The sequence below is a fragment of the Cecembia lonarensis LW9 genome (genome assembly GCF_000298295.1).
In the GTDB taxonomy this organism is placed as follows: domain Bacteria; phylum Bacteroidota; class Bacteroidia; order Cytophagales; family Cyclobacteriaceae; genus Cecembia; species Cecembia lonarensis.
In genome coordinates, this window is record NZ_AMGM01000001.1 from 115,343 (window position 1) to 173,013 (window position 57,671).

Genomic DNA, 57,671 nt, shown 5'->3' on the forward strand with positions numbered 1-57,671 from the left:
CCACAAGTAAGTTTTTTTGAACCCTTAATAGAGGAATTAAATGCTTTAGGTCATGAAATTGTGATGACATGTAGAGATTCTTCCAATACGGTTCAATTGCTGAATCAAAAAGGTTGGGATTTTCAAGTAATTGGGTCTGGAGTAAAAAAGTCTTTGCTTTCAAAGTTAATCGCTTTTCCAGGTAGAATTCTTGATCTTAGAAAGTTTTTGAAAAACAAAAAAATTGATTTGGCAGTAGGGCAAAGTAGTTTTTATCTACCCCTTACGGCAAGGTCACTTAAAATCCGCTCCATATACACGAATGACAATGAGCATGCTTTAGGCAATATACCTTCTTTTCTTTTTGCCGACACCATATTTTTGCCCAGTGAGCTTTCTCTTAAAAAGGCCCTTAGTCAAGGTGCATCAAAGAAAAAAATCACACAATATCCCGGGATTAAAGAGGGTATCTATTTATGGAAAAAGGCACTGAACATTAAGTCTCTAAGAGAAAAAAACAAGCAGAATAAAATATACATCAGGCCAGAGCCGGTTTCAGCACAATATTATAAAGGAAAAGAAAACTTTTTGGACAAATTGATTTCTGAACTAAGCTCCCAATATCAGGTAGTTGTTTTGACTAGAGGCACTGAACAGGCTAATTACTATACCCGTAAGTTTCAAAACAACGTGACCGTCCCTGAAAAGCCCCTTGATTTTCTGACTGTAGCCACAGATTGCCTGGCATTTATTGGCGCAGGAGGTTCGATGACCAGGGAAATGGCAATATTAGGCATTCCTACTATTTCTGTGTATCAAGCAGAACTCCTGGATGTGGACCGATTTTTAATTAATGAAGGTTTATTGGTTTTTGCACCAAGAATTACATCTCAAGAAGTAATTGACTTCACTAACAAAACCGAAAATAACCTCAATAAGTCAGAAAAAATTTTAGAAAAAGGTAAAACTGCATATAATCTTTTAAAATACAGCATTTTAGGAAATACCAAATAAATAAATCGATTTTAGCCAACTCTTAAATTTAATAAAATGAAAGCAGTAATCTTAGCTGGTGGATTTGGCACCAGAATAAGCGAGGAGAGTGGGGTGCGCCCTAAGCCCATGGTGGAAATTGGTGGTAAACCCATTCTTTGGCACATCATGAAAATATATTCCAATCATGGCATCAACGATTTTGTCATCTGCTGCGGTTACAAGGGGTATATGATTAAGGAGTATTTCTCAAATTATTTCCTCCACATGTCAGATATCACATTTGACCTGTCCAACAACACTATGGTCGTCCACAAAAAACAATCAGAGCCCTGGAAAGTGACTTTGGTAGACACTGGAGAAAATGTGATGACTGGAGGTAGAATCAAAAGAGTCGCAGAACATATTCAAGATGAGGCCTTCTGCTTGACTTATGGAGATGGAGTCAGTGATGTGGATATCACAGCCGCAATTCAGTTTCATAAGAATCAAAAGGCACTTACAACCCTTACCGCAGTCCAACAGCCTGGTCGTTTTGGCGCATTCACATTGGGAAAAGACGATGCAAAAATTACACATTTTAGAGAAAAGCCTAAAGGAGATGGGTTAGACAATGCCTGGATCAATGGGGGCTTCTTCGTAGTGGAACCAGAAGCCTTGAATTTTATAGATGGAGATGACTGCATCTGGGAAAGAACCCCCTTAGAAGAAATGGCCAATAGAGGAAAATTATCCGCATTCAAGCATAGTGGGTTTTGGCAACCTATGGATACTTTAAGAGATAAAAATGTTCTTGAAGAAATGTGGAATGCTGGAAATGCCCCGTGGAAAAAATGGCAATAAAATAAACTGTTTCAAACAATCATAATAATGGAAAAAAATAGGATTCTAGCAGAAGATTTAGCATATATTTTCAATAAACTTTCTGCTTCGGAAAAAGAGAAATTTAAAGATGCCACCGTACTTTTAACCGGTTGTGGTGGGTTTTTAGGTTATTATTTCATGCATTTCTTAAGTGCTTATTCAGAACAATTGGGAATTAAACAAATCATAGGGCTTGACAATTTTCTCACAGGCACCAAAGATTGGCTGGAAGCATTGGAAAAAGAAAACCCAAAAGTTTCCTTGCATACATTCGATATCATTCACGATGATCCAAATACCATTGAAGGCATAGAAAATGCCAACCTGATCATTCATGGTGCTTCTATTGCTTCACCTACATTCTACAGGATTTACCCTTTGGAGACCATCGATGCCAATATCACGGGCTTAAGAAGACTTTTGGATTTCTATGTCAATAAGCCCATAAAAGGTTTCCTCTTTTTCTCCAGCAGTGAAATATATGGAGATCCTTTCCCGGAATTTATTCCTACCCCTGAAACATACCGAGGCAATGTATCTGCCATGGGGCCTCGTGCTTGTTATGATGAGGCCAAACGCTTTGGAGAAACGCTTTGTTATGTTTTTCATGAAAAGTACCAAATGCCAATTTCCATCGCCAGACCTTTCAACAATTACGGGCCTGGGATGAATATCAATGACAAAAGACTCCCTGCTGATTTCGCAAAATGCGTACATGAAGGACGGGATTTGGTGATGTTTTCTGATGGTAAACCCACAAGAACTTTTTGTTATATCACAGATGCCATCACGGGTTACCTGAAAGTGCTTTGCCATGGTAAATTGGAAGCTTTCAACATAGGGATTGACAAACCTGAAGTTTCAGTCAAGCAATTTGCCGAATTGTTTGTTAAAGCTGCCAAAGAAGTCTATGGTTATCAAGGTCAAGCAATTTTCCAAACTTCGGATGATGCGGATTATTTAACTGATAACCCTAACCGCAGATGTCCTGATATTTCAAAAGCAAAAGAAATGCTCGATTACCAACCTGAAATTCATGTTGAGGAAGGAGTAAAAAGGTTTTTGACATTTTTAAAAATAAACAACGGAAAACTATGAAAATTTCAATACTTGGGTTAGGCTTTGTTGGCTTGACCACTGGACTAGGATTTGCAAAAAAAGGATTTAAAACCTACGGGTTTGACGTCAATGAGGAACGTCTTAATAAATTGAAGAACTTTATCATACCTTTTCACGAACCTCATTTAAAGGAGGTTTTGGAGGAAACTCATGAGAAAACATTTTTCTTAAGCGAAACATTTGAAAATGCCATCAAAGAAAGTGATGCTATCTTTCTATGTGTAGGTACTCCTGAAAAATCAGATGGCAGTGCAGATTTAACCTATTTGCTTGGAGCAATTGACCAAGTTTTAGCTGTTGATACCGATAAGTTTCAAGTATTGATTACCAAATCGACTGTTCCCCCTTCTACCGTATCCGCAGAAGTAATTCCTCATGTCAATAATATCCTGAAAGCCAAGCCAAACAGAAAGATTGGCTTTGCTTCCAATCCTGAATTTTTAAGGGAAGGGTACTGCTGGGAGGATTTTATACAGCCTGATAGAGTAGTCATAGGCGTTGAAGACGAAACTTCCAAAACCATTTTGGATGCTATCTATCAGCCTTTCCATGCTCCCATTCATTATGTCAATTACAACACTGCAGAGTATATCAAATATTTATCTAACACTTTGCTTTCTACCATGATCAGTTATGCCAATGAAATGTCAATGATAGCAGGAGCTATTGGAGATATTCAGGTAAAAAAGGCATTTCAAATCTTACATGAAGATAAGCGATGGTACGGTAATCCAGCAGGTATGAAAAGTTATGTTTACCCAGGTTGCGGTTATGGCGGGTACTGTTTACCAAAAGACACCTCAGCACTGGTGAAAATTTCTGAAAAAAATGGTTTTTCACCAGAAATATTAAAGGCAAACCTCAAGACCAATCAGGACATTAAGCCATTTTTGGTAGATCAGGTTGAAAAGAAAGCTTCCAAAAATGAAGCTATCGGTATTTTAGGATTATCATTTAAGCCAGACTCAGATGATGTGCGTATTACACCACCAAAAGAGGTTATAGAGATTCTTCTTCAACGAGGTTATGAAAAGATTTATGCTTACGACCCCATTGCAATTGATGAATTTAAAACACACTACCCGAGCTTGAAAATCGATTACATTGATGACCTAGAAAAAATAGTAGAGCTTTCTGATCACCTTGTTTTACTCACAGGTTGGAAGGTGTTTAAGGATCAAAAATCCTTGCTGGAAAAGAAAAATGTCTTTGATTATAGATATGCATTGTAATGGAATTAAAAAGTACAAGTCTTGATGGCTGTTTTGAAGTTAAACTCAGGTCCTTTGAAGACCACAGGGGTTCATTAACAAAAGTCTTTCATCAGCCCACATTCGCTGACTTAAATTTGCCATTAAGTTTCCCAGAAGAATATTTTTCGATTTCTCAAAAAGGGGTGGTAAGAGGACTTCATTTCCAAGTACCACCCTCTAGTCATGCCAAAAGCGTCACCTGCATAAGTGGCAGTATTTTCGATGTTGCTGTAGATTTACGGAAAAACTCTCCTACATTCGGAAAGCACTACACTACTGTGATAGATTCGCGCCAACCCAAGTTGTTATTTATTCCTGAAGGATTTGCACATGGTTTTATGGCTTTGGAAGACCACACAATATTCTTAAACCGCTCCACTTCAGTTTATGACCCTGAATGCGATGCGGGCATTAAGTGGGACTCATGTGGTATTATTTGGCCTGACATCCCTCCTATTGTATCGGAAAAAGACCAAAATATGCCTCTACTATCTATGTTTAACTCTCCATTTTAAATCCCTATGATACTTACAGATAAAGCGTTGGAAAAACGAGCCAGAAACAACAATCCCATCAAGGTCGGAATGATTGGCGCGGGAGAAATGGCCAAGGGAATGATCAACCAAATATTTCATTACACACCAGGAATGGAAGTGACTGCAATTTATAACAGAACCCCTTCCAGGGTTGAAACTGTTCTGAATGCTTTAAATATTCCTGAATTTGAACATTCCAATAACTTAGAGGATGCTACAAGGATCATTCAAGAAGGTAAAATTTGGATAACCTCAGATATTGATTCCTTCCTGTCCTTTGATGGATTAGATGTTGTAGTTGAATCCACAGGTTCCATTGAGTTTGGGGCTGAGACTTTATTGAAGGCTTTTGAGAAAGGCAAGCATGTGTTGTCTTTTAATGCGGAATTAGACTCCACTCTAGGTCCTATTCTTTATAAAAAATCGAAGGAACTTGGAGTTAAATACTCTTTGGGAGATGGTGACCAGCCAGGAGTCACCATGAACCTTTACAGGTATGTGAAAGGTATGGGCTTTGAGCCAAGGGTCTGTGGTAACATCAAAGGCATGTTGGACTACTACAGAACACCTGCCACCCAAAAAGGATTTGCGGATTCTTGGGGTATGCAACCTGAGATGGCTACAAACTTTGCAGACGGCACAAAGGTTGCTTTCGAGCAGTCTTGCATTGCTAATGCTACCGGCATGAAAGTAGCGAAGAGAGGTATGTTGGGCTATCAGTACGACGGCCACGTGGATGAAATGACCGGTATGTTTGACTTGGAACAAATCAGATCTTTAGGTGGAATTGTAGATTTTGTCATTGGCTCCAAACCCTCCCCAGGAGTTTTTGTTTTCGCAGAGGCTAAAGACCCTTACTCTATAAAGTACTTGAAATATGGTAAATTAGGAGATGGCCCCTTGTACAGTTTTTATGTTCCTTTTCATTTACTGTTTTTCGATATAGCTAGCTCTATCTGTAGATTAATTGACTTTGATGATCCTGTAATTGTTCCCAAAAATGGCCCTGTTGTAGATGTAGTTACGGTGGCCAAAACAGATTTAAAACCAGGAGATCGATTGGATGGCATAGGGGGATTCAAAGCTTATGGTTTATGCGAAAACCACGATACTGCACTCCAAGAGAAATTACTACCTATGGGACTATCCCATGGCTGCATCGTAAAAAATAACATTCAAAAGGATCAGACTATCACATTTGCGGATGTTGAATTACCGCAAGGAAGATTAATTGATCATTTATGGTTGGAGCAAAATAAAATTTAATTATATTAAGAGTATTATAGTCCTAGTGATGAGGGCTTCCCATGATTCAAAATAGACGATTTTTTTCACCTTCTTTTAAATCAATACAAGTGAATTTTCACAAAATCACTTTGTCCATTTAGCATTTGTTTAACCACTCAATCTATAAAACGAATTATGAGAAAGCATGCTGTACTTTTGATAGCTCATCAAAATCCTGACCATCAACTGAAATTAATCAATTATTTGGGGGAATCATTTGACTTCTATATTCACTTCAACAAAAAATGCAATTTATCTGACAAAGAGATAAAAGCATTTACTGATTTGCCTAATGTAAAACTATTTAGTCAGAAATATAAAGTGAATTGGGGAGGTGTAAAGCTTACTCAAATTATTTTCGATCTTGGGCGTGAAGCAATAAAAAATGAGGATTATAAATACATCATTGTTTTAAGCGGTCAGGATTTTCCCATTAAAACAAGGAAAGATATTTTGGATTTTTACCAAGAAAATGATGGGCAACAATTCCTACTCCACTATCCCTTACCTTCACCTTGGTGGCACAATGGCGGCTTGGAACGCTTTAATCATTATCATTTTTACGATTGGATAAATGGCAGAAGCACCATAGGGCTACGGCTGATAAACCTGATGGTTAAAATCCAAAAATACATGAAACTTAATCGTAATATCGAAAAAAAACTACCTCCGATGTATGGAGGGTCATGTTGGTTTTCTCTTACGGCTGATTGTATGAAATATTGTACTTCCTACTTTGATAAACAAAAGGATTTATTCAATCAGATCAGCCATACTTTTGCGCCCGATGAGATGATCTTTCACACCATCATTATGAACTCCAGCTTTGCAAAGTCAGTCAAAAATGACAATTTGTTCTTTATTAGTTGGGAAGACGGTCCTAGTCCCGTTACTTTAGATGATTCCTTCTTCCCAATTTTAAAAAGCTCTGAAAAATTGTTTGCCAGAAAATTTATAAACCCTGTTTCCACTAACCTCCTTGAAAAGCTAACAGCCCTCAACTCAAAAGGCTTCGAGGTAGAACAGGGTTCATTCAACTCTGGTGTTGGCTAAAAACATAAATATTAAATGAAAAAACATGCAATTCTCTTATTGGCTCATAATCAGCTCAATCATTTAATTGATCTTGTCAACATGTTTGATGAAAATTTCCATTTTTTCATCCATTTAGATAAGGGAGCCCATTACGAGGAGGAAGATATTTTGAAAATTAAAAACATTGAAAATGTACAAATAATTAAACAACGACATAAAATAAAATGGGGAGGATACTCCATTATAAAGGCTTTCACCTGGTTAGGCAGACAAATTCCTTCAATCAAGGACTATGCTTACATTCACCTTATGAGCGGACATGACACACCCCTTCAATCTCCAGAAAAGATTATAGCCTATTTCGAAAAACACAATGGGAAACAATTCCTCCACCACTTCAGATTACCTAGTGCTAATTGGGCGGGCAATGGTGGTTTAGATAGACTGAAATACTATCATTTCTATGACCAATTCAATGCTAAAAACAAATTTGGTCTCAAAATAATCAGGGTATTAATACGCATTCAAAAATTTTTGGGCATTAAAAGGGATTTGTCCCACCTAAATTTAAAACTGTTTGGGGGATCTTGTTGGTGTTCATTGACTGGATCTTGCTTTCAATTTTGTATGGACTATTTGAAAACTCATCCAGAATATTTAAAATCCATGAAATATACCTTTGCACCAGATGAATTTTTCTTCCATACATTGGTCATGAATTCCCCATATAAAGAACATGTAGCTAATGATAATTTGTACTTTATTAATTGGGATGAACGCGCTAGTAACAGCCCAAGTATACTAACTTCTGATGACTTTGAAAAAATTCAAAAATCCAAAAAATTATTTGCAAGGAAAATAACATTACCGCACTCCAACTTACTAAAGAGAAAAATCAAAAAAAATATTATATCTTAAGCCCGCAAACAAGCGGCTACAGACTTTTTAAATGCTCTCCAAGATATTTCACAATAAGGTCTTTAAGAATTTCTCCTATTTAACAATAGGTTCTGCACTTTCGCAAGTTTTCAGCTTGCTGACCATTTTAAAAATAACCAAACTTCTTCACCCGGATGATTATGGCCTGTACTCCTTTATAATAGCACAAGGTACATTGATCATGACCATTGCCGACCTAGGCATCATGATGATCGTGGTTAGATCCATTGCAAGAGACCCACAAAGAACCAATGACTTGGTTTACAATGGAATGCTTCTAAGGATAATTTCTATCCTTGGGATGGCAGGTGTTTATATAGGGTATAATTATTTTTTAGGAAACCTTAGTGGCTTTGAAATGGCAATGGTGTTTTTATTTGCTCTCATTTCCTGTTTTGGTAAAATTTTTGAAACCGCATTTTTGGGACATCAAATCATGCTTCCCACTGCAATAATCAACTTCAGTTCAGGTTTTCTTTGGTTTGTCTATGTTTTTTTAGCCCCGGTAGAACTGATTCAGGTAAATTATCTGGTCGTTGCTTTTTTGATTTTAAATGTCATCAAAAACCTGGCATATTATTTCAGCTTAAAAAAATTCAATCTCTTACTTGGAAAAATTGGAGATTTTTGGACTTCCTCCAAACGTTTACTAAAAGAAAGCTGGCCGTATTTTGCCCTTACCTTGGTAGCCATGCCCTATACAAAATTTTCCAATAACTTTCTTGATATCAATTCCAGTATTGATGAGGTAGCCTTTTATAACCTTTCAGATAAATTTACCGGGCCCATATCTATGGTATTGGACATGGCACTTATTGCTATTTTCCCCAATTTTTCAGCCCTTTGGATTACCAACAAAGGAAAATTCAAAAAAACGATACAGGATAACTTCAAGTATTTTATGCTTCTAGGAATGGTCCTCTGTTTTTTATTTACAGTCTTTGCCATGGAGATCTTAGGCTTCTTGTTTCCTGCAAGCTATCTACCTGCTGTATTTGTTTGTCAGATCCAAATTTGGGTGCTTTTCTTAAACTCAGTCAACAGTTTGATGGGAACGATACTAGGGTCCACAGACAATGAGAAAAAAATATTAAAAATAGGGATAGTGAATATGTTATTCTCTACGCCCATCGTCTATTTCGGAAGTTATTATGGGGCACTGGGATTATCAATCGCATATTTATCAGCAACAGCACTATTCCAGTTTTATATATGGTATGTGTTTCAAAAAACCATTTCTATAAAAATAAAAGATAGTTTCTTAATGGGTGGCTTGGCAATTCTTCTATTCCTTTCATCTTATTTTTTATTAGGAGAGATAAATATCCTGTTCAAAATTCTAATTGCAGCTTTAGTATTACTCACATCGGGCTGGTTTTCAAAAAATCTAATGGTTAAGGGTTCATGAAAAAGTATTACTTATTAATCATTCTCGCAATCATTGTTCCGATTACCTTAAGATTTTTTGATGCAAATTTTTTGGATCAAAGGTTGGTCAATTATGTCTCCTTTCTGACGGTATGGGGACTTATCTCCTTAGCTGTAATATTAGGCCCTTACAAAGAAGGACCTTTTAATCTTCCAGTAAAACTGATATTTTTTTCAATATTATTCTCTATTGTGATGGCCAATTATTCTTGGGATCAAAAATACTGGGATAGCCTAATTGAATATACGCAATACTTGATTTGGCCACTTTTCTTTGTTTTGATTGGTGTGAATATGCCCATCAAAACCATTGAAAAAGTAGTTGTAGCCTATGGCTTGGTCTATGTAGGGCTGTACCTATTTCAATACATCAATTCAGGCACGGTCTTTTTCGGAAAACCATTATGGGGAGAAGAATTCCTAGAGTCTCGGGGTACTGTTAGAATAATCTTTCCTGCAAAAGGAGTCTTTCTTTTATCCATTTTTATCGCTATTACAAAAATCACCTCTGAAGAAAGTAAAAACAAATGGTTTTGGGTAATAATAGCGGCCCTTGGGTTAGTAATTCCAATCATGCAAGTTACCAGGCAATACATTGCTGGAGTATTGCTCATTTATGTTTTGCATTTCTCAAAAGCAACATCAAACATAAAAAAGGCACTTTTCCTTTTGATTTTTTCTTTAGGTTTTATGGTACTTATCCAATCTGAAATCCCCATGGTAAAAGGATTGATGGATACACAAAAAGAAAGCGACACAAGGGTAGATGAAAATTATATCAGGGTTCTGGCCGGCAAATATTTTATTACTGATCTCTCGCCTAACTTTTGGAGTCAGGTATTTGGAAACGGTTCTCCTTATTGGGGGATGTCTACTTATGGAAAATTTATCGAAAACCTAGCAGACAGAAAGGGTTATTTCCTTTCAGATCTAGGATTAATCGCTGTTTATGCCATGTTTGGAATTTTTGCTGTTGCTGGCTATATCTTGATTTGGATAAAAAGCTTAACTGTTCCCATACCGCCCAAATATCATTATGCCAAATATTATCTATGGTACCTTCTTATAACAAGTTTTACAGGTGCTTCGCTTTATTTTTACCACTACCTGATTGCAACAGTATTTGCTTTGTACATTTTCCAGAAAAGTTATTGGATGGAGTCTAAAAAACGGAAGATAATCAATTTGATAAAAATACTAGAAACTGATAAACCTAAAGAATTAAAATAAATATTAACACTAACTTTTAGATGACTTTTCTATCTGTCGTAATGCCAGTCTACAATGGTGAAAAACACCTTGTTGAAGCAATTGAAAGTGTTTTAAATCAATCATTTGGAAACTTTGAATTGATCATCATTGACGATGCGTCAACTGACCAATCGGTTGAAATAATCCGGTCTTTTGCTGATGCAAGAATTCGTTTACTACAAAACGAACAAAATTCGGGAGTAGCCGCTACAAGAAATCGAGGGCTCCAAGAAGCTAAAGGTGAATATTTGGTTTGGATGGATTGCGATGATATTATAGATACCAAGAAATTTGAAATTCAGGTTAATTTTTTAAATCAAAATCCAGAAATAGGAATTTGTGGGACTTGGCTGACCAGGTTTGGAGAAGGAAGACCTCGGTTATCCAAATCCCCTACTGACCCTGAAATTATCAAGGCATCCTTGATATTTAACCCCTCAGTTTGGAATGCCACCGCTATGTTTCGAATGGATAAGATCAAAAATGCAAATTTATCCTATGATACAAGGCTTAAAGTAGCAGAAGATTATAATTTTTATTTTGATGCAAGTCATCATTTCCCAATGAAGAATATTGCAAAATCTCTTTATCACTATAGGGCTTCTGATTCTAGTATCATGAAGAAATTTGGTGACCAAGAGGATAAGATGCTCAAATTCTATCAAATTATTTATACGAAAGTGTTTGATGCATTAGCGATAGAAAAAACTGAAGAAAATTTCTTAAAACACAGAAAGATTGCATCAACTCAACTTTATGATAACTGGAAAGAATTCAAAATCGCACATCATTGGTTGCTATCGCTTATTGGACAAAATGAAAAAATACAGCTTTATGACCAAAAAGCTTTTGAAATTGTAATAAACGATGCATTCTTTTTTTTATGTAAAAAAAGTTCACAGATGGGATTAAAAATATTCTTTTATTACATAAAGCATAGGAATAAGAGCCTGCCCAAAGATTACAATCTCTTCCTCAGGCTATTTATCCGTTGCCTCATCCTTTACAAAAAATTTTGATTTCCACACCTACAATTTTTTCTGAATAAATAAATAAATGAAAAAACTATTGATCGCTACAAAGGAACAATTTGGATATCACGTTGATTCCTACAAATATGCAGAATATCTTAAAGATGACTTTCAAATCACCTATGTATGTTTATATCAAAAAAGGAAAAAAATTCCAATGGAAGGAATAAAATTGATTTATGTTCCTAGAATTGGCAATAAAGTAAACAGGTATTTGAACTTATTAAAGACCATTCATCAGGAAATTAAAAATAATCATTACGATGTAGTTTTTGTAGTTTATTTCTTAGGGTGTTTTATTTTTCAACTATTACACCCCCGCCAAGTATTAAATTTAGATATCAGAACAGCTTCAGTAGGAAAAAATATCAGACTAAATTTTATAGAAGATGTAATACTTAAATTTGAATGTTTATTTTTTAAAAACATAAGTATCATTGGAGAAAATTTAAGAAGACTCTTGAATATTAAACGGGCACATATACTCCCTTTAGGTGGGGAATGCTTTACTGAAAAGCCAGCAAACATGGATATATTAAGCTTATTGTATGTTGGAACGCTTGAAAACAGGAATTTAATAAATTTTGTAAAAGGTTTTCATCATTTTTTTGAAGATCTGAATATGGAAACCAAAAATCAATCCTTGAAATTGATTATAGTTGGAGATAGCCCTCACGGAGAATTGATTGAAATTAAAGATTATATCAAAAGATACCGACTTGAAAAAGTCATAGAGACACCAGGATTTATTCCAAACAATCAATTAACTGGTTTTTTTGAACAATCAAATGTGGGGGTGTCATACATTCCATTAACTAAATACTACCAAAACCAACCACCAACCAAAACATTTGAATATCTGCTCTCAGGCCTACCAGTGATAGCTACAGCTACTATTGAAAACCAAAAAATTGTCAATGCATCCAACGGTGTACTGATAGGAGATGATTCTGATTCAGTAAGAAAAGGCCTTCATGAAATCTTAGAAAAAAAATATACTTATAATCCCGAGTCTATTAAAAAAGATTTGAATCAAAGTCTTTGGAAAAACATTGTTTTGAAAAACCTAAAACCTTATCTGGAGGGTTTATAACCTAAAAACATGGTATATAAGCCTACAAGCGTTTAAATAAAAATTATTTTTTATCCTGAATAGTTAAGAAATCATTCTATGTGTTAATCACAAGTATGAAAATTTAGTAATATGACTTCAATTATTTCTGAAATAAAAAATCTTTCAGGAAATACAAAAGGAATTTTTTTTCTTTTGTTTTTTAGAACAAGTGCCTATATCGCAAAAAGAAAGCTTTTGAGGATACTATTCTTTTGGTTTAGAGTCTTATATAAGTTCATAATTCAATGGAATCTAGGAATCGATATTCCTGATACGGTTAAAATAGGTAAAAATTTTCGAGTATATCATGGTATGGGGTTGGTTATTCATGAAAATACGGTTATTGGTGAGCATGTCACACTAAGGCATAACACCACAATTGGATTAAAAAAAGAAAATGGGAAAGCTCCTTTAATTGGGAACAATGTCGATATAGGGGCAAATGCTGTGATAATTGGAGAAATAAAAATTGGTGACAATTCAATAGTAGCAGCAGGTTCTGTAGTGATAAGTGATATTCCGTCCAATGTTATTGTTGCAGGAAACCCCGCTAGAATAGTAAAAGAATTATGCGTATAAATAATGTTTTGGTTGTCGCTCCAAGTAGAAAAACAAGAGGAGGAATAACTGCGGTAGTAAAATTATATGAGCGCAGTGCTTTGTGGGATTCTTGGAATTGTTTTTGGATTGAGACCCACATAGATAAAACCAAGTTTTTGAAATTAATGTATTTTATAAAAGCATTCATTGTATTTCTTGCAAAGTTGCCCTTTTATAACATTGTACACATCCACCTTAGTGAGCCTGCCTCAGCTGTTCGGAAAACTTTTTTTTTCATTCCAGCAAAAATTTTAAGAAAAAAAATCATCCTTCACTTCCATTCTTTTTCTCCTGATACCACAATCAACAGTCGATTTAAAAGATTATACAAATTCCTTTTCTCAAATTGTAATAAATTGATTGTATTGTCTTCCTATTGGAAGGAAAGCGTTCTTAATTCATTTCCTGCTATGAATAATGTTGAGATCATATACAATCCATGTGCTCCAATTGAATTTCATGCTCTAACAGCAAAAAAAGAGAAGTATATATTGTTTGCAGGGACATTAAATCAAAGAAAGGGTTATGAAGACTTAATTCATTCCTTCTCAAGGATCGAATCAATTAACAGTGAATGGTCAGTAGTTTTTGCTGGAAATGGAGAAATAGAAAAAGGTAAAGACTTGGTCAGAAAGCTGAATTTAGATAATCGCGTAATATTTAAAGGATGGGTGACCGGTGAAGAAAAGGCTAAACTATTCAGAGAGGCTTCAATTTTTTGTCTACCCAGTTACGCAGAAGGTTTTCCTATGGCTGTTTTGGATGCTTTTTCTTATGCGCTACCAGTTATTGTAACCCCTGTTGGAGGATTACCAGATGTTCTTAAAGATGGCATAAATTCATTTTTATTTGCCCCGGGTGATATTGAGGATTTATCAAAAAAACTCAATACATTGATGCAAAATGAGCATTTACAAAATAAGTTTTCGATTGCCTCAAGAAATTTTGCAACAACTGATTTTTCTTTAGAAAGTGTTATTGAAAAAATTTCACACCTTTATAAAAAATTGTAGCACGAACTTTCAATTCAAATTGGAAAAAGTTTTTTAAGAATAACTACTATGAAAATTCTAAAACTTCATGAAACTCTAAATAATACTGGAGGTATTGTAAGTTTTCAAAAGGATTTAGAGAAATTTTATTCCACTTCAGACAATGAATATGCACATTTCAGGACTGGGAAAGTGGAAAATCATCCTCTTCTAAGTAATGGTTTCATAAGACTTATTGACTTAGCTATTTCCTATTTTATCTTTCCTTTTATTCTACTCAAGAGGAAACCTGATGTAATTGAAATTAATTCTGGACTAGACTTTAAATCATTCTACCGCGACAGATTTTACTTGAAAATAACAAGAATGATAATACCAAAAGCTAAAATCATCTTACTGATGCATGGTTGGGACGAAGATTTCTGGGATAATATGGTTGAAAATAAACCAAATTCATTAAGATTCTTTTTTGATACAGCAGATTCAGTAATTGTATTGGCTGATCAGTTTAAAAATGAATTGATAAATTTAGGCTTAAATAAGCATAAGTTATATGTTATTAGAACAGGCTTGGATATCAAACTTTTTAAATCTGATACTGATCAAAATTTTGAACAAACTCGGATTTTGTTTTTGGCAAGAATTGAAAAAGGAAAGGGGATTTTTGAATTCATTAATGCTATACCCTTGCTATTAAAATTTAATCCAGACATCATTTTTGATATTGCAGGTTCAGGAAGCATTTTTTCAGAAATTCAAAATCATGATGTTGTCACAAAACATAAAGATAATATCAGGTTCTATGGGTACATCAACGGGGAAGAAAAAATCAATCTATATAAAACATCAACCATCTACGTTTTTCCATCCTATACAGAAGGTTGTCCTGTTTCTATTTTAGAGGCAATGGCTATTGGTTTACCTCTAATTTATACTAATGTTGGTGCACTTAGAGAAATTCTAAAAGACGGTGTCAACGGGATATTGGTTCCAATCGCTGACTCTCATTCTATTGTAGAGGCTGTAAAACAATTACTTTCTGATCCAATAAGAATGAAGGAAATGGGAAGGCTGAATAAACAACAAGCAGAAAATGATTTTCCCATTGAAAAAATATTCAATGAATTAGAACATATTTATTTGCAATAACTTTTTTAAAATGGAAGAATCTTTGAAATATTATTGTTTGAGAGAAGATTTAAGTACTTATGATCCCTATGACATATGGAAAACATCATTAGGGGTTAAAGTAAAAGACTGGTTCAACAGGAATAAATACATAGCTGGTGGACCTGCCCTTTTGATGACGCTTTATGACCAGTTTTTAAATAATAGTTTAAGGTTAGGTTACAAAAAGCAGGAATATCCGATAGTCAGGGCTTTGGCAGCTCAAACCTTACTTTACAGCTATCAACAAACAAAAAATCAAGAATATTTACATTTTGCCAAAACTCATCTTGATTGGTTGGCCGAAAATAGTAGCAAAGGTTATTCCGGACATTGTTGGGGCCTTGGTTTTAAATGGGCAGTTTATAATGGGGTAATCTATGACGCCAATACCCCCCACTCTACGCATACGCCCTATGCATTAGAAGCTTTTGACTTATATACACGAATCACAAATGATTCCCGATACGTAGAGGTAATTAAAAGCTGTTTCAATTTTTACGAAAATGATTTAGTTATTCTATCTGAGGATGAGGAAAGTATGGGAATATCCTATGGCCCTCTGAAAGATCGGGTTGTCAACAATGCTGTATCTTATACTATTTTAGCTTATAGTATTTTCCTAACATATTTCCCTGAAAAAGAAGATTATATAAAAAATAAAATCCAAAAGTTCTTTAACTTCCTGAAAAAACACCAGTTAGAAGACGGGGCTTGGTTTTATGCACCACTTGAGGCAAATTCCTTTATCGACTGTTTCCATTCTTGTATTATACTTAAAAACCTTTTCAAAGTAAGAAACATGTTAGATGAGAAAATGGATGATTGGAATGCCATCATCGAAAAAGGATATAATTACGTTTTATCCAATTTTTATAACGAAAATGTAGGATTATTTCGGAGATTTTCGAAGACGAATAAGCTTTCAATTGTTAATTTTGATTTATATGACAATGCTGAGGTGTTGGCATTAGCAAAACTCCTTAAGGACCGCGATACTATCAAAAAACTGGAACCAAAAATCAAGGAAGTTTTTAGCAAGAACAACCAAGAAATTTACTCGTCCAAAAACATATTTGGTAAGTTGATCAATAAAAACACTTTAAGATGGGCCGTAATGCCATATTTATATGCTCAATCTTTAAATGGTTAAACTAAATACCGTAAAAATAGACCATTAAAAAATTCACTTTGTTTAAAATCTTTTAAGTATGTGTGGCATTTTAGGCTCCATTAATCTTCCCATAAATGGTTCAATTCTTGATCTGATCAAACATCGGGGACCTGATGACAGTGGTTTAGAAGTTTTTCAATTTGCAGACAATCATGTCTATTTCGGACATAGGAGACTTTCGATCCTAGACCTTTCAGCTGCTGGGCATCAACCCATGATTTCAAATGATGGTAGATACGCATTGATTTTCAATGGTGAAATCTACAACCATGAAGATTTAAGGCAAAAAATCAAAAGCCCTATTAATTATAAAGGCCATTCTGATACAGAGACCATTCTCTATTATTTGATAGAGTTTGGTTTTGACGCTATTGCAGACTTAAATGGGATTTTTGCACTCGCGTTTTATGCTATCAATAATGGGCAGCTTTATTTAGCAAGAGATCATTTTGGCGTAAAACCATTATATTATGCTTTAGATGCAGCAAACAACACGCTGCTTTTCAGTTCAGAAATCAGACCAATAAAACAAAGCAATAAAGAGAATGATTTAAATATGCCCGCTCTCGGTTCATTGTTAAGACTAAGGTACAATGCAGCGCCTTATACCTTATATGAAGATATTGAGAAAGTTAGGCCTGGACATTATTTAAAATTCAATCTTTCGGAAAAACTTTCAGAGTGCAAACAAGTTGCTTTTTTAAAACCCATACCTTTAAAGAAAAAATTTACCGATAAGGATCAAGCCATTGAAAAATATGGGGAATTTTTTGAGCGGGCAGTCCAAAGACAACTACAATCAGACGTCCCCATTGGTGTTTTGTTAAGTGGTGGAATTGACTCAGCTATGGTAGCATCAGTCGCTCAAAAATATTCAAATTATAAACTAAAGGCATTTACAGTTGGTTTTGAAGGAGTATTTGATGAAGATGAAATAGAACAAGCTGCACAAACAGCTGAGTTTTTAGGGTTGGAACACCATTATAAAAAAATCGATTTTTCCGATTTCCTCTCTGTTATGAAAAAGTGCAGCAAAATTGTGGAAGAACCTTTGGCTACCACTTCCATGATTCCCATGTATTTTCTTTCTGATTTGGCATCTAAACATGTAAAGGTGGTAATGACAGGCCAAGGGGCAGACGAACCACTTGGAGGTTATACCAAATACAAAGCCGAGATCATTCAGCAGAAGATTCCAAACATTGCTCAAAATTTCATAGGCGGTTTTTTAAAAAACATCCCTACAAAAAACGAGAAATTACAAAGAGGCTTACAGAGTTTGGGGATTAAAGATGAACTAGATAGATTTATAAGTACTTATGAAATATTCAGTAATCAAGAAATCTATGAATTGATCGCATGTGAAGACAGGCTAAGCAGAGACTTATTGGCCTATTTTTACAAAATATTGCAGTGCGAAAAAATCGAGCATCCTGTTGAAAGGATGATGGCTATAGATGCCAGAATGAATCTGGCAGATGATCTTCTCAATTATACAGATAAAATAACCATGAATTTCGCCTTGGAATGCAGGGTTCCAATTTTAGACCATGAGCTGATCCAATTCATTGAAAGTCTTCCTATGGAATATAGATTAAATTTAAAAGAGGGAAAACTTATCCATAAAGCATATGCGAAATCATTGTTGCCTACTGAAATCATTACAAGAAAAAAGAAGGCCTTTAAATCACCCACCAATTATTGGTTTAAAAACGAATCTACAATCCTTAAGTCAATATTATTGGATAATGGATCAGTCTTTTCAAGGATTTTCAACCTAAATAAAGTCAATCAACTTATTTCACTTCAAGAAAAAGGCCATAACAAAGAAAAACAGATTTTCCTTTTATTAGGTATTTATTACTTTTTGGAAAATTTTGAAATTAAAAAATCATGAATCTGATACTAACTTTTGATTATGAGTTATTTGGTAATGGCTCAGGCGATATTTTTAAGCACGTTATATTACCAACTGATAAAATTTTGTCGATATGTGATACTTATGGGATAAAAACAACCATATTTTTTGAAGTGGTAGAATATTGGTCCCTTAAAGAAGAATGGGATAAAGGCAATGATATGGGGTATTCCAAAAATCCCATTGAAGCGATGGAATCCCAACTTCAAACTGCTTTCAGAAACGGACATGATATTCAATTACATTTCCATCCCCAGTGGCTTGGCGCAAAATTTATCAACGATAAATGGGATTTGAATCTAAAGAACTGGAGATTAAGTGATTTTTCTGAGACTGATGGATTAGACCAATTTGGCTTGATCAAAAAAGGAGTAGAGACCTTGCAGGATATTATCAAACCTCTTAATCCTGATTACAAACCCAGTATAATTAGAGCTGGAGGATACAACATTATGCCTTCATTTAAGATAGCCCAAGCTATGCTTGAAAATGGTATTATTGTAGATAGTTCAGTGTATCCCGGAGGAGTAGAAAATGGTGAATATTCGAAATATGATTATTCAGAAGTACCCAATGATTTAGATTATTGGTTTACCAATGAAGAAAATGTTACACAGCGAACTACTTCGGGCACAATATTAGAAATTCCGATTTTTGCATTACCCATTACCCGATGGAAAAAGTACAACAAAGTAAGAATTAAATCTATATTGGTCAACAAAAAATCTGCATTAGAAAGCATTCAAGCAAAAACTTCAAAAACCAGCTTGGTAGAAAAAGTAAAATATTGGTTTCAAAAAGAATCCATTACCTGGGATTTCTGTCTTTTTGATATCAAAGCCCATAAACATTTCATTAAATACATAGATCACCATCTCAAAGGGAAGAGAAAAACTTTTGTATTGGTTGGACACCCCAAAAACTTTACCGATGAAGTAGAATTTGAGAAATTCATTAAATTAAGCTTAAAAAATTTTGGATTTCTTACTTTAGATGGTTATTCCAAATCATTGATTGAAAAAAAAATCCATTGAATTAAAAATAAATTTAAACCCATTTCGGCTTTTCACTATATTCATTGCTCTTTTGTGGCTTTATTCCTAAAATATTAAATTATTAAAAAAATGAAATTTACGATTGGTCTCCCTATAACCAAAACCAAATATTTGAAAGTAGCCTTAGACAGCATAGTAAATCAAAGCTTTCCAGATTATGAAATCATTATTAAAAACAATGGTGCAACTGAAGAAAAGAAAAAGGAGATAAAAGGTATATGTGACCCTTATCTTAATAAGAAAAATGTTACTTATTTTGAAAGTGAGCAACAGCTACCTATGGGCCCAAACTTTAATACAATATTGGATAAAGCAAAAGGTGACTTTTTTATGATAATGAGTGATGACGATATGCTAGAGCCCAATTATCTTGAGGAATTTAATAATCTCATTCTAGAGCATCCAGACCTTGAGGTTTTTCACTGCAGAATAAAATTGATTGATGAAAATGATAATTTGATCAGATATTCTGAAAACTGTCCTGAGCAAGAATCAAGAATCGATTTGCTATATAATAAGCTGGCTTATAAAAGGACCATTATCTTATCTGATTATTTAGCTTCCACAACTGTTCTAAGAAGCATTGGAGGTTTTCCTTCAGGGACAACAGCATACGGACTGGATGAAATCACCTGGTTTAAGTGTTGTGAGAAAGGAGTGGCATACACGCCCAAAGTTCTATTAAACTATAGGATATTCCTCGGAAACATAAGTTTTGACCCACAAAATATGAAAAACCGCTACAAAGAATTAGAGTTTCTAAATAAAGAACTAGAGACCATTATCAGGTCTGAGCTGCAAAACAATCATGGAATTTATCCTTTAGATTTTTTTCTTTCACTCAATGACAAGCGTACATTAATAGAAAAGGAAATTCTTTTTATTGACTATGCAAGCTCCACCAATTTACCCAAGGCACTAAAGTTCTATCTGCAAAATAGAGAAAATATACAATTCAAATCTTTACTTAAAGGATTGAGAGCAACAAAATCAACATTTTAACCAATTATTAATTACCATTACTTTTGATCCTAACTTTTCCACCTTCAGCAGGTGATGCTCCTGTTGTGACTTGGAAAGAACTAGGTTGAGTCTCACCATTTTTTGGTTTATCTAAATCGTAATCCCAATCAGGGTTCAATTCATATACCCCATAATCATCGATAAATATGTCCATGAAATTTTGACCATCCCAAGTCCCATCTAAATTCATCGCTCGGGTATAGCGACCATAATTATTAATTGTTGCATCTAACCTAGTCATTCCTCCATCATTTCTCCAAGTTCTTTGATTTCTTAAATCAAATATCCTTACCCCATCCTGCCAAACTTGGAAAATACCATTACCATCTCCAACTTTTGTCCTAATTATAATTTCAACCCATTGTCTGTTAGGAAGGTCTTTTTGAACTAATGGCTCAAAAGAAGTGTTGGGCGGACTTCCCCACTGGGCCCCGAAGTAAGACATGGAAAGAAAATTATTTCCACCAGAGTTGGCGCCTCCTCTTACATTGATATTTATAGAATGCAATGGGCTATTTCTGCTAGGTCCCACTCCCTTATATTGTGCAAGATTTAGAAAACCCCAATCTCCGTTTGGGATGTTGAATCCAACCTTTTTTTCCAGTCTTAAATAAAATCTAATAACGAAATCACTATTATTAGTAGGTGTTCCAATATTATAACGGTTATTATTTGTTTGTGCATGCCAATCAGAAGAAGATCCTCCCCCACTGTTGGTTGTTCTCATCCTCATTATCCTACTTCCTGATCTTGCCGGAAAAGGTGCATTTACAATTTCAGTTGTACCATGCCCATAATAACTGGTATTAAATTCCCCCCCATTATTCCATACACCTGGCCCATTTTCAAAATCATCGAAAAATCTTGAACGACCAATTCTATCTGCAGAATTAACCCTCATTTCTGAGTCCATGATCACATATCTCTCTGAAGAATTCGTGCCTTTTTTATCTTTACTATTATCAGGATTATTTACAACCATTACCCCTCCAAGAAAAAATGATAATAAGATATATTGAAAATTTAATAGCAACTTATACATAGGATTATAATTTTTTATTCTTAGACTTTACCAAAATGTCTTTTTTAATTTTTGATGAACTTTCTTCTTGCTGTTGTTCCTGACTCGTCTTCTAGATATAGCAAATAAACACCACGCCCTAATTTATTAACATCTATAGTCAGTATTCTATCAAAAGATTTATAAATGTCTTTTTCATTAACAAGGCCATTCATGGATACAATGGTTACTGTAAATTCATCTCCATCAGGTAAATCCTCTTCAAAAAACACGTTAAGCACATCAGAAGTAGGATTAGGACCAATCCGTAAATCAAATTCTTTAACAATACCTAACCCTTCATTCAATTGATTATCTTTAATTATCAAAACAAACTCGTCCGAGATAAATTCATTACCATAAATATCTCTTACAGAAGCTTTAAACCTATATGACCCAGGTCTATCTTCTTGCCAATCATAAGTCAAGGAACCTGAACTGAGATCTACTAAAAACTTACCATCCAAAAATAAATCTACTTCTTCTATATCGAATTTAAAATTTTCAAGCTCTAAAAATAACCTATAAAAGGAGGATTCATTTTCTTCATTCATGAGATAATTATAATCCAAATTGATAACAGGCAATTCTCCTTCTTCGACAAATACCTTAACAATGTTACTGAAAACTGTTTCCCCATCTTCAAAAAATAATCTTGCAACTAAATCATGAACTCCCACGGGAATATTTTCCCAAATAAAATTAAATGGAGCAGCTGTTCTTCTCCCTATTCTTTGATTTCCTCTAAAAAATTCAACTTTAGCTATCTTTCGTGTGGTAGTGGGTAGTTCAACCTTGATTTCTAAATCCATTCCCTCATAGGTCCTGGTATTTCTTGTTGGAGAAATGATTGAAAATTTACCAACAGTTGCTTCTTTTACAACTATATTGACTATATCCGATTGTTTTTCCGTAGCCGGATTGCCTCCGTAAGCAACAGCTCTTATCTTATGATTACCAAGAGGAACCGATTTCCATTCAAAAGAAAAGGGACTTGCGTTTGAAACACCAATTAACACTTGTCCATTATAATAGCTCACTTTTTCAACAGCCTCATCATTTCCATTAAACATCACCATAAGTTCCACGTCAGTTCCTTCGGTGAAAACCTCGTTTTCTATGGGACTTAAAATTGAAACATTTGGAATTTCTACTACTCCTTGTACTTCGACTACTACCACTCCAGACGTGGTGTTGGCATTTTTATCATCAAATGCTTTAGCAACTAACTCATATTTACCTGGTTGCGCCGGGGAGAATACTGCATTAAAAGGTGCCGCAGTTGAGGTACCTATCAATGTAGCGTTACTGAAAAACTCAACCCTAGAAATCTCCCCATCCGGATCCATAGCTTCAGCCTCCACTTTAATGGCTGTATTAAGAAGAAATTGTTCTCCATTATTTGGTGAAATTATTTGTACTACGGGTGGAATGTTTGCCTTAACAACCTCAATTCTCACTTCTGGTGAAGTTGCGGTGGCACCTCTTTCATCTATTACCCTTGCTTTGAGTGTGTGATTTCCAATTGCTAAATTTGTTAAGGTAAAATTGTTATCCGGATTGGCCACCGAACCAATTAAAACATCATTTCTAAATAATTCTACCCGTGTAATTCTTCCATTTTCACTGCTTGCATCAAATTTTACAGGTATATCATTGCCCGCATCAAATGAACCATTATTGCCAGGTGAAACTATTCTAATAGTAGGCTCGGTAAGTTTTTTGAAAAACCCTACCACATTGATATCAGAAGCTGGCATTACATATTCCAGTTCATTTTTTTCACTTATCCTTTCACCATTAATTTCCCAATGAGAAAAATAAAAGCCATTACTTGGTTCAGCTGTTATTGTAAGTTTTTCACCAGATTTAAATTCAAAAAATTCTTCGTCATTCTCCTGCTGAGCCACTCCTTCAAATTCATTCGCAATGTAAATTCTAAATTTTGTTTCTTTTTCTGAATTCGAGAAAACATGGCTTTCTGTTCCTTTGAACTCAGATTCCAAAGCATACAATTGCCCATGACCATAAAAAATGATCATGAAAAACCACATCAAAATATTTTTCAAATCAATACGCATCCAATCAACTGATTAAAAATTTGGTAGTTTGATGCTAAAAACATCAGAGGTGATTATTATCGAATGATTAAATTTAAGATTAGGAAAAAAACATCCCTCTATATTTTTAAGACTATTATTTATAGCTCGTGGGTGACGGAATTCTCTCATATCTAGGGCTTTAGTAAGTATAATTCGACTTCAATTTGCTATTTGCCCTTACACAATTACCATACCAAAAAGATTATTTTTTTAAGAAAAGTAAGTCGTTGATTTTCAAGAAAAACATAATATTGATTCAATAAGCAAAATAACTGATTCAAACTACAAAAATTTGTAGCTTAAGAGAAGTGTTAATAAAAAAACAAATTTAAGCTACTGAAATGATATCATTAAGTAACATCCCTTTCAGTAGCTATCTAAACTAATTCACCACCCGTTACTCTTCCTGTACCAAAATTTTATGACCAGCCTTCAACAATTCAAAATCCCTTTTAAACAAGGCTATATCAGACTCCATCATATCATCTACCAATGCTGCTAAGTCATATTTTGGCACCCACCCTAATTTTTCCTTAGCCTTTGTAGCATCTCCTATCAATAAATCCACTTCGGTTGGTCTAAAATAACGGGGATCTATCTCAACTAAGACATCTCCCTTTTTATTTTTTAATTGATCGACTTCTAAGATATTTTTGGCAAATTTTTCATCAATTTCATCCAGGACCCCTTTTTCATTAACCCCTTCTCCTTCAAATCGAAGGGTATATCCAATTTTTGAGAAAGCCATTCGGATAAAATCCCTCACTTTTGTTGTCACTCCGGTGGCAATGACGAAATCTTCGGGTTGATCTTGCTGCAAAATCAAATACATGGCCTCAACATAATCTTTAGCATGTCCCCAATCCCTTTTTGCGTCTAGGTTGCCGATGTACAGCTTTTTTTGAAAGCCTAAACCAATTTTTGCTACTGCACGGGTAATCTTTCTGGTCACGAATGTTTCCCCGCGCAGAGGAGACTCGTGGTTGAACAAAATCCCGTTACAGGCAAACATGTTGTAGGCTTCCCTATAATTTACCGTTATCCAGTAAGCATAGAGTTTTGCAACTGCATAAGGAGACCTTGGATAAAATGGTGTGGTTTCAGATTGGGGAACAGCCTGTACCAAACCATATAATTCAGAGGTGGAAGCCTGATAAATCCTCGTTTTCTTTTCTAAACCTAAAAGCCTTACCGCCTCCAAGATTCTTAATGTTCCAATACCGTCGGCATTAGCGGTATATTCTGGGGTATCAAAACTAACCTTCACATGACTCATTGCCGCCAAATTATAAATCTCATCTGGCTGCGTCTCCTGAATAATCCTAGTAAGATTCATGGAATCAGTCAAGTCGCCGTAATGCAATACCAATCTCGGGTCTTCTACATGAGGATCCTGATATAAATGATCAATCCTTTCCGTATTAAATAATGAGGCCCTACGCTTGACCCCATGAACCAAGTAACCTTTACTTAAAAGTAATTCTGCTAAGTAAGCCCCATCCTGTCCAGTGACTCCAGTGACAAGAGCAACTTTTCTGTTATTCTTCATTTTTACAAAATTTATCAAACTATTTTAACCTCTTTTATTTCATCAAGATTCTCCAAAAACCATTGGTAAGTTTTGGAAATTCCATCCTCCAAATCAATTTTTGACTGCCACCCTTCGTCTTTCATCTTAGAAACATCCATCAATTTCCTCGGCGTTCCATCAGGTTTGCTGGAATCCCAACTTATCTTCCCTTTATGACCTACTATTCTTTGAATGAGTAACGCCAACTCAAAAATCGATAAATCCTTTCCTGATCCAACATTATACAAATTGTCTTTTAAAACATGCTCTAAAGAAAAAATTACTGCCTCTGCCAAATCATCGACATGTAAAAACTCACGTTTCGGCGACCCACTGCCCCATAAGACTACTTCTGTGTGCCCTTCTAATTTTGCCTCATGGAACTTCCTTATCATCGCTGGCAATACGTGCGAAGTTTTTAAATCAAAATTATCATGAGAGCCATATAAATTGGTAGGCATGAGACTGACAAAATCTTTACCATATTGCTTACGAATGGCCTCACAGGCTTTTACCCCAGCAATTTTTGCAATGGCATACCATTGATTGGTCGGTTCCAATTCAGATGTCAATAAGCAATCCTCATTTAGGGGCTGAGGTGCTAATTTTGGATAAATACATGAACTCCCAAGAAATATGAATTTCTTGCATTCAAACTGATGGGCAAAATCTATCAAATTATTTTGAATCAGTAAATTCTCCATCAAAAATTGATATGGATATTCATTATTTGCCAAAATCCCTCCTACCCTAGCAGCAGCATCAATAACTACCTCAGGCTGATGTTCAGAGAAAAATCTTTTTACTGATGATTGATCCTTTAAATCAAGTTCATTCCTGGGTTTAGTTAAGATATTGGTGTAACCTTTTGAAACCAAAGCCCTGTAGATGGCTGAACCCACCATGCCTCTATGACCAGCCAGAAAAATTTTTATATGCTTATTTATCATTTATAAACTTTTAAATCAACAATCATAATATTTAACAAAGTAAAATTCAATACATAATACCAATACCCGAAGAAAAATGTATTTGCAAATAAACAAATATAGAATTAAATATCATTTCCTTCTAGGGTAAAAAAGATTGTACATTTCACCTCTTCACGAATCTTTTCACTGGAAATTGTTTTTGAGATCCCTTCAAATAAATGAGATAACTTCCTGGTCTTAAATGACCCAAGTCTAAGGTCACTTCATTGCCTATCATAATTGTTCTATAACTTTCCGCCTGATCCCCACTCATTCCTATGATATCCACTTCAATATCCCAACCCGATTCCAATGAATCAAAAAGAAGATTCAGATAATCCAAAGTAGGATTAGGACCTATTGAATAATTTATCAGCAAAGGACCTTGCTCTTCTTGGGTTGCATTAGGCTGGTCTATTTCAACCATAATATAATCAGATACCAGTTCCCCGCCAAAATCATCGGTAGCAATAGCCTTTACCCGGTATGATCCAGGTAATACATAGTCCCAAATGTATGTGAAAGGAAATGAATTACTACTGCCCAGAAATACATCATTGACATAAAAGGCAACTTGCTGAACAGGCGTCTTTAAGTGTTTAAAGTTAACGTCCAATTGGACAGAATTTAAATGAGAATTTTGATTTTCTTTTAACACATATCCTAAGGTGATTATTGGTTCAGGTCTTTCCAAAACTTTTATCGCTACAATTGAAGAAAGTAGATTGCTCCCATCTTGATAAACCAACCTGGCTACCAAATTAAAAATTCCAGCAGGAACCTTATCCCATGTAAATGAATAAGGAGACTGGGAAATCGATCCAAGCAGGGAATTTCCCCTGTAGAACTCAACTTTAGATATTTTTTATTGGATTCAGGAATAGCCACATGAATGATAACATCATCTCCTTCCTGGAAAGTCGCCCGGTGTAAGGGAGCTGTAATGGCAAATCGGGTATGAGACTTTGGCTCTACAATAATTTGAATAGGTGAAGATGCCCTTTCTATTTGAGGATTACCCCCAATTGCCACTGCCCTTACCTGATAAGTGCCCGCTCTGGCATTTTCCAACTCAAAATCAAAGGGGCCTTCTAAAGATGTCCCAAGTATTTCATTGCCATTATAATAGGTCACCTTCGAAACTGATCCCGCATCACCTGAAAACATGACGGTAAAATAGACACTTTCCCCTTCTTGAAAAACCTGATTATCAGAGGGACTTACGATTTGAATATCAGGTAATTCTTGCCTCTCATTCACAATCACTTGCACTGCTTTTGATTCACTAAAAGCGCCTTTATCATCAAAAGCAATTGCTTTCAAATTGAATTTTCCTGGAGGAATATCCCTCCAGGTTACTCTAAAGGGACTCTCCATAGAGATTCCTATTAATGTTTCTCCACTATAAAATTCTACTTTAGTTATCGAACCGTCTGAATCCTTAGCATCAGCCTGAATATTAATTTCCTGTCCTGCAAAAAAAACTTTTCCGTCTTCTGGAGAAGTAATGCGCACTACAGGAGGCACATTTTCTTTCTCCACTTTGATTTGCACAGCTGGGGAAAGGGTAGAAATTCCTAGGTTATCAGAGGCTTTTGCAGCAATATTGTATTCTCCTGGCTTTAAATCATTTACGATAATTTGATATGGTAAAGTTGTCACTGTAGCAAAAAGGTTGTCCCCAATGAAAAACTCAACCTTTTGAACTTCACCATCATGGTCTTCTGCTTCAGCCTCTACCTTAATTGGGGTACCTTCCGCAAATACCTCTCCATTGTATGGAGAAATAATTTCTACCAATGGTGGTTCATTTGCTTTCTCGACCACAATACTTACCGGATTTGAAATGGATCGACCTCCTTTAACATCAAAAACGCGAGCAGTTAACTCATAAGAAGCAGCAGGCATATTGGAAAGTGTAAATGAAATAGATTGGGGGTTCCCAGAAACCGAACCAACCAAATTGTTATTTCTAAACAATTCTATCCTTTCTATTGCTCCATTGGGGCTTTTGGCCTCTACCGTCACCAAAATATTTTCTCCTTCCATAAAACTGGCATTGGCAGTAGGTGAGGCTATCCTTATTTCTGGTTCCTTGATTTCATTAAAATGCCCAATAATGACAACATCCTTTTCCGGCATAATAAATTTATAAACAAGATCTTCACTAATTATTTCCCCATCAAAGGTCCAATGACTAAAGAAAAAGCCAGAGTTGGCCTCAGCCTCAAGTATTACATTTGCTCCTGGTTCAAACTCATAGGCTGTTGCTGATCCCCAAGCTTGACCAACTCCATGAAACAAATTTGAGAAATCAAGCTTATACTTTTTTGTAGTTGGCAACATTGATTTGTCTAGCATTCCATAACTGTACCTATCCAAGTTTTCAGAAAAAAAAGCAACATTTATCCCAAAACCAATTTGGACCTTAAGTAAAAATAAAATACAATAAAATATAACAAATTTTGTACTAGGAACTCTCATTTGAAGTCATGAAAATGTAGGTTTCAGGCAAAAAACATCGCGTCATGATTTGAAACATTATTTTTTGCAGAAAACAACTGATAAAATGTAATTTTGTTAAGTGGTGATTAATTGATAAAAAATTAATTTTAAATTAATAAAACAAACTTTTATACTTTTAATTTTAAATAAATGTTCAAACTTTTAAATATTTTCCCTAGAAAATATACCCTTTAGGTACTACACTATTTTCAACAAACAAATTGTCCTTAAAAAAATATACCCTATCTTTGCAGCCTTATTGAGGAAAAAGATCAGTGTTTTGGTTGGCTGCCTCTCTATTTAAAAAACTTAACAAAAAAAATTATGAAATCACTAGAGATTATAGGGTTTAAAAGAGCAAATCTCGATGGTGCAGAACTAAAGCAAATCCGTGAGGAAGGAAATGTTCCTTGCGTGGTTTACGGACCAGCCATTGAAGAACAAATCCACTTCTATTCTCCAGCAATCCTTTTCAGGGATTTGATCTACACTCCGGATGTGCACATGGTAGACCTTAATGTAGAAGGCAAAAAAATGAAAGCAGTATTGAAAGATGCTCAGTTCCACCCGGTTTCTGAGGTTCTGATGCATGCTGATTTCTTGGCTTTCTCTGAAGATAGACCTATCAAATTCGAAATTCCCGTAGAAATCGTAGGTACTTCTCCAGGTATCCAAAAAGGGGGTAAATTGGAAATGAAAACCAGAAAACTGGCGGTTAAAGGATTGGCTTCCAGTCTTCCTGATAAAATTCAAGTGGATATATCCGGTTTGGATTTGGGTAAATCATTCAAAGTCGCTGAATTGAAAGCGGAAGGATTTGAAATCCTTACTTCCCCTAACGTTTCTATCGTTACCATTGGTATACCAAGAGCGCTTAGAGGTAAGAAAGCTGAATAATCAGTCGTTCAATCACAATAAGTTTAAATCCTGCTTAATCCTTAAGCAGGATTTTTTATTTTTGCCATCCTAAAATTGACTTCTCCATGAAATATCTGATCGTAGGTCTTGGAAACATAGGCCCCGAATATGAATTGACACGGCATAATGTAGGCTTTTTGACACTGGACCGATTAGCTGATAAATTAGGCGCAGAATGGAAAAGTGACCGCTTGGCCTTCGTAGCGCATGGTAAATACAGAGGCCGCCAAATCCATATGATCAAACCCACCACTTTCATGAACCTCAGTGGAAAAGCAGTGAATTATTGGATGAAGGAACTGAACATTCCAAAGGAAAATATCATGGTAATTGTAGATGATGTGGCCCTGCCTTTTGGAAAATTGAGAATGCGGGGTAAAGGCTCCTCAGCAGGGCATAACGGTCTAAAGAACATTGAAGCCATGTGTGGCGGACAGGATTATCCAAGACTCCGATTTGGAATTGGCGACAATTTCCCTAAAGGAAAACAAGTAGAATATGTCCTAGGCCGTTGGACGCAACAAGAAATAGATGAGCTACCTGTTTTTATGGATAAAGCTATTGATATGTGCCTGAGCTTCTGCACCATCGGCATCAACATGACCATGACGCAGTTTAATGACTGATTTTTTTGTACCAAGCACAAAGTACCAAGAGATAAGTACCAAGTGCTTCTTAAAATCAATACTTTTTGACCGAAGATTAATGTATAAGGGACATGAAAAGATAGAAGAAAACGAAAAAACACGATTGAATAATTCGGGAAATTTGCTTTTAAACTTACACTGACTTTTATTTGTATTCACTTCAGGAAACTGATTTATAAAGAAGAGGCGAGAGAACAGGCTCCAAGACCCTCTGGCAACCATCCAACCATATGGAAAGGTGCCAAAACCTGCCCAAAACGGGAACTATAAATTAGAAAATATGACGACAAGGAAAATATTTTTGCACCAAGTACCAGGTACCAAGTACCAGGTAAATAAATGCCATCACTCCAAATTCTTTAAGCTTCATCATTACATACATTCCCTTAATACTGCATTAGTTTTATGTTTTAAGGAAATCTCCCTGATAAATGACAATCCCAGATCATATTACAATACCCTTTTGCCATTTTCTCAACCACCTATTCTCTAAAAACAAACATCCGATATGCCTCATTTCGAAACAGAAGCCATACGACTCAGCAGTACCAAATCCAACCAAAGGGAGCACTCCTCCCCTATTTACCTGACCTCTTCTTTTACTTTTGAAAGTGCAGAAGAAGCCAGACAGATGTTTGCTGATGAAATTGAGGGGAATATTTATTCCCGCTACGCCAACCCCAATACCGCTGAACTTATCCAAAAAGTCTGTGCAGCAGAAGGTACTGATGACGGGGTTGCCACGGCATCCGGCATGGCGGCCATGTTTGGGAGTATGGCCGCATTACTCCAACAAGGGGACCATATTCTAGCCTCCCGATCCCTTTTTGGATCTACCCATCAATTACTCACCAAAGTTTTTCCGAAATGGGGAATTACTTCCACTTATGGGGATATTGCTGATTTTCAAAATTGGGACAAATTGGTTCAGCCCAATACCAAAATGCTTTTTCTGGAGACCCCATCCAATCCTGGGCTGGAGATCATTGACCTAGAGTGGGCAGGGAAATTTGCTGCTGCTCATGATTTGATTTTGGTGGTTGACAATTGCTTCGCTACGCCCTATTTGCAACAACCTGCCAAATGGGGCGCTCATATCGTTACACATTCTGCCACCAAATTTATTGATGGCCAAGGCCGTGTTTTGGGTGGACTGATTTTGGGTCAACAATCACTTATCGATGAGGTAACCTATTTTGCAAGGCACACCGGACCTTCCATGTCCCCTTTCAATGCATGGGTCTTGTCCAAAAGCCTGGAAACATTGGCAGTAAGGATGGATAGGCACTGTGCCAACGCATTAAAACTGGCTGAATATTTCCAAGACAATAAAGCATTGGAATTTGTCAAATACCCCTTTTTGCCTGGTCATCCTCAATACGATCTGGCCATCAAGCAAATGAAAGCGGGAGGTGGAATAGTCACCCTCACACTAAAAGGCGGTTTGTCGAGGGTAAAAAATTTTATTGATAACCTGCAAATGCTGTCCATTACGCCTAACCTCGGGGACAGTAGGAGCATTGTTACGCACCCTGCATCCACTACCCATAGCAAACTCAGTGAGGAAGAACGTAAAAAAGTAGGCATCACAGACGGACTCATCCGTATTTCTGTAGGACTGGAACACCACGAGGATATCATACAGGACATAGAAAGGGCGCTGGAAAAATCTAAGTAGAGGTCTTTTAAAAAATATCTCTCATTTCTTTGTAGCATAATTAGCTTTTTTTTCGTCTTAAAAGAAAAGAATTGTTCAAATCCAGAAGCTATGAAAAATTTTATATTATCACTGGGAAGTCTTTTTCTTTTGGCTGCCTCCTGTAATCCTATCCAAAATAACGATATTGGACCTGTGGAAGCCAATGTAAGACAAATGACAGCTACTGAGACCGAGCTGGTGCAAAGCAATGTGGAATTTGCTGTCCGCTTATTTCAGGAGATAGAAAAAGAAGGTCCTGAGAATCATTTTACCGGACCATTCAGTATCCATCAGGCCCTGTCCATGGCCATGAATGGGAATGAAGGAGATATTCTAAAAGAATTTTTAGATGTACTCGCCTTCCATGGATTGTCCAAAGATGAAGCCAATGCAGCAGTAAAAAGTTTGACAAACTATTTACAAAGTGTTGACCCAAAAGTAAAAGTCAATATCGCCAATGGTATTTGGTACCGGGAAGGATTTACAGTAAGGCCCCCTTTCAAATCGGCAATGAACACCTATTATAATGCCAATGTGAGTGCACTTAACTTTGATGAACCGAATGCCCATCAGCTGATCAATAATTGGATTGCTTCACAAACCAATGACCTTATCAAAGATATCCTTGATGCAATTCCTTCTGATGCGGTCATGTACTTGGTGAATGCCATCTACTTCAAAGGGGATTGGAAATACCAATTTGATCCACAAAAGACAAAAAAAGAACCGTTCTTTCCTAAAAAAGGGGGGAGCGTTCAAGTGGATATGATGGAATCCAAAGAAAAAGTGGCATTAAGAGCAGGAGGTAACAACAAAGTGAATTACTTGGAAATTCCCTACAGCACTGGCCAATACCAAATGGCCATTATTCAAGCAAATTCTGGTGAATTAAGCAGTGTCTTACCGGAAATTACGACTGAAAACCTGACATTTTGGTCTGAGAATGCAAGGGAAACTACCGCCATTCTCAAAATGCCCAAATTTAAAATGAGGTATAAAGAGGATGATTTAAAGTCAAAATTAAAGAAATTAGGCTTAGTTACTCCTTTTAGTCCGCATCCAGAGAACTTTTCTAATATGTTTGAAGGCAACTTACCTCCCATGCTGATTTCAAGAGTCATCCATGAAGCAGTCATTGAAGTAGATGAAAAAGGAACAGAAGCCGCAGCAGCCACTGTGGTGGAAATAGGCCTTACTTCTGTATCCCCGGGCCCAATGGTGATCACTTTAGATAAGCCTTTTTATTTCCTAATCAAAGAAAAAAGTTCAGGAGCAATTCTATTTATGGGGAAACTAGGAAATCCTTCCCTACTTTAGGGCATACTGAAAAACAAATTCACTTCTCGAAATAAAAATGGGTTCAAAAAGACATAGGTCAAAAATTATCCTTGTTTGTTTATTACCATTGTTTTTTGGACAATGCATAAATGATTCCCCTTTTGACGCTGAGCAGGAATTTTGCTCGGCTGTCCAAAAAGAAGAGTACCAAAGCTTACTGCCCCTCACTGATAGGTTTCTAGCACAACTATCGGGAAATTTATCTGATTTAGAAAAAATAGAAAAGTTAAATGACTGGCTATCACAAAAGACCTGTATAACGCATACTGAGGTCTTTTGTGTTTCCTGCATGTTCTCTTTACCCCCTCAGAGCAGGGTTTTTGTTACATTCTCCAATAATGGACAATCAGCCCATAAAGTCTTGGACATCCTCATGAGTGATCCTCCGAGAGTGGCGAGAATTTTTGAAAATAATTTTCAAGACAACTAAAATTATATTGCCATAGACTTACTTGACATTATTACTTCTTATTTCTAAAACTCTCCTATTTTTTAGGGGATAAGTTGCCCCATAAGGTCAATCACCTCGTTTTCTAGATTTCTCCTCCTTCGTCGTCGAAATGACAAGGTGAAGCCTTTGACAATATTTGACCATCTGAACTTTTAAAAGTTTTACCGCTTAATGAACCCCTTAAATCCCTAAACTCTAAATGGTTCAAAGTCTCCAACACCCGACTTCCGACCTCCGAAATATCTTGAGTCTTATGTCTTGTTTCTTGTTTCTTGTTTCTTGTTTCTTATATCTAATCTCTAAGTTTTCTAAACTCCTTATAAGCATTGATCAAACCATTGGTAGAAGCATCATGGCTGTTCACAGGTTGCTCATTCTGTAATTCCGGCAAAATGGCATTGGCCAAAACTTTACCCAGTTCCACCCCCCACTGATCAAAACTAAAGATATTCCAAATCACACCTTGGACGAAGATTTTATGCTCATACATGGCAATTAACTGCCCCAGGGTATAAGGTGTAAGCTGCTTGACTAAAATGGAGTTGGTAGGTCGGTTGCCTTCAAAAACCCTATGCGGAGCAATTTTTTCAATCTCATCAGCTGATTTTCCTGCCTTGCCCATTTCTGCCATTACTTCCACCAAAGACTTACCGTTCATCAGGGCTTCTGTCTGGGCAAAGAAATTGGAAAGCAATTTGACATGATGATCGCCAATAGGATTATGTGAAATGGCCGATGCAATAAAATCGCATGGAATCAAATGGGTTCCCTGATGTATCAACTGGTAAAAGGCATGTTGTCCATTGGTACCCGGCTCTCCCCAGATGATAGGGCCTGTATTATAACTAACTTTTTCTCCCTCTCTGGAAATATATTTCCCACTGGACTCCATATTTCCCTGTTGGAAATACGCAGCAAAACGGTGTAAATACTGGTCATAGGGTAAAATGGCTTCAGAACTTGCTCCCAGGAAATTGGTATTCCAAATACCAATCAGGGCCAAAATCACCGGAATATTTTCACTAAACGTTGCTTGTTTGAAATGCTGATCCATAGCATGCGCCCCAGACAACAACTTTTCAAAATTTTCAAACCCGATAGCGCAGGCAATAGGAAGGCCTATGGCGGACCAAAGGGAGTACCTACCCCCAACCCAGTCCCAAAATTCAAACATGTTTTGGGTATCAATGCCAAACTCAGCTACTGCCTTTCCATTGGTTGACAAAGCAACAAAATGCTTAGCTACTGCCCCCTCCTCTTTTGCATGATCCAAAAACCACTTTCTGGCAGTATGTGCATTGGTCATGGTTTCCTGTGTGGTAAAAGTCTTAGAAGCAATAAAGAAAAGCGTAGTCTCTGGATTTACCTTTTTCAAAGTTTCCGCCATATGCGTCCCATCGACATTGGAGACAAAAAATACCTCCAAATCAGGATTTTGATAAGGCTTGAGCGCTTCTGTCACCATTACTGGACCAAGGTCTGAGCCGCCAATACCAATATTGACCAAATATTGAATGGGCTTTCCCGTATATCCCAACCAAGTCCCTTTGCTAATCTTGTCAGCAAATGCCTTCATTTGAGCTAAAACAGCATTCACATCGGGCATTACATCTTTTCCATCCACCTGAATCGGTGAATTGGACCGGTTTCTTAATGCCGTATGCAAAACCGCCCTGCCCTCTGTTCCATTGATTTTTTCCCCGGAAAACATGGAATCAATGGCTGATTGGAGTTCTCCTTCTTCCGCTAAGGCAATAAGCGCTTCAAAAATCTCCTGATTGATTCTGTTTTTTGAAAAATCAACCAATAACTCTTCTAATTGAAGGGAATATTTCTCAAACCTGGCGTTATCTTGAAATAAATCTTTTATATGAAGCCCTTTGTACTGTTCATTTAAAGCAGATAATTTCTGCCATGCTTGGGTACAGGTAGGATTTATATTTTTCATCTGATAAAGTTTAATAGGATTAACCCTGCAAAATTAGAATATTAATCGAGGGGGAAAAAAATATCAATGAAATTGAATGGTTAAGAATAGTAGCATATTGGTTAACATACATTTATGACATTTGGGATTTTTTCAGCTATTTTAATACTTACAATCCCAAAAGACCATGTGTGACACCTTAATAGCTTTACCTTCTTTTACAGCACAAAACAATCTGATATTTGCCAAAAATTCAGACCGTGAACCCAATGAGGCCCAAGCATTAGTTCATATCCCCAGAAAGCAGCATACGGCTTCCACACTGCAATGCACTTATATTGAAGTCCCACAAGTTCAGGAAAGCTATGAGGTAATACTTTCCAAACCATTTCAGATGTGGGGAGCCGAAATGGGGATCAATGAATATGGTGTGGTCATCGGCAATGAGGCGGTATTTACCCGGGCCAAAATCAAAAAAAATAATTCGGGATTAACGGGAATGGATTTACTAAGGCTTGCGCTGGAACGCTCAAAAACTGCCAGAGAAGCAATTTCCCAAATCACTGCACTCTTAGAAAAATTTGGACAAAATGCCTCTGGGGGCTATGAAAACAAAGCCTTTTTTTACCATAACAGCTTTATCATTTCGGATACTGACCAAGCTTACATTTTGGAAACTGCCGGAAAATCCTGGGCACTTAAAAAAATCAAAGCAGCAGGTTCTATTTCCAATGGGCTTCAAATTGGATCAGATTACGATGAAATCCATCTCGCAGAAGAAAAGTTGGATTTCCCCTTCAATTTATTCCCCAAACCCCAGCCCTTTTCTTTCAGGGAACATTTTTCAGACTTTCTATACACCAAAGTGGGTAATGCTAAAAAACGACAAAGCTGTAGCTATGGGCTATTGCAAAAAGACAAAGGTGGACTTACCGTGGAAAAGGCAATGGCAATTTTGAAAACACATGAAGCCCCTGATCCTGATTTCAATCCCAACAAAGCCAGCACGGCATCTTTGTGTATGCATGCGACTGGATTGACCAACCCAAGTACTACAACAGGAAGTATGGTAGCAGAAGTTAGAAAAAATAAGCCTTCTACAGTTTGGCTGACCGGCACTTCCATGCCTTGTATTTCCGTATTTATACCTTTCTTTATGGGGACTAAAACCTTAACCGAATTTACACAACCAGGAGCATCGCCAGATTCCTCTCTGTGGTGGCAAGCAGAACTCCTCCACCGTTGGATATGTGAAGATTATCAAGTCAGAAAAAGGGATATCCAAAACGACCTACTGACCTTGCAGCAATCATTTTTAAAGCAGGAGGCATCCCTAATGTCTGCGGGGGCTAACTTATCCGAGTTGGATATTTTTAGCAATGAATGCCTTTTGAAGGTGATGCAATTTTATGAGAAATGGTCTGAAAACATCAATCTATATCAACCCTAAACGGCACTGCAGGCAGCTTTTCTGAATTATACAAATTGACCTCTGGATTATCCGCCCAAGCATATCGGATTTCTTTGATCGTATTCACTTGGGGATGACTGACTATCAAAACATCTTTATCAATTATGTGGGCTTTTGCTGAGTGGTAATTGCCATTATCGTCCTGAATAACAAAACCTTTTACTTCATCACCTGAAGATAAGGTCAAGCCCTCTCCAACGTGTGTAAACCTTAGTTTAACCCCTTCTTCACTTTCTTCAAAACTGTGGAAGGTGGGACCTGCATACAACACATCCCAGTCATAAGCTACTTTTTTAGCTATCCTCCAAAGCCTCAAGCCTACGTCCCTTTTGTTGCGGGGGTGAATGTCATTGGCATCTCCAATATCTATAGTGACAGCCATGCCTGTATTTGGTAAGGACAAAGCCTGGAATTGCGCCTCTCTCAAATAAGCCCAATTGGATTCAGGCTGAACTTCCTTCCTTTCCATAAAATTGGCCAATTGTACAAAAAGAAAAGGAAAATCACCCAAATTCCAACGCGATCTCCAGTTAGTGATCATCGCTGAAAACAAATCCCTGTAGTGTTCATGCGCATCTGTATTGCTTTCCCCTTGATACCAAATCACACCTTTTATCGGAAAGTTAAGTATCGGGGCAATCATGGCATTGAACATCATTCCCGGCAGATTGTGGTGTCTTTCCACCACAGGAAGTGCTTCTTCTACTTTATTATTGTATTTCCATTCTCCTTCCAATGAAATCTTTTTATTTCCGCTAAGGAGGAACATCTCGTCTATTTTGCCTAATCGCACTTGATTATCCCAAGTATTCACGACCCTTATTGCCAAAGTATTCTCCCCCACATTCAACATACTGGATGGGATAGGTATTTGCCTAACTGCATCACCGAAATCTTTAAAAAATAACCTTCCCCCATTTACATAGACATAAGCCATCTGTTGAATATCCCCAAGATTGAGCCGGATATTTTGTTTGTCTGTAACCGTGAAAGTTTTTCTAAACCAGGCAATATCACTAAAAGGATTAGCCTCAGGTAATTGGACAACTTCCCAATCACTGTCATCAAAATTAGGATTAGCTACACCCTGGATCTCCCCATTTTGAGGGGCTGCCACCAGGTCATTTCTTTGTAACTCCCTGATTTTATTATCTATTACTTCCTGGAGCCAGAAATCTTGTCTTTGGAGTACATCATTTGCCTTGTCCTTATAGAAATCCAGCTTTAATAAGGCCTCAGCTTCGGCCCAGCCTTCAGCTGGAGTTCCTCCCCAATTACTCTCTATAATTCCAACAGGCACTCCTTCTTCCAGATGTAGCTGCTTGGCAAAAAACCAACCAACGGCAGAAAAATTCAAAATATGATCTGGATCGGCTTTTCTCCATTCTCCTCCCCTGACATCAAACTTTTCTTGAGCATCATAATCATGTGGAATTTTAAAGAAGCGGATCAATGGATAATCTGAATCCGCTAATTCCTTCTGCAATCCCTGAACCTGTGCACTCATCACCCATTCCATATTGGACTGCCCTCCTGCTACCCACACATCCCCAACTTGAATGTCATAATACTTATTTCCATTCACTTCCAACTCATAGGGACCAGAGGCAGGCAAAGGGTTAAATTCAATTTGCCAAGTTCCATCTTTTGCTACTTTAACCGACTTTTCTTCTCCATTGAATGTCACCACCACTTTTTGGCCTGAGGCTCCTTTGCCCCAAATCCGGATAGGTTGATGGCGTTGAAACACCATTTTGTCTGCAAAAAACTTGGGCAACGCTATTTCCCCTACCTCAGCTTCCGGTGAACAGGAAAAGTTAATAAATAGAGAAATCGCTATAAGTACTAAAGCCAATGAATTTTTCATAGGTTTTCTTTCAAAGGTGATATTGGGTTTTTGTAACAGGAAATCTTCAAATACAAATTTACAGCGTATGACCACTTAAAATCAACCCCTCCTTCATGTCTTTCAAATACGTTATAACTTTGCCATCCTCTCCAACTTCACATACCCTATAGCCCGGCAAAGGAGATCCCCAATTTCCACCGAAGTGTCCTGTCCATAAATAAAGTTTTTTCCTGTTTCTCATAATACCATTGACATCGTGGTCGTGGCCATGGAAGATGGCCCTTACATTGGGGTATGCCGCTAAAGTCTCTAAGACCTCATGACATGAAATTCCATGTAAGGTCCAATCATTTTGAGAAATGTGGATAAAAACAAATACAAAAGGTAACTCCTTAAAAGACTCCAAACTTGACCTTAAAAAGTCCACATTAACACACAAATAATCTCCTGCTTCATTGGAGCTATTCGCTATGATCATTCCATATTGCTCTTTTACTATAAAACTATGGTCCGCAGGAACTCCCCAGATTTCCTCCCAGGATGTTTCTGAAATCCGGTCATGATTCCCCTTTACAGGATAATAGGGTAATCCGATGGTATCATATACTTTCTTCACCTCAGGCATCCATTTAGGCTCATCATGGATCAAATCTCCATTGAACACCACAAAATCTACTCCCTCTTCTTCTTGGATGGCTTTAATCAAGGTTTGGTGAATGGCCTCAAAGGGTGTGTTAGGCTGTCCATAATGCCCATCAGAGGCAATGATAAACTTCAGTTTGGTCTTTTCGGGAAAGTCCATTTTCCCATAATTCAAAAAAGGCATAAGGCTGGTCATTGAAGTAAGCAATGATATTTTTTTTAGAAATGGCCGTCTTTTCATCATTTATTTTATTTGAATAAGAAAATCGCAGATTATTCCTGTTACAATGGCAAATCCAAAACTGAGAAATGTACCAATCAAAATATACTCAGTAAGTTTCCTGTCTTGTGATTCTTTAAGATCCCCAAATCTAAATACCGATTTGGTAGCAATCAGAAAACCTACCCCTTCCCACTGCCCCACTAAAATAAAAATCAAAACGAGTAACCTTTCTAAAATCCCAATATATCTGCCAGCATTTGTTAGGGAATGATCATCTCCTTTTTCCAGACTTTTTGACCATGGATGCATCAATTGTGCCATGATGATGCTTACACCAAAACTCAAAAAAACTATACCAGTAGTGACAATCCAAAAATTAGAACCTTGAAATAAGCCTACCCAAGAAGTGTCCGGGTAAACCCACAATGCTGCCAAAAACCCTAAAGAAAACAGATGTAATCCCTGGTCAATTATAAACCACCTGATTGGGTGATTTACTCCTCTATATATTTTCAAAAGATCTATGAGATAATGAAGTATTAAAACAGCTAGTGCTAAGCCAATGGCTCCCAAATTCCAGAATAAAACTAAAACCAATACCCCATGAATCAATATATGGAGGTATAGTTTACCTGATTTAATTTTCTTAGCCTTTTTTTCCTCCACCCATGAAGAGGGCTGTAATACAAAGTCTCCTATCAAGTGAGCCAGAAAAAGTTTGATCATGATCAACATAGGCTATTCAGTTTCCATTTGTAATATTCCAATATAGCCTTTAACTCCTCTGAATTCGCCCTTTTTAATCTAACGCTTACGGAGTTCTGGGCAATCCCCAGTATTTCTCCCAATTCTTGCTGGTTTACTCCAGGCTTTTCTAGGACTAATTCAATTATCTCCGCAGAACTCAAACTCCATTCATCCATAAACAATAGTCCCAGTCTAATTGGTAAGTTCAGTTCCCTATCAAAATTTTCCAAAAAGCTCTTTATCAAGATATTCTGAGGACTTTTTTTCAACATTTCAAATGCTTCACCTGAATAAAAATAAGCCTTTCCTGTTCTTTCTCCTATTTTTTTTGAATTTTCCCCCTTCTCTCCAATCCCAATAGATAACCGGACATCAATGGGAGATTTCCTTTGATTAAACTTTCCACTCTTGATTGCTTTTATTTTGGATTTTATCCTGATCGCTTTTAGAAGTGCCTCTTCCGGACTAGACTCTATTTGAAAACTATCCCCTCGGAATATCTCCCATGATTCTCCTTCTTTTCCCCAAGAATCCAATAATTGCCTCAATGGCCTTTGCCAATCTTCTTGATTAAGAAGCTTTCGAGATCCTATGATATCTCCTGTGATTACAGCTGTAAAATCTTTACTCATACTTAGATTTAAACCTTTTGATAAACTTTCACTAATTTATAGATATTTTGATTTATCTACTAATTTATAGATATTTTGATTTATCTACTAATTTATAGATATTAGTGTATATCTATCAAATAAGTAAAGCATTTCACAGGAGATGATTACTTCAACCTATCCCAATTGATCAGGGCATTCCATACCATGGGCGCATCATGGTGATTCAAATAGCGGTGTAAAGGATCAAAAGTAAAGGCCAATACACTTCCTCTACCTACAGGAAGATTGAAAACAGAGCCATGCCCAACGATTTCCTGCTCGTTCCTTACCATTCCAGCTACCACATAAGGAGGCGTCTTCTCCTCAGACTTTTCCGCTTTTTCGGTTTTCATGTCTTCAGGCAAACCCAGGATCTGGCCCTCAAAAGGCACTTCATCTTTTAGAGGTTGATGGCCATACTGCACGAGCATCAAGTCCCTATTGTACTTATCTGTTTGCAGTAAAGGTCCATTTCCTCTGAAAATCGGAAATGTTTCTGGATAGCCATAAAGCACTGGGTGATCTGTTTTTCTCACTTTAGCCCTCACAATAGATCCAGGATGAAACAAGCCTGAGGTATTGACAGGACTCAATTCAGAGGCTATTCCCAATTCCGCCAAAATTGCAGAGGTATTGTCAAAGCTGATCAGCAAGCCTCCTTCTTCTACAAATTTTCTCAAGTTCTCAATGCCGCCAAAACCAGGACCTCCTGTCATATCTGAAGTAGATGCAGGGAAACCGTGAGAAGGAAACTCAGCAGTCTTGGTATAAGGCATGGGGCCAAACTTTTTGTCTACTCCATTGACAAAATTCTTGGCATTGCCCCTAACCCTAGGCAAAATAATCACATCAAATTTCGATTTCAATGCTCCTGCTTTAAGGAAATCTTTGTCTATGGATGTGTAGGGAATTCCCCTTTGATCAAAGGTGTAACGCGACCAACCTTCATCTTGGGTATTGTACCAAGTGTGGTAGATGGCTACCCTTGGCAAATTGACAGCTTTTTGTTGATCAGCAGGAATGCTGGTACTGATGGCCCTAAAATCCAAACCGAAGTCCTGAGCCATTTGACTGGCCTGATTGGCATTGATCCTACGGAAAACGATACTTCCTGCGGGTAATGTATCTCCAGAAACAACAGTAGATCCGGTAAGCACTGAGATTTCAGCATTTCGGTTTTGCCCTTTGATCCAATACAAGGCAGGAAGCACCGTATTCTGCGCATGGTACGGCAATACATAAGTATTTCCTTCTCCAGCTAATTTACCTTTATATACTGCATCACTAACCATCAAACGCAAAGCACTTACATCAAAATCTATATCTTCCTTAGCCTCCACTTCGACGCCGTATAAATAGGGCAAGGTCCAGGCAATGGCATCATAAGGAGGATATTTAGCCTCTTTTGGATAAGCCTGTGGGGTCAATAAAGAAACCGCTAAGTTCCTATAAGGTTGCTCGGAAAGTATTACAAAAGCTTCTTCATTTTCATGCACTTCAATTCCCTGGACCCTCAATTGATTAGCCAGGTAGGCCACCATTGCTGGGTCTCTTTGTTCCTTGGCTATAATGAATGCTTTAGGACCTTCATTTTTACCTTTTTCCAAGCTATTGAATCCTTTCTTATAAAAGTTCCTCAAAAGCAATTGGGAATTCGTGGCAGCATAATACAAAGAAGCAATCACCCCTACTTGAGTGTAGTTGATGTTATTTCTAAATGACCAATATACCAATGGTGAAGCTGGATAAGGCCTGTACCATTCTTTGGAAGAGGCCAGGTCACCTGCAAATCTTGACGTAGAATAATCTCTCAAATAGGTATCAGCCCCGGCATTCCCATAGGTCTCATAAAACCTGCCATTGGAATTGTGGTTATTGGCCACCCAAATGCCATAACCAGGCCACCATCCATCATAAAACGCCCAGGTAAAAGCACCAGGCATGCCCTGAGCTGAAACTTCAGCCACATCATGATTGGCCATGACCTGCCACTCACTCTGGGTTATAGGATCCACAAAATCATTGTATGGACCTGTACCCGTTGAGATGTACAACAAAGGCACTGATTCATGAAGGTCTAACATGACGGTTGGATGGAATTCAAAGAATCCCTTGAAAATAGATTTGGTAATCTCTTGGGATACTTGTAAACCATCCCTGTTATTGTCATGAAATACGTACTTACCCCAATAAGGTGCAGAGCGTGGAAATCCATCATCAAACTTCTCTCTTCCTTTGGTATGTCGGAAATACCAATCCACCTGTTTGTCCCAACCATCAGGTTCAGATACCGGGTTGATCACAGTAATTACATTTTCCCTGATGGCTTTGATATCTCCTGCTTCAGAAGTGGCCAATCTGTAGGCCAGTTCCATTAACATTTCCGGAGCGCCCATTTCGGTCGCGTGCATCCCTGCACTTACATAATAGACGGGTTTGCTGTCCAAAATAATGGCCTCGGCCTGCTCAGGGCTCGTTTTCCTTGCATCTGCTAATTTTGCCAATTGTCCTTTATAATGTTCCAAACGGTCCATAGATTCTTGGTTGCCTATGACAATCAGATAAAATTTTCTCCCTTCCTCGGTCAAACCCATTTCTTGCATATGCACCAATGGAGACGTCTCGGCAAGTTTTTGGTAATACCCATAAATTTCAGAAGTCCTATGGACGATGCCTTCTGTGCCGATAATATGTCCAAAATGCTTCAAAGGAGAAGGAACCGTTGGATGGTCTACTATGTCCAACAAGGAAGCTGGAAGAAACTTATCATCCGTAGTAAATTCCTTGATTTTTTGTACATAGTCCTGATCGATTTGCTGGGCTTTAAGATCAGCAATGGAGATCACTAAGAAAATCCAAATGAAGGATAAAATTTTATTCATGATGGTGTAGCTTGATTGAAGGTTCAAGCTACAAAAAAACTGTCTTATGAAAATCAAAAAATTATTTGGATGGTGAATAGCAACGAGTATTGCCTGTCATTTCAGAAAAAACCAAAAATAAATTCTATTAGAGACAATTTTTACTTACAACTTAGGTGATGAATTTTTCTCATTTCAACCAATTATCAAACCATTCAAATGCCTCCTGCTGCATTGCGAGGTCAAATTTATGAGGACCAGGGTGAAAGGTACAACGGTACTTATCTGAGGCTCTTGACTTTTTAAAAATACTGCTTATGATTTCATCTGCCCTTTTCATCTCTTCCAGCGTGAATAAATTGTCTTCAATATCATTGAGCACCATGGTCGGCTTAGGTGCCCTAAGCGCAAAAATCTCAGGGAAATCCAACTCTCTGGGCAGCATGGGAATATAGGTCATCCAAGTGTGCGTATGGGACTTGTGCAGTAAAAAGTCTGCCCAAGTGGTCATAAAACCCACACTGATGGCACAGGCTATCCTATCATCCAAGCCCCCCAACATAACAGTCCTCAATCCTCCACCTGACAGCCCGGCACAACCTAATCGCTCAGGGTCTACATCAGCCCTTGCAGCCAAAATATCCAATGCAACCTGATCTTCTGCTAAATACACAGCAGGCCAAGAAATGCCTGCACTGAAAAGGGATTTGGCCATAATATGCTCGTGATCAGATGCCCAGGAATTGTAAGCATTGATATTTTCCCGCTTGCCCATATCAAAATCTATGATCCCCCTCCTCCTATCTTCAGTAACATCCTCCAACATCACCCTCCTACTTCCAAAAGCAAAAGCATCATGAACCATCACCACATAGCCCCTCTTGGCCAATTCATTGGCCCAGGCCTTTCCTTCATAGTATTGCTGATGGTGTTCCTCCACATAATCCGGTAGCCGATGGCTAACTTTACAGATTTTTTCCAAACCCAAAAATTTATTGCCACCATGACAGTGTAAGCCTAAGACCGCGGGTAATTTTCCACTCGAATTTTCAGGCTTAAGCACTACTGCCTTAGTAGGATTTCCATAGGGCAACTGGTAGCTGATTTCCTCACAGACCAAGCCATCAAAATGATGCACTTGATGAACTTTTACCTTAGGCTTTTCTTCCAGGCCCAAATAACCCATCCTTTCTTTGACTTTGCCAGAAGCCATAATCCTCCAGGACTCGATGTCATTAAACTCATTCTTCCTAAAAGATGAATCCGGTATTCCATCTAAAAATAGACTTTTAGCCCATGGACCGTATTTGCCGAGCTGGTTTTTCTCAAAATCATTTTTCATAAAAGGAAGTGTTTTTCTTGGTGATGGAGCAAATAGACCATCTGTCCAATCAGCAGTAAACATACCCATTCCTGCCAAGGTGGATTGCTTGATGAAATCTCTTCTTTTGTTCCCCATAATGGGAATAATTTAGGCTTTTTCAGCCAAAATTTTATCAAGGACCTGAATTAAAGCCTTTATATCCTCCTCCGTATTGTACAAATGCAAAGACAAGCGGATGGCTTTACCCCTGATGGATACAAAAATCTTATTTTCCTTTAAGCGCTGAATGACCTCCCCGCTTTCCATTCCTTCCGGTAAACCCACCCCAATCAAGTGTTTGGCCCGGAAGTCATCCTCCTCCAACCAAAACCCATTTTCCCTGAAAAATTGAACCATTGGCTTAGACAAGGTTTCACAATAGCTTTGAATATTTGGTACTCCCCACGCCAGTAATTGCTCCAAAGCAGCATTGAACATAGGCAGTAGGATGAAATTGCCATATTCGCCGACATTGTACCTTCCTGCACCAGGGGTATAGTCTTCCACATATTCAGTGAGATTGGAAAATTGCTGGGCATTGCTTCGGTTGACCCAAGTCTCTTCCAATGGCACTCCATGATTGAAGTATTCTGAATAATAAGCAGCCCCGATGGCATAAGGCCCCATCAGCCACTTGTAACCTGCACAGACCAAGGCATCCACTTGGCATTCCTGCACATCTATAGGTAGCGCTCCTACTGATTGGGTGCCATCCAAAATGAAGAAAGCTTTATTCTCTTTACATTTTTGACCGATAGCCTTCAGGTCAAATTGGGTACCATCTGCCCAATGAATGGTGGACATGACCACAACCGCCGTATCCTCATTGATGGCATCCAATATCCTTTGGTTCCAGACCTCTCCTCTTCCTTGATTGAATTCCGGTGCGGGAATGGTTTTTAACCGCTTATTATGATCCCTGCACCACTTTTCTATGGCATAATAACCACTCGGAAATTCATCAGATACAACTAGCGCAGTATTCCCATTATCCAAAGGCAAATTATTGATGGCGGTGCTCAAACCATAGGAAGCTGCAGGGATGATGGCCACCTGTTGGGCTGGACAATTGACCAATTTCCCAAAATTGGCTTTTACTTTTTCCCCAGTCTCAAAAAAGTCCTTGGGTTGAATAGAAGTTGGGTTTCTCTTCTGTATAAGGGCCTGAATACCGATTTCTTCCACGGAGCGAAGCAAAGGAGACATATATGCCCCGTTAAGGTAATGAATATCTTCTGGAAGTTGGAAAAGGTGTTTTTGGTTTTTCAAGATGTTTGACATTTTAATTTTTTATTGCCACAAAGGCGGTAAGACACTGAGTTTTTCACTTTCCATACCCGCGAATTTAGGAAGTTGGGACAGCTACTCTCTCACATCAATATGTGAATTGACTTTTTCAACCCGCAAAAAAGGTAATTATTTGCTGTCATGTCTTATTGGTTTTCCAAATTGAAGGTCGGCAAAATCCAGAAATCTTTTCCAATCCTCAGAAATAAGATTATGCTGACCTGCTCTGAGGTGATAACCCAAGGATCCTGAATGGTGAAAATGAGGGGCAAAAACATAATCTTCGGGCAAATCGATCTTTTCATCGTAAAGTTGTTGGTAAACTTGGGAAGCCAGTTTCAGGGAAAGGTATTCCCCTCTGGGATCAGCCCAAAGGTCCTCCATGGCACTGGCAATATATACTCCTCTTGGAGCGATAGAAGCAATCAATTGATGTTGGTCAAAGGGTAATTTTTCTTCTTTGCCATTGTAGGCATCAAAATTATCAGTGAACCAGTACGGAAAAACAGTATTGATCCTTTCCACCGTCTCTCCAAACTTTCGTCTGGAAAGAGCAGCCCCTCCACATCCGGATTCATTGGAATAAGTAAGGGACCATCGGGTATCATTGGCCCCACACCATAAAGCAGCCTTACCTCCTCGGGAATGTCCCACTACAGCAGACTTAGAATGGTCAATCAATGGATCCTGCTCAAAATAATCCATGGCACGCATTGCCCCCCATGCCCAAGCACCAAGGCCACGCATGCCATTGGGTAGTTGCATCTGTTCAGGATACAGTGTAGTTAGAATGCCTTCTGCAAACCTATCTTTATCATCCGGAGAAACATACGCCACATCAAAAATTGCCGCCACATATCCGCTCTGTGTAATTTGCTGAATATCAAAAAACTGATCCTCTTTATTGTTGATCAGGTCTTCCACTTTCCTATGACTGATCAATAATACTACTGGAAATGGACCATGTCCAACTTTTGGAGAAAACAGGTGTACTGGAATGGTCTGCTTATTGCCATTTCGGGAAACACCGATTTGGACTAGCTTATAAATGGAGAAGTCAGCATAAGGATGTGTAGTAATCACTTCTTCCTGAAAAGCAATTTCATCAAAGTCATTCGGCAATTGCCCATACATCTCATCCGCAAAAGCTTGAACCAGCTCAGGTCTTCGGATGGATTCCCAATCCTCTGTATTTTGAATCCGATTTCCCTCATAAGTCACAAACAGATCTGGAAGCACCAATTTTGGAACCAGGTTTTCATCATAATTAGCCGTCTGTTGGGAGTGAGCTTGAAGGCAATAGAGCAGGAAAAAAGATAAAATTAGGTTCTTCATAACTTATGGGATTGGACTTTTAGAAAACTACAAAAGAATGGATGGAAATTCAAACTGAAAGGACAATTGTTGGATTCCTTCCCATTTTTCGATACATTCACTAGGCATCCCCAAAGTGGTCATTGGAGAAAATAAAACTTTTCTAGGTGCAGAGGCACTCCTAAAGCAGCATGGCGTGGAAGTCATTGTCCTCAATAATCAGGAATGTATGGAATTGATGCATGCATTCATTCAAAAAAATCCCAATGAATGGAATGAAGATATTGGGGAGGAAGGCGCTATATAGATTGAAATTACTTTGCTTCAGTTATTTCAGAAGTCTTATACCCTATCCTCACTGCCCTGGCTACAATTTTTCCTCCAACAGGTATGGGCTGATGATAAAACGACCAATGTTTTCCACCAATCTTGTCCCCAACTTGATATGCGATGCTAGCTCCCTCAGTTGAAGATGACAAATGCCAAAAGCCATCTTTCTGCACAAATTGAACCACCTCAGTTTCTGGTTGTACCATACCTGGCCACATCATATTCACCAGGTCATACTCAGGTACAAATCCCAGATCCTTCACTTCCAATTGCCATGTTGAAAGCGCTGCACGCATCTCTTTTAACCTCCCTTCAAACTCAGGCAAATGGGCCAGATTATTAATCTCATCGGGGTCTTTTTGCAAATCATACAACTCCTCCAAAGGTTTGGTCTTCATAAAAATGTAAGCAGCACCACCTTCCAACTCACCCCTAAGATCCATCTCAATCAGTGTTTTGGTCATGTCAATCTGTTCCCTATAGGCATTCCGGTATATCAGAGGCAATTCCGGCCTAAAGTTGCGGATATACACATATCTTCCATCTATCACCGACCTGCTCATATCTACCGCTTCGTCAAATCTGTCAGCCGAACCAAAGGCATATTGATGAGGTTTCTCTACTTTAAATTCTCCCAAGAAGGCTTTTCCATGCATGTAGCTTGGAGGCTCCAGCCCTGCCAAAGACATAACTGTAGGACCAAGGTCCATCAAGGAAACAATATCTTCCACCACGGTTCCAGCTCCATAACCATTGGGAAACCTCACCAAAAGCGGTACCCTTAAACCCGAATTCCCGACAGCTCTTTTTTGCCTCAGCAAAGGACCTCCATGGTCTGACCAAAAGAAAATGATGGTATTGTCCAACAAGCCCTCCTTTTCCAAAGTACTTAGCATTTCACCCACTTGTTGGTCAAGTTCTAGGATATTGGAATATACCCTCCCTACATCCTGCCTGACTACTGGAATGTCCGGAAAATAATCAGGTAAGGCTACCCTACCCTTATCCGCCAACATGGGATCTTCTTTCTTCATAAAAACCCTGGATTCATGGGTGACCTCATGGTTGAAAACCGCGAAGAAAGGTTGGCCAGGGTTTCTATTTTTGTAAGTGGCATCCCGCCCGATTTCATCCCAAGCCGTGATAGGAGAGTTGAATTGGTAATCCGTCTTGGCATTATTGGAGGTGTAATACCCAGCAGCACGCAGGTACTCTGTAAAAACTTTCACGTAAGGCGGGGGTACCGCCGCATATTCGGGTACATTTCTACCTTTGATGTCTATAAGTCCATAATAATCCTGATAGGTTTCTTTTTCAGGCTCCCTAAAGGCATAATGCGGCCCCGTCCGCATATTATGGGTCCCAATGCTCACGGGATACATCCCTGTGATGATGCTGCTTCTGCTTGGTGCGCAAACTCCAACCGTGGCAAAGGCGTTATAATACGTAATTCCTTCCTTTGCCAAACGATCTATATTGGGAGTATGAATACTCGAATCACCATAAACTGCTAAGGTGGTACTAATATCTTCTACTGATATCCATAGTATATTAGGATGATCTGTCTGAGCTTGAACCGAAAAAAAGAAAAATAAAGAGAAGGGTATTACCAGGAATGATTGAATGTTTTTCATGTGGATATGATGCGTGCTGAGATGAAATATGCAAAAATTTGGATCAAAACACAATCATAACCTTTCATTCAACACCATCACCTATCCTTTACATATCTTCATATACAAAACTTTCATTCAGCGATTTTCTCCAAATTTTCAAGGACTCTTCAGCTGATAAATCATCTTTAGGGTAGTTGGGGCTATACAATAAGCTTTTGTCCCTGATCACCAATTGCTTGTTTTTAACAAATCCTTCTCCTCTAACTTCTAAATGCCTGATCATCCTATTTCTCCATTTTTCCAAGCTACCTTTATGGTTCATACTGTTGGACAAATCTTTTAACTCTTGTGGATCATGCTCAAGGTTAAATAACTGTTCTTTACCATTAAAGAACCAGATGTATTTTTCTTTACCATCTGTCAAAGCACACCAATAGTTATCATCCTGATAGGCTTCTGCATGTTCGAGATCAATGTATGCCCTCCAGTTGTTATCCGTTCCATTAATCAAACCCAAAATGGATTTTCCATCGATTATTTCAGGGATTTGACCTTTGGCAGCGTCCAAAAAAGTGGGGAGAATATCTCTTATTTCTACAGGATTATCTAAAATTGATCCTGCATCAGTAATGCTAACTTCATTAACAGGAAGTTTGATGACCATAGGTACTTTTGCTGACCCTTCATAGGCATAGGTTTTTCTCCAATGATGGTGATCTCCCAACATATCTCCATGGTCAGATACAAAAAGGATGAGACTGTTGTCATACATCCCTTTATCTTTCAATTTCTGAATTATTTTGCCGACCTGTTCGTCCAGAAAAGAAATCAGGGCATAATAATGTTTTTTACTTTTGAGAACATGCTCTTCTCCAAAATCCCCAAAAGCTGCCTCTCTGGTATTGGGATAATCAGCAAAACGTCCAGCCCAATCTCCAATAGCGGGCGGAGGAATTGTCATATTTTCATATTGATCCAAGAACCTTTGCGGTGGGTCATAAGGGCTATGGGGCCGGGCAAAAGAAATTTTGAGAAATAAGGGCGCTGCTAAATTATAATTATCAATAAAACTCATTGCCTGTTCGGCCTTCCAATGATCAGGGTGCAAATATTCTTCCAATTGATAGGTTCTCGCATTATGCTCATTCCATAGAATTCCGGTAGCATCAGGATCCTGACCAGGTGCTTGGTGCTTGAACCATACCCTGTAATCACTGATAAACCCTTCTGTTTCTACTCTCCCACTTTCGTCTACCAAAGTGCCATGAAATCCATGTAGTGATTTTTGGGGAAACCAGTGCATTTTGCCGATGCCGTAGGTATAATAACCCAAATCCCTTAGCATTTGTGGCATTTCAACTTTATACTTTCTGGCTACCTTTCCGTATCCAAGAAGTCCATGGTTCCAAGGTGCCATTCCTGTTAAAAGTGCAGCTCTTGCAGGTGTACAGCTGGGGGTAGAGGAATAGGCGTTGGAAAATGCAAAACCCTCTGAAGCCAGTTGATCAATATTTGGTGTTTTGATGGATTTGTTGCCAATATACCCCACTGCATCACCCCGCTGTTGGTCTGTCATGATAAGGATAATATGGGGTTTGCTTTCCTGGCCTTTGACAAAAATGGAATTGAATAAAAAAATAAGTTGAAAAGCAGAGTACTTGAGGATCAATTTTAACAAACCGGTTTTTTTCATCTTTAAGGGATTTTCATTTAAATGCTGTGGGTTATTCAGAACGAAATATCACGGAGCAATCCCAGCAAAGCATGACGGGCTATTTTTTTAACCCGAATTATGCATTAGGGTTCGTAGTAGCCTGTCCCGATGAATATCGGGAAGAGGTTAAAACACAAAAGAATCAAGCATTTAGCGAATGAAGCATAGTCATCTCTTTGGTGAACGAGCTAAATGCAGTGAAACGATTGATTATGTCCGCCGCGGCGGATGACCTCGTAATAACTTGTGCGCCGTGGCGTAGAAGTTCTAATGCATATTTCGGGTTCAAAATAAATTTTGACTTCTCCTGACTTAGAACCAATATAAAGAACAATTGGGGCATTTTCAAAGATCTGACATATTCCTGATCATTTACATTTGTCTTCGATTCATTGTAAAAGATGGGAATTTCAAATTCGCTTACAAATTCATTATAGAATTCTCAAAAAAACCGGAATCTAAAACAGAGGTAAATACAAAAAAAGCATGAAAAAACCCAGACCGAAAACCAGTCTGGGAATCAATCAGTTATTACCCATTTATTTAAATTTCACAACCTTTCCTTCAACACCATCACCTGTCCATCCGCTTTTAGTCTTTGCTGAATTTTTTCATAAGGCAAATCCTGGACAGCAATATTATCTTCTATGGCCAATGCTGCTGCAGTAGCTGCTGATTGTCCCAAAATCATAAACACCGGCTCCATTCTAATGGAACCAAAGGCCGTATGGGAACTGGATACACAGACAGGGACCAATAAATTTTCGCATTCTTCTTCCTTAGGTATAATCGTTCCATAAGAAATGCTGTAAGGTTCTTTGGGTTTGACACCAATATCCCCCTCATTTTGAACATACCCATTAGGACCGACAATGCGCTGCACATTATGGGAATCCAAATGGTAGGAACCCATTCCAATTGGGCTGATAACTTCTCTGTCACCAAGGACTTCGTGTTCTGTCATTACATCAGTACCTATCATTCTGCGGGACTCCCTTACATAAATCTGATGTGGCCAATGTCCATTATCTGTAAACTCATCTTTAGCTAAACCATATTCTGCGATTCTATTTCTCACTTTTTCAGGGACCTGAGGATCATTAGCCAGAAAATACATCAGACCCATTTGATAATCCTTATGTTCCTTAATGATTTCCCTTCTTTCTTCATAACTTGCCTCAGGATAGGCGTAGTTTTTCCCTATATAGTCTGTACTGAATGGGCCGTGATTGTTGGTGTCTGTTTTCAGATTGGGAATGGGATCAAATTTATCAAAAGTCTCGTCCCATCCTGCTGCATAAACTCTGGCCAATAGTTCATATCTGAAAGGGTCATAATTATCTGGTTTTGGAAAGGGCAACCTGTTATCAGGATGCCTGCTTAGACACATTCGGAAATTGTAAGCCTGCAATTTGGAATCCCCAGATCCATTGGGAGCTATAATTTCATCAGAAATTTCCGGTAACAAACCACTTGAAGGATCCCCTGGTACCACATACGGGGATATGGAGTCCCTGAAATAATGTCCATGTTGGTATACACCAAACTGTACCCCGTTCCAGGTTTCCCCATAAGTATCATTCGATTCCCTTCCAACATGGTAGCTGACTCCGGCAGCAGCCATCAAATCCCCTTCGTAAGTGGCATCAATAAACATCTTTCCCTCAAAAGTTTTTCCTGAAAGGGTCTTGATGGAAACAATCTTTCCATTGGATTTGGACACCCCTTTTTCCCTGTCCAACCACTCATCTCTATATACCTGAATGTCATACTCTCTTACAAAATCCTCAAAGACCTGCTCGGCAGCATGAGGTTCAAAAATCCACATGGTCCTGGCATCCCCATCGATGGCTGGCGTGCCCTGCCCTACATTGCCATAATCCTCCTTTTTCTGCCATTTCCAGGAGTCATCCTTTTGATAATGCATGTATATCCTATGATAAAATTCCCTGGCCAGACCTCCTATCACAGATTTGTCCCCTGTATCGGTAAACCCAAGACCACCAGAAGACAGCCCTCCCAAATGAATGTCCGGAGATACAACAATGACTGTTTTACCCATTTTCTTGGCCTGAACTGCTGCGGTGATGGCTGCCGAAGTGCCGCCATAGATGATGAGGTCCGATTCAAAAGCGTTAGGGTCTTTTGGTTGGCAGCTGATGCAGATTAGCAAGATTGCTAAAAAAAGGAGGTGTCGGGATTTGGGCATGGAGGTTTTTAGATTGAGTTACTAAACAATTTAAATTAAATATAATTCGATTCCAACTAAGGATCAACTTGATGCATAATCCCTAAGATTAATAAAGGCTTTCTTTAAGAAGTATACCAAATAATTATGCCTTATTAATCCAAATCGGGACTATAAAAAAATTATACCCTTTGTATCTAACCTTAGAAAAACTAACAATTTAAAAAAAACTAAAGCGGTAGGAAATTCAGAAAAGGGGTTTTATTTTTAACTAATTGTAATCAGCGGATTTAGTGAATTGCCTGGGTTTATAACTATTTAAAAGATAAAAAAAACGATATGAAGAAGCTTCTGTTTACTTTGATGTTTGTTGGAATTCTAGGCCAAACCATAGCACAGCAAACTGTCCACGTTTATGGGCAAATTGACCAACATGCTGCTTCAGATATCATTTTCCTTATTGTAGGAGAAAATGGTTTGCCAATAGAAATCGCAGCAGATGGAAGTTTTTCCGCTAATAGGGGCATCCATCAATTCCCATCCTATTTTTATCTTTCCAAGCTAAAAGGGAAAAAGCTTGAAAGACAAACTCCAAATATCTGGTTTGAAAGTAACAGTGTAAAGATCAGTCTTAACTTGGCAGATAAATCATTCGAAACGGCTCATTTAATGCCTTATCAACAAACCTCTGAAAAACTTGAGTCATTGGGTAAAAAAGAACTGATCAAGTATATAATGGAAAACCCCAATCAAATTCCAAGTTTGTATTTTGCTGAAAGGTATAAGGAAAGTATTCCATTGGCTGACTTGGAAATGTTTTACCAAAATATCCAAGAGGGTTATAAAAGTCACACTTATGGCAAAAGAATAGAAAACTACCTCAGTGCCAAACAAAGGGCTCCCTTAAAAAAAGGCCAAAAAATTGAAGACTTTCATTTGCCTGACAAAGAAGGAAATCAGGTTGCAATTATCGGGATGAGTGATAAACCCAAGTTAATTTCATTATTCTCTTCTGGCTGTGCTTATTCTGTATTGAGTATCGACCTGCTCGAAAAATTCAGTGAAATGAATGATAACAACATGGATATTATCACCATTTGGGAAGACGGTTCGGAAGATATTTGGCTCAATTCCAATACAAGTAGAAAAGAGAAAATCACTTGGTACAACCTTTGGGATGCATACGGATTTACCTCTGCTTATTTTAACAGGAACCTGTGGCCAACTTTTTATGTGGTCAATGAAAATGGAGAAATGATAGACACCTTCAGGGGCTACAGTAAAAAAACCTTAAAGCGGCTGGAAAAATTAGCAGAATAAGGTGTCGGGGAAGCATCTGAAATTATAAACATACCATTTCATTTGTATTCGAGCCAAGCTGTAGCATGGCAATTTTCATTTGACTTAAACCGTATCCATCTGGCCTGAAATCCAACAGGAAATTCATATTTGAACACCTCTCCTTGACCAACTTTAACTTTTTTATAGCTCATCCACGGTCCATGACCAATTGGTTCAACTTCAATTGTAAATTCAACTTCTTTATCAAGGTCATGGCTTATTTCGAGTGTTTTTTTGTCATAGTATCCGATCAGATATGGGTCGGAAGCTACCCCTTTTTGCACTTTGGAATTTTTCCAAGGCCCACCATATCCTTTTGGTTTTCCCAATTTCCAAAGATCGTCGATAACACCTGCCCAAATTGCTGCTTGTCCATCTTCTGATCTGAAGATATGTTCATTTTCAACCTGATTTCCAACTCCTGTCATAATCAAGAGTCCTCTGTAAGATGCATAATCATGAATCTGTAAATTATGTGAGGATACAGGCCTGATTTTGGCATATCCATCCGCATTTTCTGCGGGCAATTCATAAAAAGTTCCATGAGCATTGAATAGATCTCTTTCCGTCGCGACCTCTCTGCAAACCCTCAATAATCCATCATTTGTTTTTTGGGTATACGCCGGATCCCCCAAAGGCAGTCTCCACCTTCTGTTTTTATCATCGATAATCAAAACTGAGGCTTCGTCTACAATGATGGCATCTTTAGGAATAGCAAATTTGGTTTGGATAAAATTGCTTGTTTCAATATCGGTTTTAGGAATAAGTTGCATTTTTTCATCCAGTTCGTAATACCCTGCTTCAGTGAATACATTCTTATCAATTTTTCCAGCAACTATTCCCAACGCTCTTCTGTTGTCACCTAGTCCATACAACAATCCACCGACTGAACTTTCCTGATTAACTTTGGCAACACCATTGAATAAATCAGCTTCTCCAAAAGATTTGGATTTCACTCCATTGTTGTAAGAAAAATGAACTGTCGCCTTGGTATCTTTATCGGTTCTCACCCTAATCCACTCCCCTTTTTCGTTGCTTGGGAAATTAATTAAGTGGGTTTCTCCAGGGCGAACTTTTTGTGAAGTCAGAGATTTCCAGGTATTGTTTCCTTCTATTTCCACTTCAAAAACAAATTCAGTTTCAGAACTTCCTTCATTGAGAATCCATACCGACCTGTTGGTCCATCCCGCAAACAGAAAAGATTCTGAAAGCTCGCCAGCCTTCACATTTTCTGACAACCAAACAGCTCCGTTTGCTTCAGAGGGCCCAAGTTCGTCAGGAAGGTCTGTGGAGGTAAACCAAAGGTTCGAATTGGATTGCCCGGGTCCTTCAATCCCTCCTTTAGCCTTTCTGAGATTCAAGAATTCTTTCTGAGCAGAGTCATCAGTTCCAAAAACAAGTTGATCCTTCCATCTGGTAAAATCCCCAATGATTTTCAAATAGGCTGACCTAGGCCTGATTCCGATAGCGCTCTTTGAGGAAAAACCACTAGGGAATCTCCAAAACATCCCATGCATGGTCATCAAATAATCAGGATTATCAGGAGTGCCTATATCCCTGATTCTGGGCCATTCGGTATTCCAACCATGGGCGCCGTCATAACTGTGACTGGCTTTAGGTAATCTATAGAATGACCATTGGCTCCTATCTCTCACCCCTACCAAAATGGATTTATGGTCCCAACCTGTAGCCCAGATCGGATCTGTTTCGGGATTGGCATTACCATAAATCCCCCCAGGACCTGTAACCTCCACAAATTGAGCCCTTCGAACAGTTTTCCAATCCTTTCCATCCCATTCTGCTAAAACGCCTGATTCAATATCAAACTGTTCCAAAGCTTTTTGACCAGATTCACCATTATTGCTATAGACCAAGACCCCTTGACCGGAATAAACCCCTTTACCATGTTCTCCCAAAAGAAGAGAGCCTGGAGGATTAGCATCTGTATCTTTTCCCTTTTGCCTTCCTACATTGGCATCTTCATAGAGCATGGTAGGCTTGAGAGTTTTTACATCCACTTCATAAAAACCCTCTTCCATGGTGGCATAATAGATTTTGTTTTCAGGATCGAACAGGTGCCTTGCGTTCCCGGTATGTCTACCTGGCATGATATCATAAGGAATTGT

General features: G+C 37.9%; 45 protein-coding genes and 1 riboswitch (2 of these 46 running past the window's edge). Of the genes, 26 read left to right on the forward strand and 19 right to left on the reverse strand.

The window, feature by feature from the left end:
• The 19 genes from B879_RS00520 to B879_RS00610 all read left to right on the forward strand — a co-directional run.
• Positions 1-993 carry the 3' portion of a DUF354 domain-containing protein gene (locus B879_RS00520; protein WP_009183162.1) on the forward strand. 30 nt of this gene lie to the left of the window's left edge, so only the last 993 of its 1,023 coding nucleotides appear in the window; the start codon falls outside the window, past its left edge; its stop codon occupies positions 991-993.
• 36 nt (positions 994-1,029) lie between these two features.
• On the forward strand, positions 1,030-1,815 hold the full coding sequence (rfbF, locus tag B879_RS00525; RefSeq protein WP_009183163.1) for a glucose-1-phosphate cytidylyltransferase: 786 nt from the start codon (positions 1,030-1,032) through the stop codon (positions 1,813-1,815).
• A gap of 27 nt (positions 1,816-1,842) precedes the next feature.
• On the forward strand, positions 1,843-2,934 hold the full coding sequence (locus B879_RS00530; protein WP_009183164.1) for an NAD-dependent epimerase/dehydratase family protein: 1,092 nt from the start codon (positions 1,843-1,845) through the stop codon (positions 2,932-2,934).
• Entirely contained in the window at positions 2,931-4,187 is a 1,257-nt protein-coding gene (locus B879_RS00535; RefSeq protein WP_009183165.1) for a UDP-glucose dehydrogenase family protein, read from the forward strand. Before B879_RS00530 ends, B879_RS00535 begins: the two co-directional genes overlap by 4 nt.
• Entirely contained in the window at positions 4,187-4,723 is a 537-nt protein-coding gene (gene rfbC / locus B879_RS00540) for a dTDP-4-dehydrorhamnose 3,5-epimerase (protein WP_009183166.1), read from the forward strand. Before B879_RS00535 ends, rfbC begins: the two co-directional genes overlap by 1 nt.
• Positions 4,724-4,729: 6 nt before the next feature.
• Positions 4,730-6,010, forward strand: coding sequence for an NAD(P)H-dependent oxidoreductase (locus B879_RS00545; protein WP_009183167.1), 1,281 nt, complete (start codon positions 4,730-4,732; stop codon positions 6,008-6,010).
• Between the two features lie 156 nt (positions 6,011-6,166).
• Positions 6,167-7,084, forward strand: coding sequence for a beta-1,6-N-acetylglucosaminyltransferase (locus B879_RS00550; protein WP_009183168.1), 918 nt, complete (start codon positions 6,167-6,169; stop codon positions 7,082-7,084).
• Between the two features lie 15 nt (positions 7,085-7,099).
• Entirely contained in the window at positions 7,100-7,984 is an 885-nt protein-coding gene (locus B879_RS00555; protein WP_009183169.1) for a beta-1,6-N-acetylglucosaminyltransferase, read from the forward strand.
• A gap of 31 nt (positions 7,985-8,015) precedes the next feature.
• Positions 8,016-9,413, forward strand: a complete 1,398-nt coding sequence (locus tag B879_RS00560) for an oligosaccharide flippase family protein (protein ID WP_009183170.1) — start codon at positions 8,016-8,018, stop codon at positions 9,411-9,413.
• Positions 9,410-10,663, forward strand: coding sequence for a hypothetical protein (locus B879_RS00565; protein ID WP_009183171.1), 1,254 nt, complete (start codon positions 9,410-9,412; stop codon positions 10,661-10,663). Before B879_RS00560 ends, B879_RS00565 begins: the two co-directional genes overlap by 4 nt.
• 41 nt (positions 10,664-10,704) lie before the next feature.
• Entirely contained in the window at positions 10,705-11,703 is a 999-nt protein-coding gene (locus tag B879_RS00570; protein ID WP_157231468.1) for a glycosyltransferase family 2 protein, read from the forward strand.
• Between the two features lie 37 nt (positions 11,704-11,740).
• Entirely contained in the window at positions 11,741-12,808 is a 1,068-nt protein-coding gene (locus tag B879_RS00575; RefSeq protein WP_009183173.1) for a glycosyltransferase, read from the forward strand.
• Between the two features lie 111 nt (positions 12,809-12,919).
• Positions 12,920-13,408, forward strand: a complete 489-nt coding sequence (locus B879_RS00580; protein WP_009183174.1) for a serine O-acetyltransferase — start codon at positions 12,920-12,922, stop codon at positions 13,406-13,408.
• Complete coding sequence (locus B879_RS00585) at positions 13,399-14,442, forward strand: glycosyltransferase family 4 protein (RefSeq protein ID WP_009183175.1); 1,044 nt, start codon at positions 13,399-13,401, stop codon at positions 14,440-14,442. Before B879_RS00580 ends, B879_RS00585 begins: the two co-directional genes overlap by 10 nt.
• A 48-nt stretch (positions 14,443-14,490) precedes the next feature.
• Entirely contained in the window at positions 14,491-15,570 is a 1,080-nt protein-coding gene (locus B879_RS00590; RefSeq protein ID WP_009183176.1) for a glycosyltransferase family 4 protein, read from the forward strand.
• 10 nt (positions 15,571-15,580) lie between these two features.
• Entirely contained in the window at positions 15,581-16,741 is a 1,161-nt protein-coding gene (locus B879_RS00595) for a glycoside hydrolase family protein (protein WP_009183177.1), read from the forward strand.
• A 58-nt stretch (positions 16,742-16,799) separates the two neighbouring features.
• Positions 16,800-18,659 carry an asparagine synthase (glutamine-hydrolyzing) gene (gene asnB / locus B879_RS00600; RefSeq protein WP_009183178.1) on the forward strand — a complete coding sequence of 620 codons (1,860 nt, stop codon included), beginning with the start codon at positions 16,800-16,802 and terminating at the stop codon, positions 18,657-18,659.
• The gene (locus B879_RS00605) at positions 18,656-19,714 is read left to right on the forward strand and encodes a polysaccharide deacetylase family protein (RefSeq protein WP_009183179.1); all 1,059 of its coding nucleotides are present in this window, start codon (positions 18,656-18,658) and stop codon (positions 19,712-19,714) included. The genes asnB and B879_RS00605 overlap by 4 nt, the downstream gene beginning before the upstream one ends.
• Before the next feature lie 90 nt (positions 19,715-19,804).
• On the forward strand, positions 19,805-20,737 hold the full coding sequence (locus tag B879_RS00610; RefSeq protein ID WP_009183180.1) for a glycosyltransferase family 2 protein: 933 nt from the start codon (positions 19,805-19,807) through the stop codon (positions 20,735-20,737).
• A gap of 7 nt (positions 20,738-20,744) precedes the next feature.
• On the opposite strand, the gene B879_RS00615 is transcribed toward B879_RS00610, so the two are convergent.
• From B879_RS00615 to B879_RS00640, 6 genes are all read right to left on the reverse strand, one after another.
• Complete coding sequence (locus B879_RS00615; protein ID WP_009183181.1) at positions 20,745-21,800, reverse strand: polysaccharide lyase family protein; 1,056 nt, start codon at positions 21,798-21,800, stop codon at positions 20,745-20,747.
• A gap of 44 nt (positions 21,801-21,844) precedes the next feature.
• Entirely contained in the window at positions 21,845-23,899 is a 2,055-nt protein-coding gene (locus B879_RS00620; RefSeq protein ID WP_009183182.1) for an Ig-like domain-containing protein, read from the reverse strand.
• Between the two features lie 418 nt (positions 23,900-24,317).
• Positions 24,318-25,469 carry a GDP-mannose 4,6-dehydratase gene (gmd, locus tag B879_RS00625; protein WP_009183183.1) on the reverse strand — a complete coding sequence of 384 codons (1,152 nt, stop codon included), beginning with the start codon at positions 25,467-25,469 and terminating at the stop codon, positions 24,318-24,320.
• Positions 25,470-25,483: 14 nt separating this feature from the next.
• Positions 25,484-26,440, reverse strand: coding sequence for a GDP-L-fucose synthase family protein (locus B879_RS00630; protein ID WP_009183184.1), 957 nt, complete (start codon positions 26,438-26,440; stop codon positions 25,484-25,486).
• A 145-nt stretch (positions 26,441-26,585) separates the two neighbouring features.
• A complete protein-coding gene (locus B879_RS00635; protein WP_368678974.1) occupies positions 26,586-27,323 on the reverse strand; it encodes an Ig-like domain-containing protein in 738 nt (245 codons plus the stop codon).
• Entirely contained in the window at positions 27,215-28,807 is a 1,593-nt protein-coding gene (locus B879_RS00640) for an Ig-like domain-containing protein (protein ID WP_157231470.1), read from the reverse strand. The genes B879_RS00635 and B879_RS00640 overlap by 109 nt, the downstream gene beginning before the upstream one ends.
• Positions 28,808-29,290: 483 nt before the next feature.
• Between B879_RS00640 and B879_RS00645 the strand changes: the two genes are divergently transcribed.
• The 4 genes from B879_RS00645 to B879_RS00660 all read left to right on the forward strand — a co-directional run bounded on the left by B879_RS00645 (position 29,291) and on the right by B879_RS00660 (position 33,547).
• Positions 29,291-29,863 carry a 50S ribosomal protein L25/general stress protein Ctc gene (locus B879_RS00645; RefSeq protein WP_009183187.1) on the forward strand — a complete coding sequence of 191 codons (573 nt, stop codon included), beginning with the start codon at positions 29,291-29,293 and terminating at the stop codon, positions 29,861-29,863.
• A gap of 86 nt (positions 29,864-29,949) precedes the next feature.
• Positions 29,950-30,510, forward strand: a complete 561-nt coding sequence (gene pth, locus B879_RS00650; RefSeq protein WP_009183188.1) for an aminoacyl-tRNA hydrolase — start codon at positions 29,950-29,952, stop codon at positions 30,508-30,510.
• A gap of 191 nt (positions 30,511-30,701) precedes the next feature.
• A riboswitch (SAM riboswitch) is annotated at positions 30,702-30,804 on the forward strand.
• Positions 30,805-31,039: 235 nt separating this feature from the next.
• Complete coding sequence (locus B879_RS00655; RefSeq protein ID WP_009183189.1) at positions 31,040-32,209, forward strand: trans-sulfuration enzyme family protein; 1,170 nt, start codon at positions 31,040-31,042, stop codon at positions 32,207-32,209.
• 90 nt (positions 32,210-32,299) lie between these two features.
• Positions 32,300-33,547 (forward strand): serpin family protein, encoded by a 1,248-nt coding sequence (locus B879_RS00660; protein WP_009183190.1) that lies wholly within the window; start codon positions 32,300-32,302, stop codon positions 33,545-33,547.
• A 764-nt stretch (positions 33,548-34,311) separates the two neighbouring features.
• Here the strand turns inward: B879_RS00660 and pgi are convergent.
• The gene (pgi, locus tag B879_RS00670; RefSeq protein WP_009183192.1) at positions 34,312-35,967 is read right to left on the reverse strand and encodes a glucose-6-phosphate isomerase; all 1,656 of its coding nucleotides are present in this window, start codon (positions 35,965-35,967) and stop codon (positions 34,312-34,314) included.
• 166 nt (positions 35,968-36,133) lie between these two features.
• Between pgi and B879_RS00675 the strand changes: the two genes are divergently transcribed.
• Positions 36,134-37,396, forward strand: a complete 1,263-nt coding sequence (locus B879_RS00675; RefSeq protein ID WP_009183193.1) for a C69 family dipeptidase — start codon at positions 36,134-36,136, stop codon at positions 37,394-37,396.
• Here B879_RS00675 and B879_RS00680 read toward each other — a convergent pair.
• The 8 genes from B879_RS00680 to B879_RS00715 form a co-directional block, all read right to left on the reverse strand.
• On the reverse strand, positions 37,377-39,284 hold the full coding sequence (locus B879_RS00680) for a sialate O-acetylesterase (RefSeq protein WP_009183194.1): 1,908 nt from the start codon (positions 39,282-39,284) through the stop codon (positions 37,377-37,379). The two genes, B879_RS00675 and B879_RS00680, sit on opposite strands and share 20 nt — an antisense overlap.
• 58 nt (positions 39,285-39,342) lie before the next feature.
• Positions 39,343-40,092, reverse strand: a complete 750-nt coding sequence (locus B879_RS00685; protein WP_238542052.1) for a metallophosphoesterase family protein — start codon at positions 40,090-40,092, stop codon at positions 39,343-39,345.
• 60 nt (positions 40,093-40,152) lie between these two features.
• Positions 40,153-40,857 carry a DUF3307 domain-containing protein gene (locus tag B879_RS00690; protein WP_238542053.1) on the reverse strand — a complete coding sequence of 235 codons (705 nt, stop codon included), beginning with the start codon at positions 40,855-40,857 and terminating at the stop codon, positions 40,153-40,155.
• A gap of 2 nt (positions 40,858-40,859) precedes the next feature.
• Positions 40,860-41,510 carry a SatD family protein gene (locus tag B879_RS00695; protein ID WP_009183197.1) on the reverse strand — a complete coding sequence of 217 codons (651 nt, stop codon included), beginning with the start codon at positions 41,508-41,510 and terminating at the stop codon, positions 40,860-40,862.
• Between the two features lie 146 nt (positions 41,511-41,656).
• Positions 41,657-44,413, reverse strand: coding sequence for a M14 family zinc carboxypeptidase (locus B879_RS00700; protein WP_009183198.1), 2,757 nt, complete (start codon positions 44,411-44,413; stop codon positions 41,657-41,659).
• Positions 44,414-44,582: 169 nt separating this feature from the next.
• Positions 44,583-45,851, reverse strand: coding sequence for an alpha/beta hydrolase family protein (locus B879_RS00705; protein WP_009183199.1), 1,269 nt, complete (start codon positions 45,849-45,851; stop codon positions 44,583-44,585).
• A gap of 12 nt (positions 45,852-45,863) precedes the next feature.
• Positions 45,864-47,036: an aminotransferase class V-fold PLP-dependent enzyme gene (locus B879_RS00710; protein WP_009183200.1), complete on the reverse strand. Its 1,173-nt coding sequence runs from the start codon at positions 47,034-47,036 to the stop codon at positions 45,864-45,866.
• Between the two features lie 135 nt (positions 47,037-47,171).
• Positions 47,172-48,377: a glucuronyl esterase domain-containing protein gene (locus tag B879_RS00715; RefSeq protein ID WP_009183201.1), complete on the reverse strand. Its 1,206-nt coding sequence runs from the start codon at positions 48,375-48,377 to the stop codon at positions 47,172-47,174.
• 115 nt (positions 48,378-48,492) lie between these two features.
• Here B879_RS00715 and B879_RS22485 point away from each other — a divergent pair, with 115 nt between their 5' ends.
• Positions 48,493-48,663, forward strand: coding sequence for a hypothetical protein (locus B879_RS22485; protein WP_193786154.1), 171 nt, complete (start codon positions 48,493-48,495; stop codon positions 48,661-48,663).
• Positions 48,664-48,670: 7 nt separating this feature from the next.
• Here the strand turns inward: B879_RS22485 and B879_RS00725 are convergent, their stop codons facing one another.
• The 3 genes from B879_RS00725 to B879_RS00740 form a co-directional block, all read right to left on the reverse strand.
• Positions 48,671-50,320, reverse strand: coding sequence for a sulfatase family protein (locus B879_RS00725; RefSeq protein WP_009183202.1), 1,650 nt, complete (start codon positions 50,318-50,320; stop codon positions 48,671-48,673).
• Positions 50,321-50,408: 88 nt separating this feature from the next.
• Entirely contained in the window at positions 50,409-51,995 is a 1,587-nt protein-coding gene (locus B879_RS00730) for an arylsulfatase (RefSeq protein WP_009183203.1), read from the reverse strand.
• Positions 51,996-52,566: 571 nt separating this feature from the next.
• Entirely contained in the window at positions 52,567-54,225 is a 1,659-nt protein-coding gene (locus tag B879_RS00740) for an FAD-dependent oxidoreductase (RefSeq protein ID WP_009183204.1), read from the reverse strand.
• A 318-nt stretch (positions 54,226-54,543) separates the two neighbouring features.
• On the opposite strand from B879_RS00740, the gene B879_RS00745 reads away from it, so the two are divergent.
• Complete coding sequence (locus B879_RS00745) at positions 54,544-55,524, forward strand: TlpA family protein disulfide reductase (protein ID WP_009183205.1); 981 nt, start codon at positions 54,544-54,546, stop codon at positions 55,522-55,524.
• A gap of 38 nt (positions 55,525-55,562) precedes the next feature.
• Here B879_RS00745 and B879_RS00750 read toward each other — a convergent pair whose 3' ends face one another.
• A protein-coding gene (locus tag B879_RS00750) for a hypothetical protein (protein ID WP_009183206.1) crosses the window boundary here: on the reverse strand, positions 55,563-57,671 show its 3' portion. 372 nt of this gene lie beyond the right edge of the window; the window shows 2,109 of its 2,481 coding nt (coding positions 373-2,481); the start codon falls outside the window, past its right edge; the stop codon is at positions 55,563-55,565.

What these genes read in the sequence shown, in the direction of transcription:
- rfbF (WP_009183163.1), top strand. Translation starts at nt 1,030, where the DNA reads ATGAAAGCAGTAATCTTAGCTGGTGGATTTGGCACCAGAATAAGCGAG.
- B879_RS00530 (WP_009183164.1), top strand. Translation starts at nt 1,843, where the DNA reads ATGGAAAAAAATAGGATTCTAGCAGAAGATTTAGCATATATTTTCAAT.
- B879_RS00535 (WP_009183165.1), top strand. Translation starts at nt 2,931, where the DNA reads ATGAAAATTTCAATACTTGGGTTAGGCTTTGTTGGCTTGACCACTGGA.
- rfbC (WP_009183166.1), top strand. Translation starts at nt 4,187, where the DNA reads ATGGAATTAAAAAGTACAAGTCTTGATGGCTGTTTTGAAGTTAAACTC.
- B879_RS00545 (WP_009183167.1), top strand. Translation starts at nt 4,730, where the DNA reads ATGATACTTACAGATAAAGCGTTGGAAAAACGAGCCAGAAACAACAAT.
- B879_RS00550 (WP_009183168.1), top strand. Translation starts at nt 6,167, where the DNA reads ATGAGAAAGCATGCTGTACTTTTGATAGCTCATCAAAATCCTGACCAT.
- B879_RS00555 (WP_009183169.1), top strand. Translation starts at nt 7,100, where the DNA reads ATGAAAAAACATGCAATTCTCTTATTGGCTCATAATCAGCTCAATCAT.
- B879_RS00560 (WP_009183170.1), top strand. Translation starts at nt 8,016, where the DNA reads ATGCTCTCCAAGATATTTCACAATAAGGTCTTTAAGAATTTCTCCTAT.
- B879_RS00565 (WP_009183171.1), top strand. Translation starts at nt 9,410, where the DNA reads ATGAAAAAGTATTACTTATTAATCATTCTCGCAATCATTGTTCCGATT.
- B879_RS00570 (WP_157231468.1), top strand. Translation starts at nt 10,705, where the DNA reads ATGCCAGTCTACAATGGTGAAAAACACCTTGTTGAAGCAATTGAAAGT.
- B879_RS00575 (WP_009183173.1), top strand. Translation starts at nt 11,741, where the DNA reads ATGAAAAAACTATTGATCGCTACAAAGGAACAATTTGGATATCACGTT.
- B879_RS00580 (WP_009183174.1), top strand. Translation starts at nt 12,920, where the DNA reads ATGACTTCAATTATTTCTGAAATAAAAAATCTTTCAGGAAATACAAAA.
- B879_RS00585 (WP_009183175.1), top strand. Translation starts at nt 13,399, where the DNA reads ATGCGTATAAATAATGTTTTGGTTGTCGCTCCAAGTAGAAAAACAAGA.
- B879_RS00590 (WP_009183176.1), top strand. Translation starts at nt 14,491, where the DNA reads ATGAAAATTCTAAAACTTCATGAAACTCTAAATAATACTGGAGGTATT.
- B879_RS00595 (WP_009183177.1), top strand. Translation starts at nt 15,581, where the DNA reads ATGGAAGAATCTTTGAAATATTATTGTTTGAGAGAAGATTTAAGTACT.
- asnB (WP_009183178.1), top strand. Translation starts at nt 16,800, where the DNA reads ATGTGTGGCATTTTAGGCTCCATTAATCTTCCCATAAATGGTTCAATT.
- B879_RS00605 (WP_009183179.1), top strand. Translation starts at nt 18,656, where the DNA reads ATGAATCTGATACTAACTTTTGATTATGAGTTATTTGGTAATGGCTCA.
- B879_RS00610 (WP_009183180.1), top strand. Translation starts at nt 19,805, where the DNA reads ATGAAATTTACGATTGGTCTCCCTATAACCAAAACCAAATATTTGAAA.
- B879_RS00615 (WP_009183181.1), bottom strand. Translation starts at nt 21,800, where the DNA reads ATGTATAAGTTGCTATTAAATTTTCAATATATCTTATTATCATTTTTT.
- B879_RS00620 (WP_009183182.1), bottom strand. Translation starts at nt 23,899, where the DNA reads ATGCGTATTGATTTGAAAAATATTTTGATGTGGTTTTTCATGATCATT.
- gmd (WP_009183183.1), bottom strand. Translation starts at nt 25,469, where the DNA reads ATGAAGAATAACAGAAAAGTTGCTCTTGTCACTGGAGTCACTGGACAG.
- B879_RS00630 (WP_009183184.1), bottom strand. Translation starts at nt 26,440, where the DNA reads ATGATAAATAAGCATATAAAAATTTTTCTGGCTGGTCATAGAGGCATG.
- B879_RS00640 (WP_157231470.1), bottom strand. Translation starts at nt 28,807, where the DNA reads ATGTTGCCAACTACAAAAAAGTATAAGCTTGATTTCTCAAATTTGTTT.
- B879_RS00645 (WP_009183187.1), top strand. Translation starts at nt 29,291, where the DNA reads ATGAAATCACTAGAGATTATAGGGTTTAAAAGAGCAAATCTCGATGGT.
- pth (WP_009183188.1), top strand. Translation starts at nt 29,950, where the DNA reads ATGAAATATCTGATCGTAGGTCTTGGAAACATAGGCCCCGAATATGAA.
- B879_RS00655 (WP_009183189.1), top strand. Translation starts at nt 31,040, where the DNA reads ATGCCTCATTTCGAAACAGAAGCCATACGACTCAGCAGTACCAAATCC.
- B879_RS00660 (WP_009183190.1), top strand. Translation starts at nt 32,300, where the DNA reads ATGAAAAATTTTATATTATCACTGGGAAGTCTTTTTCTTTTGGCTGCC.
- pgi (WP_009183192.1), bottom strand. Translation starts at nt 35,967, where the DNA reads ATGAAAAATATAAATCCTACCTGTACCCAAGCATGGCAGAAATTATCT.
- B879_RS00675 (WP_009183193.1), top strand. Translation starts at nt 36,134, where the DNA reads ATGTGTGACACCTTAATAGCTTTACCTTCTTTTACAGCACAAAACAAT.
- B879_RS00680 (WP_009183194.1), bottom strand. Translation starts at nt 39,284, where the DNA reads ATGAAAAATTCATTGGCTTTAGTACTTATAGCGATTTCTCTATTTATT.
- B879_RS00685 (WP_238542052.1), bottom strand. Translation starts at nt 40,092, where the DNA reads ATGCCTTTTTTGAATTATGGGAAAATGGACTTTCCCGAAAAGACCAAA.
- B879_RS00690 (WP_238542053.1), bottom strand. Translation starts at nt 40,857, where the DNA reads ATGATCAAACTTTTTCTGGCTCACTTGATAGGAGACTTTGTATTACAG.
- B879_RS00695 (WP_009183197.1), bottom strand. Translation starts at nt 41,510, where the DNA reads ATGAGTAAAGATTTTACAGCTGTAATCACAGGAGATATCATAGGATCT.
- B879_RS00700 (WP_009183198.1), bottom strand. Translation starts at nt 44,413, where the DNA reads ATGAATAAAATTTTATCCTTCATTTGGATTTTCTTAGTGATCTCCATT.
- B879_RS00705 (WP_009183199.1), bottom strand. Translation starts at nt 45,851, where the DNA reads ATGGGGAACAAAAGAAGAGATTTCATCAAGCAATCCACCTTGGCAGGA.
- B879_RS00710 (WP_009183200.1), bottom strand. Translation starts at nt 47,036, where the DNA reads ATGTCAAACATCTTGAAAAACCAAAAACACCTTTTCCAACTTCCAGAA.
- B879_RS00715 (WP_009183201.1), bottom strand. Translation starts at nt 48,377, where the DNA reads ATGAAGAACCTAATTTTATCTTTTTTCCTGCTCTATTGCCTTCAAGCT.
- B879_RS00725 (WP_009183202.1), bottom strand. Translation starts at nt 50,320, where the DNA reads ATGAAAAACATTCAATCATTCCTGGTAATACCCTTCTCTTTATTTTTC.
- B879_RS00730 (WP_009183203.1), bottom strand. Translation starts at nt 51,995, where the DNA reads ATGAAAAAAACCGGTTTGTTAAAATTGATCCTCAAGTACTCTGCTTTT.
- B879_RS00740 (WP_009183204.1), bottom strand. Translation starts at nt 54,225, where the DNA reads ATGCCCAAATCCCGACACCTCCTTTTTTTAGCAATCTTGCTAATCTGC.
- B879_RS00745 (WP_009183205.1), top strand. Translation starts at nt 54,544, where the DNA reads ATGAAGAAGCTTCTGTTTACTTTGATGTTTGTTGGAATTCTAGGCCAA.